Below are 55,207 nucleotides of genomic sequence, written 5' to 3' on the forward strand. Positions count from 1 at the left end.
GCCCCTCCCCTTCAGGGGAGGGGTTGGGGTGGGGCCTGTTGGGGTGGGGCCTGAATGACATTCACCGTCCCACCAAAATCTGCTTCAGCACCACCCGCAGCACTGGCGTCGCCTGCGCCAGCCCCATGGCCAGCACGGCATCCCCCACCGCCTCCCGCGTCACCCATTCCGGCCGGTCCGCCACCACATGCCAGAACAGCACCGCCATCTCGGCAAGCCGCATCTCCCCCGCCGCTGCCCGTTCTACCAGCGCAAACAGCGGCCCCAATTCCTCTTCCGCTGCCACAAGCGCCGCAAAGCTCGGCCGCAACAGCAGCGCCTCCCCACCCACGCGCAACATCGCCTCGCCCCGCGCCGAATTCGCGTGCGTCATTTGCACCTCCTCTGAAATTCGCCTGCGCCCCGCGAACGCAGCATTGGCGATTTATCCGTCGCCCCTGCCCTTCGACTGCCCCGCAGGGCGGGCGCTCAGGATAAACTGCGGCTTTCGGCCGCAGGCAGGGACCCGGCTTCTTCACTGCCATCCGCAAGGAAAAAGCCGAATTTTCGCGTCCTATTCGCTCACCACCGGTCCGGAACTTTCCAGGCTCATCGTATAGCTCCGCTCCCCATTATAATCCCCGGCATAGTCGAGCCGCGTGACCAGGAACCGGCCGCGCATCCGCTCCCCGCTTTCAAAGCTCAATTCATAATCATCAATGGCGCCCGCCAGGACGTTGCCGCGCACCCGCACCTCTGCGGCGGACCCGGTAAAGATCCCCGCGCCCGACACGCTCACCGACCGCACTCCAGCACCGGAAAGCAGCTCCCGCCAGCCGCCGCTATCCTTGTTCGTTACGTTGACGGCCTCGCCATTCACGCTGAGCTGTGTCGTCCTCAGACCCGCGACCGTGGCATAGATCACCGGCGTACCGCCATTGCCCACTTTCAGAAGGAAAGCACTTCCCTTTTCCGCACCCATGGCGCATTCTCCCTTAGTCAAAAACAATAGGCTCAAAGGTTCTTGAAATGCTGCTTTCCGCACTCAGCTTTATCGCCTTCGCGGCGGCCCAGCCGGCCGACATGATGGTGAAGACACGCGACGAATATGCGACCTGCCTGCGCAAGTTCATGGTCGAGCATCTGGACAAGAAGACTAGCCCCGCCGAATTCGACAAGGCACTGAAGCCGGCCTGCGACAAGCAGGAAGCGGCCTTCCGGACTGCTGTCATCACTGCCGACAAGGCCGACAAGATGTCCGACGCCGACGCCCAGGAGGACGCGAACTTCCAGGTCGAGGATTATCTCGAAAAATTCCAGAGCAGCTATCGCGACTTTCTGGAAACCAACACGCGTCCGGGATGATCAACGTCTGGATGGCGCTTCATTCCCCTCCCGCCTGCGGGAGGGGTTAGAGGAGGGCATGTTGGCCCTTACCTATACAGGTCCTCCCCCCGGCCCCTCCCGCAAGCGGGAGGGGAGGCCCCCCTACCCCTCCAACCCCCTCACCCGATACTCCACCAGCCCAGCCCACGGCCCATCCGCATCCCGCACGACCCGTGACCGCAGGAAATTGAGGCTCACCACCCGCCAGCCGTCAAGCGCCACCGCCATCCCTTCGATCGCCGCTTCCGCCTCGCGCATCAGCGCATGCAGCCGCGCCGCCCTCTTGCCATCATCCCATATGCTGACCGCCAGCCTTATTTCCCGCCCCCGCCCGCTTTTATGGCTCCAATCCACACAGGGACTATCCGCCATCGCCACATAGGGAAAGCACGCGCCTGCGGGCGGCCCATCGAACACGCCACTCACCGCCCCAGCCAAAGGGGCATGGGCCTTCATCGCCGCCACTACGGCCTTCTGCACCGCCATCACCGCAGCACTCATCCACCCTCTCCCCTCGCCAACAAGCCAATGGCCCTCAACCGGGCATCGCTCAGCCACCGCGGCCAAAGCCTTCGCCCGGAAAGCACTACGCTGTCCTCCCCAGCCTCCACCCGGACGCCGGGCGGCAGATCCTCGCCCAGCCGCTCCGCCAGCACCGCAATCCTCAGCCCCTTGCGCACCTCTGCACGCCGCAATCCCAACGCCATCAGCCGCTCGAACATGGCTCCTCCTCACACCGGAGCATCATCACATCCCCCACCCGCGGATCATCCTCCACCAGCCGCACGCCCAAGACCCTGCCCTTCCAGAGCAGGCGGCAGTCCAGCCCAAGCCCGCTCCGCCGCCGCAGCGTGACCGCCCAGCGCCGCTCTCCCCGCAAAGCCCCGCCTGCCGTTTCAGCAGCGCGCCTGTCGGGCGCCACCCCTGCCCAGACCTCGGCCTCCTGCGTCCATGCCGCCGCGCTGCCGCCCAGCGCATCGCGCTCCTCCGTCCGTCGCTCGATCGTCACGCGCTCGATCAGCAATCCCGCAATTTCGCCCGCCATCAGCCGATCCTCATCCGCCGCCAGGGCCGCCACAGCGCACTCACGGCAGCGGGCGGCGCCCCGCCCTCGCCATCGCGATGTGCGAACATATGGGCGGCAAGCCGCACCGCGCCCTGCCGGATCGCCTCGGGCAATCCGGTCCAGTCCACTGCGACCCCCGTGCTGCACGTCACATCGATCCGCCCCGCCGCACCTGGTTCGATCACCCGCACCCAGCCATCGCCATTGCCGTCAATGTCAACAGCATAGCTCCCCGCCGGCATCGCAAAGACCACTCCTTCCGCAGGCACGCCGGCAACGCCCGAGATCGCCCGCACCGGCGTCCATTTCAGCCGTTGCCACTCCCGCGATGCGGGCAGGCGCTGCACCTCTTCCCGAACGATCAGCGCCTGGCCGATAAAGCCCTCGCCAAAGCCAATGGCGCTCCTGACGAGGCGGTCGACCAATGCGTCCTCCTGCATGGTTTCCAGCCTCAGCCAAGCCTTCACCTCCCCACGCGCGCCTTCCAGCGCCGCATCCCCAATCGGCATGCCGCTTTTCCCTTTCCCGATGTTCGAACGAACAAACCCTCTCGCGTTGGGAGAGGGTTGCGCAGACTTGGCAGCGTGCTGCCTAGTCGAAGCTGGGTGAGGGGTTGCGCCCTAGCAGTGACGCGCATCCCCTCACCCCATAGCGGCACTTACGCAGCAGCAAACTTCATCAGCTTGATCGCCTCGCTATTGGCAACGGCCCCGCCCACCCGCTTCACCGCATAGAAATGCACGAACGGCTTGTTGGTGTAGGGATCGCGCAGGATCGTCGTCGCCGCCCGTTCGGCAATCACATAACCCGCCTTGAAATTGCCGAAGGCGATGGAAAAGCTCCCCGCCGCGATATCGGGCATGTCCTCGGCCTCGACCACTGGATAGCCAAGCAGCACATCAGGCTGACCCGCCGCCAGCCCCGGCTGCCACATAAAGGCGCCATCGTCCGTCTTGAACTTGCGGATGCGCGCCAGCGTCGACGAGTTCATCAGGAACGCCGCCCCCTGCCGATATGGCGCCCGCAAGGAATGCACCAGATCGACCAGCTTCTCCTCTGGCCTGACGGCCGCAAAGCCGTCCGCCGCACCTGAGGCTACATATTGCAACGTGCCGAACGCCCGGACGCTGTCGGCCTCATTCGTCGCCGTCGCTTTCAGGAAGCCTTTGGGCTGGTTGATGCCGTTGCCATTGACGAACGCCGCACCTTCGGCCTTGGCGAATTCCATCGCGATCTCGCTCGCCAGCCAGCTCTCGACATCGAATTGCGCATCGTCCAGCATCGCCTGGCTTGCCGCCGGATTGGCGAACAGCTCCCCCGACGGCGGCACGATTTCATGGAAGACCGGGGTTCCCGTCTCGGCACGCGCACCCGTTTCGCTCGCCCAGCCCGAAGGGACGCCGCCGCTTGTCACCAGCTTGCGATAGCCTGCCGATCCGGTCTGCACCACATTGGCAATGGTGCGAATGGGCGAAATGCTCTTCAATGTCGCATCGATAAGGGCGTCTATCTCGCGCGGCACCGCATAGCCGCCCTCCGCACCCGAAGCGCCCGAAAAGCTCTTCAACTCCACTCCGGCCTCAAGCCCCTTGCGCAGATAGCGCTCGACAAAGGCCGTCCGCTTCGGGTCGTCCAAAACGCTCTTGACCCCATCCAGCGCGGGTCTCTGCGCAGCAACCGCCTGCCCTTTCAACGTGGCGACATCCGCCTCCAGCGCCGCAATCTTCTCCGCCTGAAGCACCGCATCAAAGCTCGCCTCAAGCGCATCCGCCTTCACTTCATACATAGTCATCTCCCACACACAAAAAAAAGCCCTCGCCCCAAGGGGGAGAGGGATAGGAAGGCTTGGCAGCTCGCTGCCTAGCCGAAGTTGGGCGAGGGGGGGTTCACCCTCAGAAACGCACCACTATTCCTCCACCGCATGCACCCGCGCCAAAGGCTGCATCGGAAAGCGCACCAAGCTCACCTCCACCAGGTCGAGCGCCCGCAGCTCCCTCGGCTTGTCCTCCGAAGCCTCCCGCACCCGATAGCCAAAGGACAGCCCGATCACCGCCCCTTCCTTCAGCAGCGCCGCTGCCTCGCGTCCGGCCGCCGTACGCGGCGAAATCCGTCCGATCACCCGCAGGCCCCGCTTGTCCTCGCGCAGATATTCCACCGTCCCGATCACCGCCCCGGGCTTATGCTGCCACAGCAAAGGCACGGCTCCCGCCCCCGCAAACGCCCCCCGCCGAACCACATCCCCACCCCGGTCGACATGATCGAATACAGCCGCATAGCCCGCAAACCGCACTCCCCCCTCGCTTTCAGGGGACGGGGTCAGGGGGTGGGGCCCGACATCGCTCAAGGCTCTTTCGCCAATATCCCCCATCCTCACCCCCTCAACACCCCAAACACCCCAACCTTCACCGCCACCGCCATCAGCACCAGCGCCAGGCACCCGCGCACGATCCACCCGACCACTGCATTGCGCGCCGCCCGCTTCGCATCCCTCCAGGCCCCCAGCAGCTCGCGCAGTTCGCGCACATCCTTCTCCGCCCCCGCATCGGACAGCCCCAGCCGCGCCAGCGCTCTTCCGGCTCCCAATTCGCTCGCCTCCTCCACCAGCGCGCGCACCGTCACCAGCCCCGCGCCATCCTCCTCCGCCTGGCGCACCAGCCGCGCCAGCATGTCACCATCATTCATGATCCCTCCTTTCCCTGCACCCGACGCCGGGTTAAGCTGCAGGGATGATCCGATACCTGCTCCTGGCGCTGCTCATCATCCTGACGGCGGCGCTCATCTGGCTCTGGTGGTCGGATTACTGGCTGATCGACCAGTGCCTCGACCAGGGCGGCCGCTGGGACCCGGAAAAGCGGGTCTGCCGCATCGATGTCATCCCAGGCCCAGCATCGCCCGCTTCTCTTCTCGTGTAAGGAAATCGGCTGCGCTCACCCGGTCCCAAAGCGCCCCGCGCTCTTCCACCAGCGCCGGCACCTTGTTGAGGTCCACCGCCAGCCTTACCCCCGGCATCCAGGGCTTCAGCCCGTGCGCAATCCCGCCCAATATCTTCTCCGAAAGCGGCAGGATCGTCTGCCGCCACAAGGCCCGGTTGGCCTCGCGATAATTGGCATAGGCATTATCCCCCGGCAGCCCCATCAGCATCGGCGGCACGCCAAAGGCGAGCGCGATCTCCCGCGCCGCCGCGGCTTTCAACCCCACAAAATCCATGTCCGCAGGCGTCAGGCTCATAGCCTGCCACTTAAGCCCGCCCTCCAGCAGCATCGGCCGCCCAGCGTTTGCGGCGCCCTGAAAGGCCGTTTCCATCTCCGCCTTGATCCGGTCGAACTGCTCTGGCGACATCACCGCCCCCGCCTCCCCCGGCTCATAAACCAGAGCGCCCGAGGGCCGCGCCGCATTGTCGAGCAGCGCCTTGTTCCACACCGTCGCCGCATTATGGATCGCCACCGCGCCAGCCGCCGCTCCTATGCACCCCAGGCCATAATGATCGTCCAGCGGATGCAGGCTCTTCACATGGATGACCGCCGTCCGCCCGGCGGCATCCTCACTTGAAAGCCGCGCCACATTTTCACCAACGCGGTACAGATATGCCATAGGCCAGCCCCGCGCGTCCGCCTCAACGCTCACCCGCTCGGGCCGCAGCGCAAACAGCTCCGCCACCTCCCCATCCGCGCCGGTCGCAACCTGCACATAGCCGTTGCCGTGCAACAGCAGATGCGCCGCCAATGTCTCCACCAGCCCCTGCCCCGCCGACGGCGCCTGCACCAGCGCCAGCGCCCTCTCCCGGTCCTTGGCGCTCCCGCCCTCAGCCAGCAGGGCCGCCCCGCCCACAGCCTCGCTCACCAGCCGAAGGGCACGCTGCGCCACCGGATTCCCCAGCACCGCCGCCTTCACCTGCCCCTCATAATTGGTCGGCCACTCGCCCAGTGGAGCCCCGAGCCACCCAAACCACCCACGCGCCAAAACCGGCCGCCGAGACGCCTCGGCGGACTTCTTCCCAAACCATTTCATGATCAGCTCCTCAGCTTCCCTCCCCTCGGGCGGGGGAGGATATGGAGACTTGGCCCCCTCTCCCGATCGGAGAGGAGAATATCAGAGCACCCGCACCCGCGCTCCGCCCTTTACACTCCCCAGCATCACCTCCGTCATTGCCCACACCAGCGCATCCGCCCGATCCGGCGACCGGCCCGGCCCCTCATAACCCCCACCGGTCATCAACCCGCACATCTCGTCCTCCAGTTCCGGGAAGGCCCCACAATGCAGCGCCTTTCCCGCCTCATACAGCGCCGCCACCGGCTCCGCCCGCGCTACCTTCCCCCGCGCCGCATGCACCAGCCGTACAGGCAGGGCGAAGTCCGCCGCCCGGAGCACGCTTTCCACCATCGCCCCGCCATTATTGGCCTCGGCGATCACCCGGTCCGCGCCGTGCAGCTGTGCCGCCTCCGCCACCGCCCGCGCCCAGCCTTCGGGCGATCGTCCGGCCACGCTGGCGTCCGCCACCACATAGGCCCGCCCGTCGGCACACAGCGCCACCGCCACGATCCCGCAAACATCGCCATGCGCGCTTGCTGGAGGATCGACGCCGATCACCATCCGCCGCACCGCAGGCGCCGCCCGCACGCGCCGCCGCTCGATCAGTTCGCGGCTCCACAGCGCCCCCTCGATCTCCTCGATCAACTCCCCGTCCAGCTCCTGCCGCCCCAGCCTGGTCCCGCGAAAGCCAGCCTCCATCGCCGCCAGAAAGGAACCTGGGAGGTTCATCCTATTCTCCCCCGTCCGCCCCCGCGTCATCACCACATCGCTCTCGCGCACCAGCCTCCGCACAAGCGGCACTGGGCGGGGCGTCGTCGTCGCTACGATCCGCGGCCGTGCGCCCATCCGCATCCCCATCATCAAATTGTCCCACCCACCCTCGCCATCGGGCCATTTGGCAATCTCGTCGGCCCAGCCATGGCTATGCTCCGGCCCGCGCAGGCTCTCCGGCTCGGCGGCGCCATATAGCATCGCCTGCGCGCCCGACCGCCACACCAGCCGCCGCAGCGAAGGCGCATAGACCGGCCGCTTTCCCTCCGGCGCAATGGCAAGCAGCCCGCTCGGCCCCTCCACCATCACCGACCGCGCCTCATGCAAGGTCGCCCCCACCAGCGCGATCCGCGCCGCACCATCCGCCTCCGCCACCGACCGCACCCACTCGGCCCCCGCCCGCGTCTTGCCAAAGCCCCGCCCCGCCATCAGCAGCCACACCCGCCAATCGCCCTCCGGCTCCCGCTGCCCCGCCCGGCTCCAGAACTCCCAGTTCCGAACCAGCCCCTCCAGCTCCTCCTCTGGAAAGCGCCGCAACAGCCGCAAAAACGCCTTCTCCGGCAGCCCCGCCAGCCTTTGGGCAAAGGAAGCCTCCATTGTTTGTCTCCCCAAAGATGCAGTAGGAAAAAGGAGTTCGCAGGAAAGCATCGTCGTCCCTGCACAGGCAGGGACCCCGCTTCCTTAACTAACGGGGACAGCAGAAAAAGCGGGGTTCCTGCCTCCGCAGGAACGACGGAGATTTCTTTGGCCGGAACATCTCACTCCGCTCAAATTCACTCCTCACCCCGCTCCTTCATCGCCATCAACTTCCGCCTGATCTCTTCCAGCGCCCGCGATCCATCACTGCCACCGCCCTGCCCCGCACGATAAGCCCCGACGGTCCTGGCATGCTGCGCCAGCAACCGCATGCCGAGATTATTGCAATAGCTATGCACCCGCTTGACCGGCGCCTCCTGGCCGTCATCCCCGGTGCGATATTCGGTCACGTCCTGCCCAAAACGCGCCCGCCGCAGCAGCTCCATCTCCAGCGCCGCATAACCTTCGTCCAGCGCCTTGTCCCAGGCCGCCCGGAAAGCCGCGTCCTTCAGCCGCCAACGATAGATGATCGCGGTCGTCTTCCCCACTGCCCGGGCCGCTTCCATGACATTGCAGGTATCCCTCAGCACCTGCATGAAGGTCTCCGCCAATTCCCGCGTACAGGACCCCTTCCGGGCCCGTTTCTTCTGCGGCTGCCCATCCCGGCTCCCGGTATAGCAACGCCCCACCACCAGAGCCCCAACCTTTCCCTCACTCTCTGCCACAAGCGCACCATCCTTCCCGCCCGCAAACAAAAAGGCCCGGACAACCGCCCGAGCCCCAGCCGCACTATCAGCGCGACTCACAATTTTTCAGCATGTCTGATATGTGCCAGATCAGCGTGACGGTGTCAAGTTATTTTTGCCTATTTGGTTATATAATCCCTCTCCTCTGGGAGAGGGCAGCGAGACTTGGCGGCACGTGGTTCCAAACCCCGTCGTCCCCGCAAGGCAGGGACCCCGCTTCTGCTGATACTATCTCGACACATCCAACGCCTCGCCTCCCCGCGCAAGCCCCCGGAACCCCCTCTCTGGCTCAGCGTTTCCTTTCGCTGGAGAGCGAGGGGAACTCGCAGCCCCCCTGAAGGGCCTTTGCCTCGATAGGAGAGGTATCATGAACATCCCCGACTTTCGGCCTGTACGCTCATTATGCATCGGTGCCGCCATCGCTGTCACGGCTACGCCCGCCCTGGCGCAGAACGCCCCGGAGGAAATCATCGTTTCCGGGCGCTATGGGAAGGTTCCGGACAGCGTGCAGTCCCTGTCTCAAGCGGTAAGCTATGCGGATCTTGATCTCAGCAAGGAAAGCGACAGGAAAGTTTTGCGTCAGCGGGTCAATCTGACCGCACGCTTCCTGTGTGAAAAGCTCGGAGAATCGGACACAGCCTCACCGCCAGTGCCGTCGTGCCGCGATGCCGCCACTGCCGATGCCATGAAGCGCGTCGGCACCTTGGAGGAAGGCTTTGCTCCGCGCGGCACCACGTGGGTGCGCGGCCCAAGCTGGAAAGCGCCCTATCCCGAGGACTGGCCGAAAAAATATCCTTGATCCCTGACCTGTTCACTTGTTGAGACGCGGAGTTCGGAAACGGGCCTAAAAACCCGCCGCCGCCCCGTGGCCTCTGCGCTTCCGCGTGAACTTGCCGCCGCGCACAGCAGCCGCGCGTACGCGCCCATCATCGACGCGTTCGATGATTGGAAATGCTTATTTTCGTTAGAGAAACGAATGTCTCCAGCTTAGCGCCGCTGCGCGGATACGCCGCCTGCGTACATATGGAGACACAGCAAGTGAAAAGCCTCTTCAAAACCACGATAATGACAAGTCTCGCCTTCGCTTTCGCAACCGGCGCACTGGCCGCCGGACACCCGGCCTGGGACTATGGCAGCGGGACAAATGGCCCCGGCGGCTGGGGGCACCTCAGCCCCGATTATGCGCAGTGCGATGCCGGAAAGCAGCAATCCCCGATCGACATCGCGCAGGTTCGTCTCGCCGATCTTGCTCCCCTGCAGTTCGCATATAAAGCGGGTCCATTGCACATCACGAATAATGGCCATGCCGCCCAGATAGAGGCACCGGCCGGGTCTCACCTGACCATCGGCTCCGACAGCTACGACCTGGTCCAGATCCATTTCCACACGCCCAGCGAAGAGGCCGTGAACGGCGGGCGCTTTGCCGCCGACGCGCATTTCGTGCACCGCAACGCCGCCGGAGATCTGGCCGTCGTCGCCATATTATTCGAACAGGGAGAGGACAATCAGGCGCTGGCGCCCCTGCTCTCCGCCATTCCGCAAAAAGCAGGCAAGACAAAGCTTCAGCAGGACCAGATTTTCGATCCCTCCAGCCTGCTGCCGGCGGAACACAGCTATGTCACCTATTCAGGCTCGCTGACGACGCCGCCTTGCAGCCAGAATGTCCGCTGGATCGTCCTGCGCAAACGGATGCCGATTTCCGCAGCTCAGGTGCATCAATATGAGGCCTTGTTCGGACAGAATGCGCGTCCGCTCCAGCCCCTCAATGACCGGCCGGTGGAAGCGTCGAACTGACGAAGGGAAGGGTTGGGGGTTAAGCCCTCAACCCTTTGGCGTGCCAGCGCAGATGATCTTCCATGAAGGTCGAAATGAAGAAATAGCTATGGTCATAGCCCGGCTGCACCCGAAGCTGGAGCGCTATGCCCGCCTTCTCGCATGCGGCCTTCAGCAGTTCGGGCTTGAGCTGCCCTTCAAGGAAATTGTCCCCCTCGCCCTGATCCACCAGGATCGCGTCCACCCGCGCCCCGTCCTCGATCAGCGCGCAGGTGTCATATTGCCGCCAGAGCGCCTTGTCGGGTCCAATATAGCCCCCCAATGCCTTCTCGCCCCAGGGGCAATTCATCGGCGAGCTGATCGGCGCAAAGGCCGACACGCTCTTGAACCTGCCAGGATTCTTAAGTGCGATGGTCAGCGCCCCATGCCCACCCATGGAATGGCCGAAGATCGACTGCCGCGCCATGTCCGCGGGGAAGTTCGCCGCGACGATCTCCGGCAGCTCCTCCGTCACATAGGCGAGCATGCGGTAGTTTTTCGCAAAGGGTTCCTGCGTCGCGTTCACATAAAAGCCCGCGCCCAGCCCGAAATCATAGGCGCCTTCGGCATCGTCCGGCACGCCCTCGCCGCGCGGCGAGGTATCCGGGCACACGACAATCAAGCCCAGCTCCGCCGCTAGCCGGCGATACTCGCCCTTTTCCATCACATTGGCATGAGTGCAGGTAAGGCCGGAGAGATACCAGAGCACCGGCAGCTTCGCGCCCTCGGGATGCGGCGGCACGAACACGGCAAAGGTCATGTCCGTGCCGGTCTCGCGGGAGGCATGCCTGTACACGCCCTGCACGCCGCCAAAGCTCTTGTTGGTGGAAAGGGTCTCGATCGTCACGCTCGTCTCCAAAATCTCCCCCTCCCCTTTAGGGGAGAGGGGGCGGGGAGTGGGGCCGGGCCCGACTGAACCAGTCCGCCGCCCCTCTTCCCCGCTTTCACCTTACTCGCCGTCGGCGTAGCAATAGGCGCAGATCTTGTTCCCGACCGGATCGCGCAGATAGGCGCCATAGGCCAGGGGGTGAAAGGCGCGGGGGCCGGGCTCACCCTCGTCGGTGCCGCCATTGGCAAGGCCTGCCTCATAAAAAGCGCGCACCTGCGCCCGCGTTTCGGCGGCAAAGCCCAGGGTGAAGCCGTTGCCGACACAGGCCGGCTCGCCATTGGCGGGCTTCAGCACGAGAAATTCCGGGGCATCCTTGCCATAGAGTGCGCTGTTCTCGCTCATCGCACCCAGATATTTAATCCCGAGTCCAGCAAGCGCCGCGTCGTAAAACGCCTTCGAAGCCTCAAGATCGTTGGCCCCAACACAGCAATGCGTAAAGATCGCCATAATATTTCTCCCTTGCACAAAAAAGCCGCCCCAGGACTGGGACGGCCCTGACTAAGATTAGTACAGCACCACGCTGCGAATACTCTCACCCGCGTGCATCAGGTCAAATGCCTTGTTGATGTCGTCGAGCGGCATGGTGTGGGTGATGAGGTCGTCGATATTGATCTTTTTGTCCATATACATGTCGACAATCTTGGGCACGTCCGTCCGTCCGCGGGCACCGCCGAAGGCCGATCCCTTCCACACGCGGCCCGTCACCAGCTGGAACGGACGGGTGGAAATTTCCTTCCCCGCCTCCGCAACGCCAATGATGACGCTTTCGCCCCAGCCGCGGTGGCAGCATTCCAGTGCCTGCCGCATCACATCGGTATTGCCGGTGCAGTCGAAGCTGTAATCCGCGCCGCCGTCGGTCGCGTCGATCACCGCCGCGACCACCTTGTCGAAGCCCACTTCCTTGGGATTGATGAAATGCGTCATGCCGAACTTCTCGGCCATGGCGCGCTTGGCGGGGTTCACGTCCACGCCGATGATCTTGTTCGCACCGACCAGCCGGGCGCCTTGAATCACGTTAAGGCCGATCCCACCTAGGCCGAACACGACGACATTCGAACCCGGCTCAACCCCCGCCGTCCAGATCACCGCACCAACCCCGGTGGTCACGCCACAGCCAATGTAACACACCTTGTCAAAGGGGGCGTCCTCGCGGATCTTCGCCACCGCGATCTCCGGCATCACCGTAAAGTTGGAGAAGGTCGAGCAGCCCATATAGTGATAGAGCGTCTCCCCGCCCAGCGAGAAACGGCTGGTCCCATCGGGCATCAACCCCTGACCCTGGGTCGAGCGAATCGAGGTGCAGAGGTTCGATTTCTGGGACAGGCAGGTTTTGCACTCCCGGCATTCAGGCGTGTAGAGCGGGATCACATGGTCCCCGGCCTTGACCGAAGTCACACCCGGCCCGACCTCACGCACAATGCCCGCGCCTTCATGCCCCAGGATCGACGGAAAGATGCCCTCGCTGTCCTTGCCCTCCAACGTATAGGCGTCGGTATGGCACACACCCGTCGCCATGATCTCCACCAGCACCTCACCAGCTTTGGGCCCGGAGAGCTCCACTTCGTGGATTTCAAGCGGCTTGTTGGGCGCAACAGCGACGGCTGCTCTGGTCTTCATCGGGCGTCTCCTATCATGCGGCCTGGGAAGGCTATGAGTGCCCTTACTAGCGATCGTGATCGAAGCTTCAAATAGAATGTTAATAAATTTCGATAGATCTATTCTATCGATGATCTGTCATTTGCATGATGCGCACGGCCGATAAGAGCCGGCAATTTCTCCGCCGCAACGGCACCCAACATTTGCTGCACAAAGCCCGCCAGCCGCTTTCCAGCGGCGGTATCCTGCCCTTCGATCGAAAATCGTGCCAGCAAGCCGTCGGGAACATAACCCGCCATCGCCATCCGCAGCCGCACCAGCCGCTGCTCGCCGCCATCGGTGGGCAATGCATCACCGATCCGCGTCCAGTAGAGTATGGATTCGGACCGTCCTGGCCCCACCGCCAGCATCTCGCGGGCCGGCAGTCCCTTTTCGCCAATCTTCAGCCGCACCTGCTCATTTCGTGCGATGCGATAGCCAAAGGCGGGATAGCATGTCTCGGGCCGATGGAGTTGCAACAGGTCGCTTTGCGTGCTGCCATAAGCGATCAGCATCATGACCTGTTCTTCGTGACCAGCTCTCCTGTAGATGCGGGAAAGCGTATCCGAATAGAGCAAGTCGGCCAGCTTTCCCCTGGTCTTCGGCTGAACCAGTTTGTCGGAAAGTTCCGATGTCCAGGCTCCAAAGCGGTCGGGCACGATCTCCGCCAGCTTGGCCCGGCCCATAAGGTCGAGCGTCTCCCGTGGGGCCAGCATCCAGGACGCACCTGCGGCCGCCAGGGCCGCTCCGCCTACCAGAACATCTCTGCGCCTCATCGGCCGCCGCCGATCGCCCGGCTCAAGAGCCAGTCCAGACCGAAGATCAGCAGCAGGGCCAACGCAAAGAGCAGAAATCCAGCGGTAAAATGAAGAAAACCCTGCGCCACTGCATCTCCATAGCCCCAGGTCAGCAGAACCAGCAGGCTGATCCTCACCATATTGGCCATCACCGCCACCGGGACGATCAGCGCCGCAAGCAGCAGCGCATAGCGCCACTCCGCGCCACGGAGCACATAAATATAGAACAGACTGATGGAGATAAGGCCCATCAAGCTGTTCATCCCGGCGCAGGCATCCTCCACCAGAAGCTGATAAGGCCCGATATAAAGCGTCACTCCCTCCCGGAAGACCGGCACGCCCAGGCCGCGCATCATCGCTGTGGAGGCTTGGGAGACCAACTGCTTCAGCGGCTGGGTAGCCTCGTCCAGCGCCCATCCGGGCGCAGGGATCAGAAAGGCCATATAGAAAAGCAGGAACCAGTGTTTCTGGACGGCTTGCCAGCCAAACCGGCCAAGGAACAGGGCTGCGAAAGCTCCGAACAGTCCGCCAGCCTCCAGAAACAGGAAATCATAGGCGCGGCCAAAAACATAGAGGGGCAACGCAATGAGGAAAAGGACCGCGGCAATGGCGGGGCCAGCGGGCTGCGCTTCCTCCCGAAGCGTGTTCCAGCGAACCCAGAACAGCCAAAGCCCGGTGGCAAGGACTATGGGACCATGCGCTCCGGCCTCTGTCGACCAGGACTCTTTGCCAAGGGAAAAGAGTGTCGGGATCGCGAGCGCCGCGAGGCCTGCGATGGCGAACCACCTGTCCGCCAAGCCGTTTGAAGAGAACCCCTTTTGCAGAGGCAAGGACAGGCAAGGACCTGCAACTCCCCCGGCCTGCGGATCAGGGCCCTTCATTGAGCACGATACCTGCAACACCCGCGCGGCTTGCCGCAAGCTGGCCGATCAGCATATCGGCATCCGCCATGAAGCTGACATGCTTGCGAAGCACCAGCAGCGCATGGCCAGCCGCCGCTGCGATCCTGAGGACGTCGGCATGGCGGTTTGCAGGCGGTGTGTCGGCAATGACCAGATCGAAATCCCGCATGCATCGGGCCATAAGGGCTGGGAACGATGGCCCGGAAAGCCTGTCCAGCGCCGCCGCGTCAGGACCGCCTGAATAAAGGATCGAAAGATTGGGAACTGCATTGCCCTGAATGAAATCGGCGCAGTTCCCATTTCCCGCCAGACATTGTGCCAGGCCCGCCACCGGCTGAGCCGGAACGATGAAATCCTGAACGGCAGGATCGCGCATATTGGCGTCGATGAGGAGGGTGTTCGCGCCCGCCCGTGCAAAGGCGACCGCCAGATTGGCCGCCATGAAGCTGGTGCCCGCGCCAGCGCCCGGACTGCACAGCGCGATGGCCCGCCGCCCCAGCCGCAAATGCCTTTCCATAAGCTGCGTGCGCAGCGACCGCAGCGCTTCCGCTCTCGCTCCGTGCGGATCGGCGGCCAGGATCACGCCTTCCGAAAAAGTGCATTGGCCGGGACCGCGGGATACTGTCTCGCTCAGTTCCTGAATATCGGCAATGGATTCAGTGTTCATGAGCATATCCCCTATGCATGACGGGGCCAGAATAGCGCCTGCACCTGCGCAAGAACGCCGTGCGGCCGCCGATCCTCAGGCCTCTCCATCACCGCAAGCAGCGGCACGTCAAAGCCATTCACCACGTCCCCCACGCTTCTGACGCGCCGCCCCAGCAATTCCAGCAACAACCCCGTGAGCCCGCCGATCGCCACCCCCAGCACCGCCGCTCCGATCAGGATCAGCGGCCTGTTGGGGAAAAAGGGCGAGGCCGGTGCAACGGCATTGCCAAGCACCGTAAGCCCCGTCTGATCGGCTTCCGATTCCTGCCGCAAAGCGCCGATGCGCTCATTGATCTTGGCCAGTTGGGCACGGCGAAGGTCGACCTCATCCTTCAATTTTCTCAGCGCTCCCAACTTGTCGCGCTGGGCGATCACCTTGGACCGCTGCGCCGCCACTTCCCGGCTGATCGTCAGCGCGCCAGTGCCCGCTGCCTGCAAGGCGGCCGCGCTCGCACTATTGGCCGCCGCCATTTCCCGCGCGGCCGACGCTGCGATTATCCGCCGCTGTTCCCTAAGCGCCTGCATCTGGGGATGACTTGGACCAAGCCGCTCTGCAGACTGCGCAATGGCGGCATCGATCTGGGCCAGTTGCGACGCCGAGCCTGACGCGACCGGGACAGCCGCCGGCAGTGCGGGCATCACCGGCGCGCTGCTTGCCGCGAGAGCCGCCAGGCGGACGCTGTCTATATCGCTATTATCCTCCTGCAGGACGATGTCATGCGCCTTTTCAAAGGCTGCCTTTGCCTCTTCGGCTTCAGTCAGTTTCGCACGGATCTCCGTCGCCTGCCGATCGAACCAATTGGCGTTCCGCAGCGCTTCTTCGCGCCGGGTCGCCCGGCTGATATCGACATAGGCGTCGCGCAGCGCGTCGGCCACGATGCGGGCAATCTCCGCATTGGTCGACCGGTAGCTGATCTCCAATATGTTCGTCCCCATCACCAGATCCGCCCGCGTCCGCGCAATGATCGAATCCGCCAGCCAGCGCCGGAAATCCGTCTGCTGCTCGGGCGGGAGACTGGAAAACTGAGCCTGCAGCACCGGATCGCCCGCCATGCCCAGCCGGTCAACCACTTGCCCAGCCACGCGATAGTCGCGGATGAGTTCGCTTTGTGTCTGGGTGTAGGTGCGGGCGAAGCTGGACGAAATCACCTCTCCGGTGACGGGATCGGGCTTGATGAAGTTCAACATCACGCGGGAAGTTGCCTCATAGCGAGGGGGCAGCAGAAATGCGACGAGGCTGGCCCCGATAAGCGACCCGGCCAGCGTCACGAAAATATAGGCCCGCCGCGCCCACAGGATGGCGAAGAACTGCTGAATGCTCATCAGAAATACCGCTCCCCGACAACGACGACATCCTCTGCCGCAACCGCGCTTTCCAGCCCGGCTCCCTTCACCTGCTTCCCGCCGCGAAAGATCTTGACGCGCTTCTGGGAACCGAGCTGCGTCAGCCCTCCTCCGCGCGCGAGCGCCTGCCGCACCGTCATCCCGTCACGCAGCGCATAGGCGCCAGGAGCATTCACCTGGCCATAAATGAAGAACTGCCCGGCATCAGGGACATAGATCTTGTCCCCCGGCTGAACCTGCGGATCGCTTGCCTCGCCTCCGGTCGCCAGTCCGTCCAGGCTGAGCTTGAGTTCCTCACCCGAAGCGCGGCGGAGCATCACATGGTCAGCGCCCCCCTCACGCTTGCCGCCCACGCGCGCCAATATCTCGGAAAGGCGATAGGTCCGGTCCACCGGCACTAGCCCAGGGCTCGCCACGGCACCCAGAACCGTCACATAGCGGCTGGCGTAGGAGACGATGTCGACGATCACCTGCGGCTTCACAAAATAGCCGCCTCGAGCCAAGGTGCCGCCAATCTCCCGTCCCAACTGCAATGCTGTCCGGTCGGCTGCCTTGACGCTCTCGGCATAGGGCAGAAGCACGGTTCCATCGGCCTGCACTTTCACGCGCGAGCGGTAGTCAGCAACGCCCACCAGTGAAACCTCGATCACATCTCCCACGCCAATGACATAGCCCGCATCCGTGACGGCCTCCTGGGCCAAGGCGGGATTGGCGCAACAGAGACCAAGAACGGCCAGCAGCCGAGACCAGATATTCAACCAGCTCATCTCATCCTCACAAACGGTAAGAGGCGGTCAGGCCGGCGCGCAGCCCGTCATAATCGAACAGGTCCACCGCCGCATCCCGCCGCTGATAATCGACATCCAGATTGAGCCCGACCCGCCGGTTGAGGGCATATTGAAGGCCCGCGCCCATGACATAGCTTCGATCCGAGCCCGGAGGCGTCACACCCGGCACCGCAGGGGAAGGCGCAAACCGGCGCCTGCGCCAGCTTCCCCGCAGATCGGCGTTAAGGCGCGGACCCAGGACATAGTGCACGGAAAGGCCCAGCCGATCCTGCCTGTAATAGCTTACATCCATGCGGTTCGAAGCCTCGACCGAGCGTTCGGCGGTCAGCTCAAGGGCCGCCCGCCCGCCCGGCGTCACGCGGAGTGCCGCGCCATAGGTGGGCCCTTCAAACCCCCGCACCCCCGGCAGGTCCGGATCGACATGAATATAGCCTGCCGACACGCTTCCCTTCAGCAGCGCCCCCCCCTCCCGTTCCAGGCGGAGCAGCCCCGATATGGTGCGGATGCCGTCCCGCCTCCCGGCGATGGAAAGGCGGTGGGGATAGGATTGATCGCTGGCACTTGCGAGCAGCGACAGCCGCCCCAGCGAGGGCTGGTCATAGGCAATTCCCCCGGTCAGGGTCAGGCTGTTCAGATCCGACCGCCGCCGCACTTCCTGCGCATTGCGGGAGCGGCGATAGGAAATCGAAGCGGCGGGCGATAAGCCAACGCCCTTCCTGCACTGCAATTCTCCATCCGCGCCGCTTACCTGCTCGACATTGCCCGAAGTGGCGGAAAAATCGTCCGCCAGTTCGCTAAGCCGCCGGGAGTACGTCGCACGCGCCTCGATCTGGCAACCTGCGCGCCGGAGCCGGACGCCGCCCGTTGCAGCGATCCTTTCGCTCTCCAACCGCTTGTTCCGCGAATGGAACTCATAGCCCACCTGGCTGTCCGCAAAGAATGCATGCTGATCGAATGGCAGCACGAGGGCGGCATTGGCAGAGGGCCGAAACTCCATCTCCTCCCGCGCCAGACCCCGCGCGGCGGCCTGCACCCTGCTCGAACGCGCAGCGTTGCTGTCATAGAAGGCGGAGGCGCCCACCCGAAGCTCCAGGGATCGCTCCTCCGGCTCCTGGCCCATCGCCGGGCTCGCCCATGTCATCAGGCACACCCCAAGGCGCGCCGCGCGCAGGCGCCCCTGGCCCGAAATCGCCATTCCAAATCATTCCCCATGTTCATTAGGCCCTTGGCCCTGGTGCGATCCGCGGGGCCGGGCCCCTCATGATGTCAAGGACGAGCCGCCATCACTCGCCGGAATGTCCCCGCAAAATTCCTCAACTTCTCCACAAGGCCCGCTCTCCGCGACGCCTCGTCCACCAACAATCCCTCCACCCTCGGCGGCTTCCGTCCAGCAAGCCGCATAGCGGCAAAACGCGCCTTCACCAGCCGCTTGCGCCGCGCCTGTGCAGGCTGCATCAGGACGATCTCGCCTTCCGCCAGCGGCGCGGCTTCCAATCGCCCGGAGGCAACCGCTTTGTCCAGCAAAGTTCGCCCCACAGTGGAGCGAACCATGATGAGGCTCCGGCCATCCTGCTCATCGAACTGCGGATAGCCGCTCTCGCCTCCATACCAGGCGTCGGCGCACGCAATATCGGCAGCGCCACCCACCGCATCGGGGCAGACCTTGCACCGGAACTGCACTTCCTTCGACAAATGATGGCCCCAGCTTCTAGCATAGCTCATCTGCGCCGTTTGCCCGTCAGCCGTCCGCGCCGTCGCCAGCCCTGGCCAGCCATTGCCCCGGTAGCGGAATTCGGCGAGAGGGGCATCGCCGAGACCCATTTCAGCCAATATATTCTCTGCACCGCGATGGCTCGGTATTCCCCCGCAGAAAAAGGACAGTTTCACGGGAATATGCCTGTCGACCCGAGCATCATGCTTTGCGAGTTGCCGCAGGGCTGAAATGTCGCAAGGCTTCCCCACAAAGGCGAAGCATCCGCCCCGCTCCAATTCCTCGATAATGGAGGCAAGAGGCGATGAAGCGGCATAGCGAGAGCCCGCCGCCGCCAGCACCTCCTCGGCGGTCCGTGACACGAGGATCCGGTTCCGGGTGGGAAAGGCCGGATCCGCATTCACCTGCACCACCCGATCGACCAGACCGCTTTCCAGCGCAAACAGCAGCAGCGCGGTTATCGCTCCGCCCGACGAACCGGCAAAGCGCACGGTTTCATCATGGGCATGGCCCGTCAAAATGGTTTCGGCCGGTCCCCAATAGGGAGAGGGCGGCAAGTCGCTTCGCCATGGCGCAACCCTGCTGCCGGGGCAGCTATCGGCAATGACCGCCTCGGCACGAGGGTCGATGGCCCCCTTGACAACGGGACGATTAAATCCGGGGGGAGCAACCGCCATCTCGATGGCACCGCCGGAAACACCTGCACATAATCCGCAACCAGAGCACAGATCATCCTGCAACACGCGCTGAACTGTTGAAGCCGCCTTCATCTATGAAGCCCGTTATTTCCGCAGAGGCGCGGCAGCAAACTCATATCGCAGCCAATTCGCCAGCCACGGCGAACTGCACCCGCAGTTCGTTGCGATAGCTCTCCAGCAGCGTCTCGATCTTCTCCATTCCCTTCGTAATGGCGGCCTTCATCTCCTGCCGCCGTTCCAGGCCGCCAATCAAAGTCTGCAAGGCATCTTCCGTCGCCCTGCCCTTCACCGGCAGCAGGAAATCATATCCCAGGGTTCCAAACAGTCCGCTGAACTTGCGGCTATAGGCCACCGGCACCACCGGCGTTCCCGAGGAATAGGCCGCGATGCAGGCGTGCATCCGCCCCGCCACCAGATAGTCTAGGCTGGAGATATAGCTCTTTGCCTCGCAAGGCCCGGCAAAATCGGGAACCCTTATGGCACCGGGAAACTCGGCAGCGAAACGGTCCGCCGCTTGCCCGTCATCATCCCCGCTGTCCTGCAGCGACGTCGCGTGGGATATGAGATGCACCTCAACATCCTCCCGCGCAACCAGGGCGGCCACGAACCGGCGCATCAACGCGCTATAATCCACCTGCAACCCAAAGCGGTTCCGTCCGCCTTCCGCCTCATTCAGGAGCAATCCCGAAACATTCACGCCCACGCGGAGCCTGGCGCCGCCGCGCTCCCCGGAGCGATCCTCAAAGGGCAGGGCAAAGGCCACATCCACCGACTGAACCGCCCTCGCGCGGGGTGCGAGTCGCTTTAGGATGTCAAAGGACTCATGGTCCCGCGCAACCACGCCGTCCGCACGTTCCATTGCCCACCGCCCCATCGAACGATAAGGCTGCCGGGTGAACGGCCCGATCGTTTGCGGAGAGAGTATAAGCGGCACACCCCGCACGACCGCCATAGCCTTGCTCCACCAAAGGAAGAAGAACCGCTTGAAGCCATAAATATCGGCAAAGCTGTCGCCTGCCCCGATGTCGAGCAGGCAGTTCTGCGCCCCGATGACGGACATTAGCTCCCTGGGATCGAGAAGCCTGCGGCTGTTCACTTCATAAAGCGATGCCTCATCAAGGCTGACATAGGCCCTGCCCTTGTCCGCCACACCGATGATCGTGAAGCGGGGCTCCAGCCCCAATTCCTCCGCCACCTGCCGCGCGATGGCCATATTGGCGATGGTCAGCGCCCCGACACCTAGATTTCCCGATTTGCTGCTGTGCCAGAGCAAGCCGATCTTCAATATCCTGCCTGTCACCTGCCCCACTTGTCCTTGCACAACGCAGCCCATGCCCGCTTAGCTCAACCCGCTCATGCTGAGTAGGGGCAATCATCCTTGCCGCGATTCAACCGCCCGCCTGCTCTCCGGCAGCATCCGCCACCTCATAGCCGGGCTGATAGCGGATATTGTCCTTGTGCCTCTTCATGATTTCCGCGAGCTGATTCTTGAGCGTGTCCGAAATCCGCTTCTGCCGAAGGTAGTTGAGCGCAAATTTCTGCGCTTCCTCCCCATCCACTGCCTCCGTGCGGATCTCGACGATCCGGTTCACGGAGAGCCCTCCCTCAACCGGCAGAATGAAAATCTCTTCGGCCGGCAGAGCTAGTATCTGCCTCACAAGCGCTGGCGGCGACTGCATTGCGTCCAGCATCCCTTCTCCCCGCTGGAAGCGAACCGCCTCTCGTGTCAGCACCAACTCGACCTCTTCCAGTGTCTTGAGTGGCTTCAGCTTCTCCAGCAACGCACTTCTCTTTCCCGTGGAAATGCGAATCTGGTCAATTGCAATGATCTTGCGTTGGGCGAAGAGATCCGGATTATCGGCTACATAGCGCCGTGCGTCCTCCGCTGTGGCCCCGGGCAGGTTCCGGGTCATCGAACGCTGCAATAGCGCCTCCAGCACCGCTTCTTCCGCCCTTTGCTTCAGCAAGCCAAAGTCAGGGCTTTCGTCCAGTTTCCGGCTTCTTGCTTCGCGGGCCAGCAGCTTCCGGGCGATGATCTGCTGCAATGCCGCCTGTTGCGCCCGTTCGGGATTTTGTCCGGCAGCGCCGCCGATCAAATCCATTTCGGCGGCAAGTTCCCGCTGCGTGATCTCAATACCGTCCGCAACCGCCACCACCTGCCCCTTCGGGACCGCGCTTGCTTCATCCTTGCCGCAGGCGGAAAGGCCAGCGACTCCGGCGATCAGCAGGACAAGACCCAAACCCCTTGTAAACATTGCGATCTCTCCAAATACGTTCGGTCGATTCACCATATGGCGAAAAGCTGTGCTAAACAGCTTCGACCTCAGCCGATTTGGCGGCATCCGCCGGGGACCGGAATGTTGCAGAAAAAAGTACAAATCGCCGCAAACATGCTAATGGGCCGGGAATATGCAAAGAACCGGACCCGAGAGGGCGTGAAGGCCAGAAGCATGCAGGAAACGGCTCCCAAGATATGCCTTGCGGGCTCCGGCGGCGGGCATGTGCGCCAGCTTCTCGATCTGGAACCGGCCTGGCGCAGCCTCGATACCTTTTTCATTACCGAAGACACGGCGCTCGGCAAAAGCCTGGCGGAGCATCACCGCTGTGCTTTCGTGGCGCATGTCGCCATGGGACAGGCGCGGCTGGGCGCTCCTTTCCAGATGCTTTGGAACGGCTTCAGGAATTTCTGGCAGTCCGCCGCTATTGTCCTCAAGGAGCGGCCAAAGGTGATGATCACCACAGGCGCAGGCGCGATGTTCTTCGCGACGCTCTGGGCCCGCCTGCTGGGCGCGCAGATCGTGCTCATCGATTCCTTCGCCCGTTTCGAGCGCCCCTCGCTTTTCGCCCGGATAGCCGCCCCGCTAGCGCATCATCGGATCGTCCAGTCAAAGGCGCTGGCCGGCTATTGGCCCCGCACCCATATTTTCGATCCGCTGAAACTGCTCGACGGCGACCGCCCGAAGAAGCAGCCACTGCTTTTCGCCACTGTCGGGGCAACCCTGCCATTCGACCGGCTCGTCCAGACCGTGACCGCCCTGAAAGCTTCTGGGCACATACCAGAGCGAGTCGTCCTCCAGGTCGGAAAAGGCGCGAAAAAGCCGTTTCCCGTAGAAGGCGTCGAGATCGTTGAGACGCTGTCCTTCGGTCAGGTCCAGAAGCTTCTCCATGATGCCGACATCGTCGTCTGCCATGGTGGAACCGGCTCCCTGATCACGGCGCTCCGTGCAGGCTGCCGCGTCATATCCATGCCGCGCCTCTTCCAGCGGGGCGAACATTATGACGACCACCAGGCAGAAATCACTGAAGCCTTTGTGGCGCGTGGCCTCATCTGGTCGGCGAATTCACTCGAGGAGCTGAAGACCGCTCTTGCCGACGCCCGCAGCGCTACACCGCGCATGGCAACGACTGACCCAGCGGAACTGATTGCCTATCTCAACGGCCTGTTGGAACCGCTGGCCGCCTGACATAAGCCACCACCAGCAGCACTCCGCGTCCATCCTTCACTTGCGCGATCGGCCGGTAACGCCGGACCAGTTCCGCACGCACCAATCGCTGCGTCGCCATATTGGGCTGATGAAAGTCGAAAGCGCCATCCACGATCACAGCGGGTCTGGCAGCGATGATCCGTTTCACCTCAGCCGCGGGATCGATACCCAGGCCGGTGGCTTCCGTCCTGATTGACAGGTGATTGGGAAAGGCAAAGCGCGTCGGAATACAGGCTCCGGTCAGTTGATACAGGATCACCGGCCCATGATAGACATAAAGGCACCGCCCTCCCCTCAAATGTGGCTGGATGGCGGCCGCCATGGACCTGATCTGCGCAGCAACAGCGCCGCTTGCCTCCAGCCGCCACTCATAAAGTTTCACATTGTCCAGCGACAGGTTGAGCAGCCATAAGGCCAGTGCATAACCGGGCAAATTGCCTCGCATCGCATAGCCCGCAAGCAGACATCCCATCGGCGCCATCACCAGCGCGTAATGGGGATAGGCAGCGGACAACACCGCAAAGGCAGCCACTCCTGACAGCAGCCAGCCAAGCAGGAACAATGCCGGCACCCAAGATCGCTGCTCCCGCCTGAACGCGCATTGCGCCACCGCCAACACAGCAGCGACGGCGAAAGGCCTGCCGAACTCGCGCCTTATATCCGCTATCCGGCCCGCCACAGCCACAGCGCGGTCGGGAGCCTTCTCAAAAATCGAAAAGATGTTGGCGAACAGCCACTGATCAAGCAGCCCAATGGCCCAATAAGTCAGGATAACGAGCAGCGTCGGCAGCAATGCCAATCCAGCCCAGAACAGCGCAAGCAAGGAAATGCGCTTCCACCCAAGTCCCGCTCGCCACCCGGCCCAGATCAGCGCCAGCCCCAGAAATACGCCCGGCAGCACAGCGGTGGGCTTCACCTGTATCGCCAGCCCGCAAAGCAACATGGCTGCCCCACCTGCGACAAGGAAGCGCTTATTGCTGGGCTTTTCGTCCACCACCAGCCGATGCGTCAACCACCCGGCGGCCACGATCAGCAGATTGAGAAAAACCTCGGCCTGCCCCCCAAAGCCCAGATGGCTGACCAGCAAGCCATTGTATAGCATCACCCCCGCAACGGCGCCGATCCAGCCTGAATAGCGCCCTATCCACAGCGCCAATATGCCGCTCGTCGCCGCCACAGCCAGCAGCGCGACAAGCTGATATTGGACGATCCCCTCGCCCCCAAGCAGCCTGATCCCGGCATAGAGCAGGAACAACCCTACGGGCTTTCGATCCCATATGTCGGCATAGGGCACCGCGCCCCGGTTGAGCATGTGATCGCCGACCAACAAGTAGAATTGCTCATCGGCATGGGCGACGATGTCACCAATACCCTGCCAGCGGACAGCCAGCGTGATCACCGCCGCCATCAGGATCAGGGCCGGGGAGGCAAGCCGCCCCCGCGCCAGGATCATTTCCGTTTCCAGGTCAGCACTGATGAGGTGGCATAATTCCACACGACGCCGATGGCCGCGCCTGCAATCCCCGCTAGCACCCACATCCTGCTATTATCATAAACGATCTCGCCCACGCCCACATTGCCGATCGCACCGACGGCGCATACGGCGTAGAAGGTCAGCAGGCCTCGTACGAATTGCCAGCCGCGAAGCTGCATGTCGCGGTAGGTGAGCATGTTGTTGAGCATGAAGTTGAACGTCATCGCCACAAAAACGGCGAGCGACTGAGCGTGCCGGAAATCCTGCCCGCCAAGGTTGAGCGTAAGCCCCAGCACTGACAGATGGACCAGCAACCCTACGCCGCCCACCGCCGCAAACATCAGGAAGCGGACGGGCAGGAAATGCCCGAACATCTTTTCGAGCAGCAGGATAAGGAACTCCTGCCCCACCTTGGCATCGAGCTTGCTCTCCCCCGCCTCCCGTGCGCGGAAGGTATAGGGCACCTCGGCCGTTCGCAGCGGGTGCGGAGCCGAAGCCAGCAGGTCCAGCAATATCTTGAAGCCCACATTGGACAGATTGGGCAGCGCCGCTTCGAACGCCTTGCGGCTGACAGCGAAGAAGCCGCTCATCGGATCGCTGACCTCTGTGCGCATCACCTTCTGCGTCAGCCAGGTCGCGCCGCGGGAAATGCCGGCGCGCCGCTCATCCATGTCACCGGTCGATCCTTCTCCGGCATAACGCGTTCCGATGGCGATGTCCGCCTCGCCCGCGAGCACCTTGTCGATCATCCGGGGCAGCACAGTCTCGTCATGCTGCATGTCGCCATCCACCACGGCCAGCACGGGTGCGGCACTCGCCAGCATTCCCTCCACCACCGCGGAAGACAGCCCCCGCCGCCCCACGCGCTGTACACAGCGGACGCGCGGGTCGAGCAACGCAAATTCCCTTACCTTCTTCGCTGAGCCATCGGGCGAGCTGTCGTCGACGAAGATGACTTCCCAGACATAGCCGCTCAGCACCTTGGCCAGCCGTTCCAGCAAGGGCGCGACATTGTCGGCCTCGTTGAATACGGGCACTATGACCCCGACCTGCAATGCGCGCGTCCCAGCCTGCATGATGTTCCCTGAACTCCCTGAATTCGGCCCCTAGAACATCATTGGCCGCAAGGGAAGCTCAGCCAGCCAGGGCACGGCGCGGAAGAGACAGGTTCGCGATCCAGCCGCGTGCAGGATTTTCAAACCAGAAATAGGAACCATAGGCGACCGGCAGCACCAGGAGGCCGCAAATGGCAATGGCGGCATTGGCGCCAAAACCCGCACTTGAAAGGACAGGAAAGCCCACCGTCCGCACCAGCGGATGAAGCATGTAAATGCCATAGGTGAGCGTGGCCAACGGGGCGACGAGCGCCGGAAGCCGCCGCTCCCTCCCCACCTGGTCGGCGGCAAAGGCCACCGCCGCCAAGCCATAGGTCAGCGCCAGCATCACCCCTCGCCCGGCTTCCTCCACGATGCCGGCACCAAAGAGCAGCAGCATGCCCAACAGCAGAGCGTCAGCAAAGGGAAGCCTTTTCAGCACATCGCGATAGGCCCACAGGCTCATCCCGAACAGGAAGCCCGGCACGGCCCGGACCACGCCCAGGCCAAAGGTCAGCTTGTGCCAGGGCTCTGCACCGGGCAGCCAGGGCTCGGCAAATCCCAAGAGCGCGATCCAGGCGAAAGCGATCAGCACTGGTAGCGCCCGGTGGATGCCTGGCAGCTTCAGGAACAGCGGGAAAAACAGATAAACCGTCATTTCCGCACCAATTGACCAGCTCACATGATTGAAGCCGTGCCCGGCGCAAAGCCCATGCGCCTGCAGGAACAGCAAATGGGAAGCGACGCATTCCGGCCGGTATTTCTCCGCCTCCCAGAATGAATAACCAAAGGCGAGCGCCAGAAATCCGGCAAGGAAATAGAACAGCAGTGTGGCATAATGCAGCGGCGCCAGCCGGGCGAACCGCCGCTTGAGGAATTTCCCAAAATCAAGCCGTCCCTCATAGGCGCAGCTTATCACGATGCCCGAGATCACGAAGAACAGATCGACCGCGAACGTCATGTTGCCGAACTGCGTCATCGCCCAGCCAGGACCGGAGGCAAAGATCCACTGATTGCGGAAATGATAGACCACCACCATCACCGCCGCCAGAAACCGCAGCGAGTCCAGCCGCAACAGGAGACCGCTTTCGCTCCTCAAGCCCAGATAGCTTGGCCGCACGCGTTCAGTCCGAAAAGGCCGCCGCAGCCCGGTTCTGGAGCTTTTCCAGCAGCCGGGCGACCACCCGTCCCGGCCTCATCCGATGAACGGCCAATCCCGCACTTATGGCGACCAGAACGGTGAGCGGCGCATCATCGATCCTCAGCTCATATTTCATCAGATGCACCGGCAGAACATGGACCAGATAGATGGTGAAGCTCGCCGCCGAAAGCTGAGTGACCAGTTTCGCTATCAAGGGCGGTAAAGGAACGCGCGGCACATAAAGCAAGGCCGCGATCACCGCCAGCAGCCATGGCAAGCGATATTGCCCAACCGTCGCATAATCCCAGCCGCCGAGCGCGGGTGCCGCGACGTGGAGGGCGGCAAAACCGCATGTGGCGCCAAGCGCCGCCAGCTTCTGCCCCGGTGCCTTTGCGAAAAACAACAGCCAGCCGCAGCCTATCAACGGCAGCACCGCATCAGGCGTCATATTCTGCAGATGAGCATGATGGAAAGCGGTGAAGGCAGCCACCTTCAGTGCCACTGCCCCGCCGAGGAACCATAGCCCAAATTCGAATGGATCCTCCGCAGCGGCCGTCCTGACCCGTTTCAGACTGAACAGCAGGGCAATCAGCACCATGCTCTGCAGCAGCGCTTCCATGAACCAATAGGGCGTCAGGAAAGACCGGAATCGTCCCTCGAAATTGCTGAGCAGCAGGAAAGAGCTTACCGGAATATCGTGATGGAAAAGGCCATAAGCGCAAAGGATCAGGCAATAGGGCAGGATGATCCGGCGCAGCACGGAAAGCAGCACCTGGAACGACTGTCCACCGACAAGCCGGCCAAAGTTGAAGCGGGCAAGGCTGAACCCCACCAGCAGCATGAGCACGTCAGCGCCACCACCAAAATGCCAGTCCGTGCCGGCACTTGCATGATTGGCGACAACGCCGCTAATCGCCGCCGCCCGCAGCAGCATTTCCGAGTCATAGGGCTTCGCGCCATTGGGGGGCTCGGCGGGCGCCAACGCGTCGATTTCCGCGACCGTCAGATGTTCCCAACCGTCAGGCAGATATCCGAGCCGCCGGTCGAGTTCGCTTGCCACCGCCACATAGGACAGGCTGTCGCCTTCCAGCGAGATGAAACTGTCCTGCGGTCTAACATCCTGCCTGCCAAGCAACGCCTTGAACGCCTCAGCGACACTGGCGGCGGAGGCTGCAGGGGCTGGCAGCGTGCGGCGGTCTTCGGCCGCACGCAATATCGAAGGATAATCTGTCTTCCCAGAGGCAAGGCGCGGCCATTCCTCCACCATCGCCACATCGAAGAGCGCCGCGGGCAAGCCATAATGCTGCCCCAGCTCCCGCGCTAGGGCGTCGGCATCGCCTTCGCCCCTGCACGCGACAGCTATGATTCCGTCATTTCCAGCAGCAGCAGCCGTCCATCCCTTGGCGGCCAGCCTGCTTTCCAGCTCGTCCAGGCTGATGCGAAGGCCGAACGGCTTTACAAAGCGGCTACGCCGTCCAACAATCCGGTACAGGTCGCCGCGCCTTTCAGCCATATCGCCGGTATAAAGCGCTTCAACCTCCGGTCTCTTCACCAGATCGTCGCGACTGGTGGCATAGCCCATCATCACATTAGGACCGCGATAAACGAGCTCGCCTGCTACGCCGTCCTCCTCGATGGCCTGCCCCTGTTCGTCCACCAGGGCAAAGGAGCCGCCCGGCACTGGCAAACCGATGCAGTCGGGATGCTCGAGCAATCGCGCAGGCGGCATCCACCCCATCCGGGGGGCAGCTTCGGTCTGGCCATACATCACATAAAAGCGCCGCGCCGTATCTTCAGCCCAGCGCCCATATTCGAGCACCAGTTCAGGCGCGAGCCGCCCTCCGGCCTGGGTCAGATAACGCAAGGAAGGCAAGTCCATGGACCGGAAGTCCACTGCATCGAGCAGTTCGAAGCTATGCGGCACTCCGGCAAGGCTGGTGACCTGCTCCCGGCGGAAGAGGTTCCAGAATTCTGGATCAGTCAGGCTGCGGCCTGTAAGGACAATGGCCGCCCCGCAGGCAAGATGCGAGTGCAGCAGCGACAGGCCATAGCTATAATGCAGGGGCAAGGAACTGATCGCCCGCTCGTCGGCCCCAAGCTGCAGATATTCCGCAATGGACAGGGCATTGGCATGCACCGCCTGTCCCGACAGCCGCACCATGCGGGTCGCCCCTGTTGAACCTGAAGTCGAAAGGCAAAGCGCCAGATCAGGATGCACTATCGTAGCGGCTGCCTTGCCAGCGGGATAAGTCACTTCGCCTGCCTTCGAAATGCAGACGTCCGGCGCATAGGTTTCAACGATGCGACCGGCCTTGCCGTTGAAATCATCGCCGGTCAGAATAACCGCGTGGCCCGCCCGAAGCGCGGCGATATAGCGGATAATGCCTTCCACCACATCATTGGCGGCCTGTACGAGCACCAGCCGTTTGCCGGTGCCCAGCCATTCAGCCGCAAATGCATCCGCCCGGCGCGCGAGTCCGGCATATGAAAGCCGTTCCCCCTGTTCGCCGATCAGCGCGATATTGTCGCCGAAATCCTGAAGCCTGGCGGCGAAGGTCATCCCATTGCCTGTGCATTCCGGGGCATGTTTTTCCGCCTCGGGGTCCTGTTCAGCGCGCGGATGTTGCACAGCGGCCTTCCAATTACAAGCCGGGAGCGGTCAAGCGACTCTCCTGCGCCGCGGCGGGCGGAGTGTAGAGGGACGTATAGGCATCGAGCTCGCCTACCGCAGCCGCGACATCGTCGCTCGAAACCTCGCCTGCCTGGCGGTCGATCGCCGCCAGCCCAGCATGATGCGCAAGGAGCGTCGCTATATAGGGATAGCCATGGGAAAGGGCGCAAATGCGCGCCCGCGCCTCGCCGTTGAAGCCGAGTCCGCTTTCCTCCGCGCCAATGCTGATGATCTCATCGATCTCCGAAACGGTCATGCGGGGCAGCTCCAGGCTCAGCACGTTGCGCCTGATGGAAGGCACATGCTCAACGAGCTCGGAAAAATTCGCCGCCACGCCCGCCACGACCAGTTGCACCCGGGCACAGCGATCAGAGAGATTCTTGATAAGTTCCGCCACAGCGCGCCGGAACTCCCGCGATGTCGCGCGGTCGAACTCGTCCAACATCACAATCACCCGCAGGCCCGAAACGGCAGCCAACAGCTCCGTTGCCATTCGCGGCGAAAGCTGCGGACCGGCTGGAACCATGTCCAGCAGCGTCGCCCCTGCCTCCACGTCCACAGGGGCAGTTCCGCCATGATATATCCGGGAAATTCCGGAAAGTACGGAGCGGAACAATTCGTCGAAGGAGGTCGCTGCATCGCAGCTCTCATACAAAACCAGATAGGCTGCTTCCCGGGCAGTCTCAGCCAGCACATGGAGCAGCGAAGTCTTGCCGATGCCCCTGTCTCCATAGACGATCGCGTGAAGGCGCTGGTCCTCGATGCCGGTTACCAGACGCCGAAGCATCTCGGTCCTGCCCGCAAAACATTGCCTCCGAACAATCGGCTGAGCGGGGGTGAAAGCATCACGGAATCTGCTCCGGATCTGATCGAATTGACCGCCTGCTTTTGGCCCAAGCTGATCCCGGGCGCCGCGCCGGAAATGCGGCAGATGGCGAACGGCTTCCATTGCGCGCCCACTTTCGGGCTGGGATACGGCTTGTTCGGCCGGAAACATGTCGGCTTCCACGCTGCACGCCTTCCGACTTCGAAGTTTGAACCAGTACAAACCTTATCTCCTCGGACAGGCGGCCTCTAAGCTTGTCATTTGGGGGATGAAAGAGGACGTCGCCCCTGCGCAGGCAGGGGCCCCGCTTCTGCCCCTACTATGCTTGAAGAAAAGCGGTGTCCCTGCCTTCGTAGGGACGACGATCAGAGCTTGAAACGACTGTGAAACACCACCGTCCAGCCTCATCTCTCGCGCCCTGCCACGAAGGGCCTCAACACCATCCAGACATAACCCAGCGTCACCGCCAACACCGCCAGCGCCGCCGCATCATGTCCTTCATTGCCGAGATAGTTCACCACCGCGCAGCCTGTGCTTGGCGGCAGATAGTGCCAGATGCTGTCGACCTCCGGCCCCTCATCAGTGGACCGCTGCAGGAAAAGGACGATCAGCCCCGCGAAGAGGGCGATGGTCATCCAGTCATAGATTGTGCTCATTTGGGGCCTTCATCGCATTGCCAGCGCCATGCGGTGAAATGGCGTCAATCAGCCCTGCATTGCAAGGCAATCAATATGCATTTCGGTGTATGACGACCCTGACCGTCAGCAGGATGATGTAAATATCCCGCCAGAGCGTCCATCCGCTCAGATATTCTAGGTCCGATTCCAACCGGTTGGTTAGGTCGCTGTGATGCACGGTCGATCCGCGATAACCGCGTACCTGCGCAAGGCCGGTCAGCCCCGGCTTGGTGGCGTGGCGATACCAGTAGCGCAGGTCCACGTCCCAGAAAAGCGCCCCGCCCGCACGTGAACCAAGCGCATGCGGGCGCGGGCCAACCAGGCTCATCTCGCCGCGCAATACATTCCAAAGCTGCGGCAGTTCATCAATGCTGGTGCGGCGGATGAACTGACCCACGCGGGTGATGCGATCATCGTCCCGCTCTGTCGAACGGTCGCCATTCTCATCGCATTTCTCTGCCCGCATGCTGCGAAACTTGTATACCAGGAACAGCCGGTTGCCTCGGCCCAGCCGCTCCTGCTTGAAAAAGACGCCGCCCCTGCTTTCGAGCTTGATGGCGATCGCCACGACCAGCATCAGCGGTGACAGCAGCACCAGAATCGGCACGGTGATCGAAAGATCGAGCAGCCGCTTCATGATGCGGTTCCGCAGGCTGAGCGCACCGGCCGACACCTTGAAGGTAGGCCCACCTTCGAAACGGCCGACCTCTGTAACGCCGATCTCTGCCATTTCCGGAGCATTGACCTCCCCTGGCACGCCCGCGCTCTGCAGGATCATAGTCCATTGCTCGCGCCGCTCCTTGGAACAGACGACCACGACGCGATCGGCGCTGTGCATCAGCCGGCCGAGCTTGTCGAGCATCAGCGGGTTGCGGACATCCGGCGAAAGGCCGAGATAATCCGCCTCATAGACCAGGCTGTAGGGGTCGCGTGACGCAAATGGGACATCGTCGACGATGATCACTTCGTTGATCAGGCTTTGGCTGAAATTCCTCCGTACCACGCGCACAAAGGCCGTTCGTGCAAGAATGATGGCGCCAATGCTGCTCACCACGCCCATGGCGAACACGGCGCGCGACACATCTGTCGAGGCCTTCAGGTAAAAGGCGAGGAAAATCACCGTCGCCCCGGCGAAAATGAGCGACAGGACAGAACGGGAGATGCCCAAGGTGGCGTCCCGCAATGTTTCTATCCCATAGGCGTTGCTGTTGATTGCAATACCCGCAAAAACGGGCAGCATCGCGGCGGCGACGGCCAGGTTGTTGATATTCAGAATGCCCGCGTGGCGGATGAGGTTCGACCCGACAAAGCCGATCAGCACCGCCCCGATATCGGTCAGGAACAGCGCCAGGTAAAGGAACAGCCGGGCCCGCTCGTCAGCCCGCAGGATCGCTTCGCGCCGGACGCCCGGTGCAAACGGAGTGTTAAGGCCTTCCGCCACCCTTAGCTTCGCACTATGCAGATTCACGCAAAACTCCCTGGACCAGACATAGCTTTGGGCATGGCGACTCCAGGCGGGTTACGGCATCGGCCTTTCCCGATCCTTGTCTCAATCGCTAATATAAGCCCTTGCATGTTGCAAGCGCGTAACCAGCCCAAACACTGGCCCTCCACAAGCCCCCGAAAGACCATCTGGTCGCATCAAAGCCGCAGATTTGCGATGAAAAGAAAGGTCCCCGCGCCGGGATGTGATCCGGCGCGGGGACACCAAAACTATTGCGGGGGAGGCTGAAAGTTTCAGCCGGATTGGAGGATTTTCCCCACAGGAGTTATAGGCTGAAATCGTCAGAGACGAGCGAATTGACCCCAGCCACGCAAAGGGTGAAATCGGCCTGCCCGTCGCCATTCACATCACCGCAGACATAGGCATCGCCCGAGGTCACCGCATAGCGGAGCTGCCCCGCGACTCCCGAAAAGGCGCTGGTGCCGATGAAGCTGAACTTGTCGTTGATCGTGGTGGCGCTGTTTGCGTCCAGCATGGCGAGAAGGATCTTGTCGCCTTGCGCCGAGGCGAAATCGGCAATGCGGTCCGCGCCCGTCCCGCCGCCCAGCAAATGGTCCGGCCGGTAGGAGAACTGATCAGCGCCGGTGCCGCCATAAAGCGTGTCTGCGCCCCGGCCGCCTTCGATAAGATCATCATCGGCGCCGCCATAGATGATGTCATCGCCATCGCCGCCATAGAGCAGATCATTGCCCTCGCCGCCCTGGACATTGTCATTGCCGGCATCGCCATAAAGGCGGTCCTTGCCCGACCCGCCCTGCACATTGTCATTGCCAGCGCCGCCATAGACCAGGTCATCGCCGCCCAGCCCCTTCAGGACATTGGCGGCGTCATTGCCGCGAAGCGTGTTGCCAAGCTCGTTGCCGGTGCCCGATACCGCGCCGTTCATCAGCCGCAGATTTTCGACATTGGCGCCCAGGCTGTAATCGACGCGCGCCTGCACCTCATCCGTTCCGCTGCCTGCGGCTTCCAGGATCTGGTCGAGCTTGTTGCTGATGACATAAACATCGTCTCCCGCGCCGCCTTCCAGCAGGTTGGCGTTGACGCTGGAGGCCGTGCCGCCCGTAAGGATATCGTTCCCCGTGCCGCCCATGACATGGGTGGAACTTCCCGCCACCACCGCTAGCTTGTCAGCGGCGGATGTGCCCATGACATCCAGGGTGCAGGAAATGGCCGCACCCGCCGGATAAAAGGCGGAGATCAGGTCGGACGGAAGATCGTCCCAAAGCGCCTGATGCCCATCGAGCCAGTTCTTCAGAAGGTCCTGTCCAGTGCCGGAAACGGGTCCGGTGGTGCTGTTATTTTGATTTTCGACATAGCCGACATTGTTCAGCACATAGGAAGAGGCGGCATTGCCGGAGAGCGACACGCCGGTGCTGTTGTCGATCCGCAGCCAGCTTTTCTGGTCGCTAAAGGCTCCGACCACATTGTCGGAAATGGTGAGGCCTTGGGCATTGCCCACGGATATGCCGTTATACATGCCGCCGAGCACAATATTGTCGCTGATCGTGACATTCTGATAGGGGCGGTCGCCGCCGCTCTGGTCGCGCAGGAAAATGCCCTGAATGATACCGCCCTGCCCGCGTTCCACCACATTGCCCGTGATGGTGATGTTGCTGGCCGATTTGGCCGTATTGGTGGTCCAGATCTGGATCGCGTCCGGATGATCTGCACCAACTGGATAGAAATCGGTGAAATAATTGTCGGAAATCACCAGATCATCTGTGCCCCCGCCCCGGATCCCGTCGCTGCGGATTGTCCGGAAGCTGTTGCCGGACAGGGTGATCTTGGCACTGTCAAGGAAGTTCACTGCGTGATGCAGGTCTTCAAAGGCGGAATCCGTCACGCTCACGTCGCGGCTCTCGCGGATCATCATGGCCATGGCGTCATTGGAAGAGTCGCCATCCTTCAGCCCGTGAACATCCAGATTGGAAAAATGAATGTCCGAGGATGTCCCGACGGTGATCGGAAAATATTTGTCGGCGGGGCTCAGGGAAAATTCGATGCCGTCGAAATTGAGCCCGGAACTGCCGGTGACCTTCAGCCCCGTAAGCACCGCCGCCTGATCAGGATCGGCCGAACTGATGGTGATTCCGCTCGCGAAATTCACACCAGTCAGTGAGATCCTGCCATAATTGCCGGCGGCGAGTTGGATGACGTCGCCGTCCGCCGCGTTCTTGACTGCGCTCAACAGCGCGGATGATGATGAAACCGTGATGGTAGCCATGGATGCGTCCCCGGGCTTCGCGATCCCAGCAGATGAGTCTTCATCCGCTTTCAGACCAATCGCGAAGCTGTCACCGGGATACCGGCCGCAGCTTAGGGACGGCTTAACCCTATCTGTTAACAAGTCGCAAAATTCCCTCGCATTTTGCCCGCCCGCAAGGGCCCAGCCCCCTGCAGCGGTGATGCATGAAAGGATGAGGAAGAAAAGAAGACTTCGCCCGGAACGCATCTGCCGCACGCTATGGCAGCATCCCTTGTGCAAGGCTCGCCCTGCTTCAGCCAAAACGGAACAGTTTTGATGAGCGACCCGCTATATAGATATACCCGTTGCCCGCCGGATCATCTATCGCTCGCCACCGGAACAGATGCCGCAGGGAGTAACGGCCAGAATGCGCCTTACCGACACCGCCGATCCCAACAGCCTTTCCTCGCGGCTGCGTGCCCGGCGGGATGTGCGGCTACGCGCACTGATTTCAGCGGTTCATGCGCAAAAGGGCGCCGTGCAGATCATCGATATGGGCGGCACGCCGGAATATTGGCAACGGGTCGGCCTCGATTTCCTGCGCTCCTGCAAGGCCCGCATAACCATCACAAATCTTCATGAGACAGAGCTCGGCCGGGGCAGCCGCGATGTCGATATCTTCGCCTTCGCGACGGGCAATGCCTGCGATCTTCGGGAGGTGCCCGACAACGGCTTTGACCTCGCCCATTCCAACAGCGTGATCGAGCATGTCCTAACCTGGGAGAATATGCGCAGTTTTGCCGCCGAAACCCGCCGGGTTGCGCTCTGGCACTATGTCCAGACGCCCTATTTCTGGTTTCCGGTGGACCCGCATTTTTACAAGCTGCCCTTCTTCCACTGGATGCCGCATCCCCTCCGCGCCAGATTGCTGACATGGCTGCCGCTGGCACATGCGGGACGCGTCTCCACGCTCGACAAGGCCCATGGGATCGTGGAGGGAGCCAAGCTTCTGGACGCCGCGCAGATGCGGATATTATTTCCAGAGAGCAAGCTTCATTTCGAACGCTTCCTTGGGCTTCCCAAATCGATGATTGCCGTTCGGGCGCCGGACTGATTGCGGGCTTTGATATCGGATCAGCCCTGACCCAATTCCTTGGCCTCGCGATATTTGAGTTCAAGAAAGCGGTTATGCGTCGCGAGCTTGTCCAGATTTCCGGCGGCCAGATTCTCGCTCATTGACCCGATCTCCCGGTCAATCACCTCAAGCCCTTCCATGAGTTGCCGCTCAGGTATGCGACCATTGCGCTCCTGTCGCCGCAGCGGCTCGGGAATATTCCGGTAGCCAGTCACCAGCTCAGGCAAGTGATCGGCAAGCAACCTCCGAATCTCCTGCGCGGCGGGGTCATTCTGATCGACCGCCTGTAGCTGTGGCGCCAGCGTCTCGAGTTTCATCCCGATGGAATCCACCAGGCGCACTGCCGGAGGCGGCAGGGCCCTGCGCTGGCTTTCCAGCCAAATTTCCGTCTGAAGCGGCAAGGTCTTGATGTCGGCCTGAGCCAGCTTCTCGGCCCTGATTTCCGGCATCGCCGGCAGCAGGGAGAAGAACAGCGTCGAAAGAATGAGCAGACCGATGACGATCAAGAGGCCACTGCCTCCGAGCGGCGCGACAAAGCCCCATATCGCTGCTGCCACGACAATGGCCATGGCGGCAAGGCCGATCCGCCGCGCTTTTCGCAAGCCGCTACCCAACTGCCGCCGCCGTCGCCGCAGGCTTCGTCCGCGCGCGCTGTAGCGGTGCAGAAAAGCCTCCGCATCGGCTATAATCCGGTCGGAACGGTTCATCTTCCTCCCGCCCCCCTCAGCCCTCCAGGGCGCTTAGCGGGCTATTTGCACCGCCAGTCAATTGCGCCTGCGCGGCGCCTTCGGCCCGCGCGATATAGCCCTTGGACTTTTCAACTTCGGTGGACAGCGTGTCCACCGTCGTCTTCATCGATTCCAGTGCCTTCAGCTTGAAGGCGTCAATGCTGTCCATCGTGTCGTAAATATTCTGAAAGGCGCGCTTCAGCGTCTCTATCGGTATCGTGCTTGCCGCCGCCTGCTCATGGATACGGCCCGTCTGGTTCTTCAGCATGTCGCCGGTGGAATCGATAATGTTCGCCGTCGTGGTATTGAGCGCCGTTATCTGCTCCAGCACCAGCTTCTGATTGGTGAGCGCCTGCGCCACCGTCACCGCCGTGCGTAGCGCCGATACCGTGGTGGTCGAAGCACGATCCACTCCCTTCACCAGTTCCACATTGTTCTTCTTGACGAGGTCGAGCGCCAGATAGCCCTGCACCGTCACCGCCATCTGCGTCAGCAGGTCCTGGCTGCGCTGTCGCACATAAAAAAGCGCAGTCTCCCGGATCGCCTTGGCCTTCGCCGGATCCGTCGCGTCCAGTTCCAGCGCCTTTGCTTCCAGCCGCGCGTCCATTGTCCTTGAGATGTGGATCATCTGCTCGAGCCGCCCCATGGCCGCCCAGAGATTCTGCCGCTCCACATCGATTGCGGCATTATCCTTGATGAGTTCGTCCTTCCCGCTGGCCAAATTGGTCAGGATCGAGCGGATGTGACTCTGCGCGCTTTTGTAGCTGTCGAAATAGTCGCGCATCCGGCTTCCAAAAGGAATGATGCCGAACAGCTTCTTCTTCGTGAACAGGTCACCCTTGCTGGACGGGTCCAGATCCTCGATTGTCCGGCGCAACTCCGCAAGATCGGCGCCCACGCTATTGTCTGCGTCCATCGCGCGCACCGGCCGGTCGAGAAAGCGGTTCGACTGCCCCGCCGCATCCGCGATTTCCTTGCGACCCATATTGACGATCTGATCGACCTTGGCGCCAAATTCCGGGCTGTTTGCATCCTGCGCGACTAGGTCATCGATAAAGCCGTCGACCTTTTCATCAAGTTTGGATTTTTTCTGGTCGTCAATAGGAACAAGGCCCGCAGCCTTTTCCTTGGCTACCGGAGTCACCGGTTCCGGCGGGGTGAGCACGAGCCCCTCTGTCTTCACGTCCGTCACGCTGGTCGCCATATCGCTCTCCATCGTAGGATGTTTCGCAATGTGGCGGGGAAGCCTTCGGGTTTCAAGCGAAAAGCGTGTTAATGAGACAATACAGCTCGCGTGACGCAGGGCTCAGCCAAGCCTCCATATCCTCTCCCCATGGAGAGGAAAAAGAAACAGGCCGTACGGCATCACCGCCGCAGCAAGAACACCGCATGTTCGGCCATCAGGTTTGCCTTGGCCGATCCCGTTTGCCGGTTGCCGGTCAGGAACCACTGCCCCTCGATCCTGTATCCCTTGGCCTTCACAAGATCCCGGAAATCGCGGATTGTGAGGTGATGAATGTTGGGTGTGTCGAACCATTGCACCGGCAAATGGGGAGTGACCGGCATTTTCCCGTCCCACAATAGCGACAGCCGCGCGCGCCAGTGGGCGAAATTGGGAAAGCTGACAAAGGCCTGCCGTCCGATCCGAAGCAGATGGCCGATGACCAGGTCCGGGCGTCTGGTGGTCTGAAGCGTCTGGCTGAGGATCGCATAATCAAAACTGTCGTCCTGATAATATCCAAGGTCAGCATCCGCATCGCCCTGCACCACTGACAGGCCCCGCGCCATGGCGGCGGCAACATTGCTGGCGTCAATCTCAAGCCCGCGCGCGTCTGCTTCCCGCTCATCCCGGAGCGCCGCCATGAGGGCGCCATCACCGCATCCAATATCCAGCACGCGGGAGCCCGGCGCCACATTGCCCGCGATCAGGGCGAGGTCCGGACGAAGCGTCATGCCTCTACCGCCCTCAGGAATCCGTCCACGACGCGATTGAGCTCTGGCACGTCGAGAAGGAACGCGTCATGGCCAAAGGGGCTCGACAGTTCGACAAAGCTCACCTGCGCTCCAGCCGCATTCAGAGCATGGACGATGTTGCGCGACTCCGCCGTGGGGTAGAGCCAATCCGTATCAAAGCTGACGACGCAGAAGCGCGTCTTGCTCTTGGCGAAGGCGGCCGCGAGACTTCCACCATGGTCCTCGGCAAGGTCGAAATAATCCATCGCCCGGGTGATATAGAGATAACTATTGGCGTCGAAGCGCTCGACAAAACTGATGCCCTGATGCCGCAAATAGCTTTCGACCTGAAAGTCCGCATCAAAGCCGAAGCTCTTGGCGTCCCTCGCCTGCAAGCGCCGGCCGAACTTCTCGGTCAACCCAGCCTCTGACAGATAGGTGATGTGCGCGGCCATCCTGGCGACGGCAAGGCCAGCCGATGGCGGATCGCCCAGCACATAATAATCGCCGCCCCGCCAGCGCGGATCAGCCATGATCGCTTGCCGCCCGACCTCGTGAAAGGCAATATTCTGCGCACTGTGCCGCGCCGTGGACGCAACGATGATGGCGGATTCCACCCGGTCCGGAAACAGGCTCGGCCAGCTTAGCGCCTGCATGCCCCCCATCGAGCCACCCACAACCGCGCGCAACCGCGTGATGCCCAGATGATCGAGCAGCATCGCCTGCGCCCGCACCATGTCCGCAATAGTGATCACGGGAAATGCCATCCCATAGGGAGAGCCGCTTACCGGATCAGTGCTCGCCGGGCCTGATGAGCCCATGCAACTGCCGAGCACATTGATGCAGATGATGAAATGGCGGTCGGGATCGATCGGCTTTCCTTGCCCGACCATGCGCGTCCACCATCCCTGCTTGCCTGTGACCGGATGAGTTGACGCAACATATTGGTCGCCGGTCAGTGCATGGCAGATGAGGATCGCGTTGGAAGCCTCGGCATCGAGCGCACCATAGGTTTCATAAGCGAATTCGACCGGCGCCAAGACCGCCCCGCAATCAAGCCGCAACGGCCCGGGCAAGGTGATCTGCCGGGCCAGGCCGAAACGGCTGTGATCGGTTGGGCTGAGCGTCGCCATAGGGCACAGGCGCTAGGGCGGATTGCCTCGGCTTGTCAATGCAGCGGAGTTTTTGGTCTGTAGAGGAGACGGCTTTGGTGAGGAACGGACATGAGACTCCTCCCGTGCCGCGGAGGAGCTCAATGGTCGCAAAGACCCCGACTACGTCAGCTTGGCCTTCCTTACCGTTCTTCACTTTTTTCAGCAGGCTCCCGAGCCCTTTCGATTGAGATGTCGGGCACCTTCACGGTCTCGTTCCGCGTGCCCACATCAACATCGGGGGCGTCCACGTCGAAAGCGGGCAATTGCCCGCCCTCCGTCCGCACTTCCGGCAAATGGGCCTCCTGCGTCTGCCTGACGTCGATCACGCCAAAGGCATAAAGTACCACGCCGATGACGAGCACCAGCAGGATGATGCTCAACAAAATACGGATCATGAGCGCCTCCTTGCATCCTTGGAGCGATTCCGCCTGTTCCGCGTGCGAAATTCGTTCCAGCAATGCCAACGAAGCAACCGGCTCATGGTTTCAGAAGCGGCTGAAGCCCTGGTGCGGACGGCGGGACTTGAACCCGCACTTCCTGTCGGAAAGCAGATTTTAAGTCTGCTGCGTCTACCGATTTCGCCACGTCCGCACGGGTCTGGCGGTCCCAAGGGAAGCCATGATGTGCGGAGCAGTGCCCGAAGTCGCTGCCCGGCGTCAAGTGACGGTTTAGCGCGTGTTCAGCCGCTCGCGCATTTCCTTGCCGGGCTTGAAATAGGGCACGCGCTTGGCATTGACGCTCACCGCTTCCCCGGTACGCGGATTGCGGCCGGTGCGGGCGTCGCGGGCCCTAGTTGTAAAGGCTCCGAAGCCGCGAAGCTCCACCCTGCCTCCACTTGCCAGCCGATCCACGATCTCCTTGAAGAACAGGTCGACTATCCGTTCCACTTCCTGAAGCGTGAGACCTTTATTTTCATCGGCCAGCTTCTGCACCAGTTCTGATCTGATCATCCGAGTTCCCCAACCCCAATCGCCCTGCGCACCTTACTAAATATTTGATTGCAAGGAAATATTGAATGGCCCGAACCTGCGCCACAGCCATGCTTTTGCGCGGGATTTTACACGATTTTACAGAATTTGGCGTTTCCGGGGACATGAAAAGAGCCCGCCAGACCGAAAGTCTGACGGGCTCTACGCCTATGGATATATAGCGTTGTTTTTATTCGGCTTTCTGCTTGAGCGCTTCACCCAGGATGTCGCCCAGCGACGCGCCCGAGTCTGAAGAGCCATATTGCGCGACCGCCTGCTTCTCTTCGGCGATCTGAAGCGCCTTGATCGAGAAGTTGGGCTTCTTGCTGCGGTCAAAGCCAATGACCATCGCATCGACCTTCTGACCCACCTGGAAGCGGTCCGGACGCTGCTCGTCACGGTCGCGGCCAAGATCGCTGCGCTTGATGAAGCCGGTCGCGCCATCTTCGCCCGCCTGCACCTCAAGGCCGCCATCGCGGACTTCAAGCACGGTGACAGTGACGGTGGCGCCCTTGTTGAGGCCGCTGGAAGCTGCGGCTGCGCCCGGCGCACCCTTTTCAAGCTGCTTCATGCCAAGGGAGATGCGCTCCTTTTCGACGTCGATGTCGAGAACGACAGCCTGAACCATCTCGCCCTTGCGGTGCAGGTTGAGCGCGTCCTCGCCCGAAATGCCCCAGGCAATGTCGGACATGTGGACCATGCCGTCCACATCGCCGTCGAGGCCGATGAACAGGCCGAACTCGGTGGCGTTCTTGACTTCGCCCTCGACAACCGAACCGATCGGATGACGCTCGGCAAAGCTGTCCCACGGATTGGACTGAGCCTGCTTCAGGCCCAGCGAAATGCGGCGCTTGTCCTGATCCACTTCGAGGACAATGACATCGACTTCCTGGCTGGTGGAAACGATCTTGCCCGGATGGACATTCTTCTTGGTCCAGCTCATTTCGGAAACGTGGACAAGGCCCTCGATGCCCGGCTCCAATTCCACGAAAGCACCATATTCGGTGATATTGGTGACGCGGCCCGACAGCTTGGCGCCGATCGGATATTTGGCGCTCGCGCCTTCCCATGGATCGCTTTCGAGCTGCTTCATGCCGAGCGAGATGCGCTGCGTGTCGCGGTTGATGCGGATAATCTGGACGCGGACGGTGTCGCCGATGTTGATCATCTCATTGGGATGATTGACGCGCTTGTAGCTGAGATCGGTGACGTGCAGCAGGCCGTCAATGCCGCCAAGGTCAACGAACGCACCATAGTCGGTGATGTTCTTGACCACGCCCTCGATAACCTGGCCTTCATGCAGCGTCTGGATAAGGCCGCTGCGCTGTTCGGCGCGGGTTTCTTCCAGAATGGCGCGGCGCGACACGACGATATTGCCGCGGCGGCGGTCCATCTTCAGGATCTGGAAGGGCTGCGGAATGTCCATCAGCGGGGTGACATCGCGCACCGGACGGATGTCCACCTGGCTACCGGGCAGGAAGGCCACGGCGCCGTCGAGGTCGACGGTGAAGCCGCCCTTGACGCGGCCGAAGATGACGCCTTCGACGCGGGCATTTTCGGAGAATTCGGATTCCAGCTTGTCCCAAGCGGCTTCGCGGCGAGCGCGGTCGCGGGACAGCATGGCTTCGCCATTGGCGTTCTCGACACGGTCGACATAGACCTCGACCTCATCGCCGATCTTAAGAGTGGCCTTCTGGCCCGGCGCAGCGAATTCGCGGAGCGCCACGCGCCCTTCGCTTTTCAGACCCACATCGATGACCGCCATGTCATTTTCGATGCCGGTAACGGTGCCTTTGACCACGCGGCCTTCAAAGCCGCCATCTTCACCACCAAGTGATTCGTTCAACATTGCCGCGAAATCATCGCGCGAAGGGAATGCCGTAGAGGCCATAGAGTCTTTCGTCCTTACTTCATGTTGCTGGCCAGCCGGTTGTCTCCGGCGGTCTTTGGCCAAACCGCAGCGCCCGCCCCATGCGCACGCCGCATCCCGCAGAAAAGCGTAATGAAGGACGCCCCAGGCCGGATAAGCGAAAAGGGCGCATAGACAAAGGCCAGGTCCCCCGGCCTGTCTAGCGCCTCCTGCCGGTCAGCCTTGCCGCTGACCTTCGAGCTGTGCGTCCACAAGCGCGATCGCCTGCCGGACGGCCGCCTCTATACTAAGATCGCTCGTATCTAGCAAGGCCGCGCCTTCGGCCTGCCTGAGCGGAGCGATGGGCCGATTCATGTCGCGATCGTCGCGGGCGCGGATGTCCGCCACCAGCGCGTCGAAGTCCGGATTCAACCCCCGCTGCTGCAGTTCGAGCATCCGCCGCTCGGCCCGCTTTTCCGCGCTGGCGGTGACGTAGAGCTTGACCGGAGCATGGGGTGCAATGACGGTGCCGATGTCGCGCCCGTCCAGCACAGCGCCCGCTGGCTGATCGGCGAAATCCCGCTGCCGCTTCACCAGCGCCTCCCGCACCGCGGGGTGGATGGAGACGCGAGAGGCAAGCGCTCCCGTCGCCTCGCTGCGCAATTCGGGATCGGAAAAGATCGACTCGTCGAAATGGCAGCCGGTCAGAGCCTCCGCCTGACTATCTGGATCGCCCCCTGCCCGCGCCACGGAAAGGCCGACCGCGCGATAAAGAAGGCCGGTGTCCAGATGCGGCAGCCGGTAATGTTCGGCAAGTGCGCGAGCGATGGTGCCTTTCCCCGATGCGGCGGGTCCGTCGACAGCGATGATCATGCGCCGCTCCGCATGCGGACAGCCTTGGCAATGCCAAAGACCGCAACGCCCATCCACACGAACTCGAGCAACAAGGACGCCAGGTTGAAATGAACGCTGAGCGAAATGCAGAGCAGGACGGCGCCCACCAGATTGACCATATTGTACAGCAGCGCATCCACGCGGGCCGCCACATTATTATAGAGATAGGCCCCGACGATGCTCGCGCTGCCGGCAAGGCCGATGACATCGGCAAGGACGGGATTCACTGCAGGGGCCCCAGCGTCTCCAGCAGCGTGACAAAGCCGGGGAAGCTTGTCGCCACCGGCCGCATATCATCCACCATGACACCCCCGCTGGACACAAGACCCGCGACGGCAAAGCTCATGGCAATCCGGTGGTCGAGCTTTGTGGAGATCGGCCCACCGCGCCCCGGAAATGGATCGCCGTCGCGGCCCTCGATCACGAGGCCGTCCTCGAGTTCCTCGACTTCCACACCGATCAGGCGCAGCCCTTCGGCCATGGCGGTAATACGGTCGGATTCCTTGACGCGCAGCTCCTCCAGGCCCCGGAAAATGCTCCGTCCCTTCGCCATGGCGGCGGCGATGAAGGCGATCGGGAATTCGTCAACCATGCTGGGCACTCGCGCCGGATCAGGCTCTACCGCTTTCAGGGCGGACGCCGTCACGACGAGATCGCCGACCGGCTCCCCGCCAGCCTCCCGCGCATTGACGATCTCTATGCCGCCGCCCATCTCGCGCAGCAACTCAATGAGGCCAGCGCGCGTATCGTTGAGCCCGACATTCTCGATGACGATCCTTGATCCGGGGACGAGCAGCGCCGCGACCATCGGAAAGGCCGCCGACGAGGGATCGCCGGGAACCACGATATGCTGCGGCTTCAGTTCCGCCTCGCCCTCAAGCGAGATGGTGCGGACGCCGTCGGAGGCAATATCGATGTCGAGCCGGGCACCGAAGCCCGAAAGCATCCGTTCGCTATGATCCCGCGTCGGCACCGGCTCGATAACCCGCGTGATGCCCGGCGTGTTGAGCCCGGCAAGAAGAATGGCCGACTTCACCTGCGCCGAAGCGACGGGAAGGCGATATTCGATCGGCACCGCCGGGCAGAGGCCGCGCATGGTGAGCGGCAGGCGCCCGCCCGGACTCGCCGTGAATTCCGCGCCCATGGCGGAGAGAGGCTCGATGACCCGCCCCATCGGCCGCTTGCTCAAAGACGCATCGCCAATGAAGGTCGCTGTCAGCGCATGACTCGCGAGCAGGCCCATCAGCAGGCGAGTCGAGGTGCCGCTATTCCCCATGTCGAGCGCCTGGCCAGGCTGCAGCAGGCCGCCGACGCCCACGCCGTGGATCCGCCACGCGCCATCGCCGCCACGTAGGATGTCCGCACCCATGGCCCGCATGGCGGCGGCGGTCGCCAGCACATCCTCCCCCTCCAGCAGACCTTCGACCCGGCTTTCGCCGACGGCAAGGGCGGAAAGCATCAGCGAACGGTGCGAAATGCTCTTGTCCCCCGGCACGGAAATGGTGCCGGAAAGCGGCGGAGCCTTGGTGAAGCTTCTGGGCTGGGCGGAGGGTTCCATGGACAAGGGCAACAGACTTCTGTTCAGGCGCTCGCGGCGCGCGGGGATGAAAAATGCGATCCGGCTTTTGACAGCGCCGCCCTGCTATGGCAAGGCGCGCGTCACTTCGCGGCATGACATGGGTTGTGACGCGCTTTCTTGGCTTTGGTGAAAAAGGACAGAGGCGGCACATGGTGAAGCCTGAATGGGGCACGAAACGGACCTGCCCGAAATGCGCGACGCGTTTCTATGACCTGGGCGCTGACGACCCAGTGACCTGCATCGAGTGCGGAAATGCGTGGATGCCAGAGCCCGTGCTCAAATCCAAGCAGCCCCTGCCCTATGAGGAAGCGCCCAAGAAGGCGCTGGAGATCGAGGGCGTCGACGCCGATCTGGTCGGTGACGATGATCTCGACATCGACGTCGATGACGACGCCGATTCGCCTGACAATGACGTTGACCTCGGCGGCGACGACGACCTGGGCGTGGCGGCCGAGGACGATGGCGACGAGGATAATTAATTTTCTTCGCTTTTGATGTAATAGCCACTTGCAAAGGGGGCGCATGCTGACCTAAAGGCATGCCCCTCACCGCCGGGCACCAGACCGGCGAGACGATTTCGGGGCCGTAGCTCAGCTGGGAGAGCGCTACAATGGCATTGTAGAGGTCAGGGGTTCGATCCCCCTCGGCTCCACCAACCCTCCTAAAAGGGTTGCCCGAAGGTAAAACCATTGGAAAACAACGGGTTTTTACAGTTGCCTGTTACGTTTGTAACAGGGGCGGCGTAGCAATGTGTACGTATCTCGAACAGGTCGGCAGCACCTATTATTTCAGGCGCATGGTGCCCGCAGAATTGCGGGCGGTGATCCGCACGAAAACCGGCAAGCCCCGGTCGGAATGGAAGTTCTCCCTCAATACGAAGGACAGGGCGGAAGCGAAGCGCCTCCTGCTTGACCATATCCGGGCCACAGACGACGAAATGGACGCGGCGAAGGCGACCCTAGCCAAAGCGGCAGGCCGTGCCCCAGCGACTCCCCAGCGGCCTCCTGCGCGATTTGCCGCAATGGAGCGGGCGAGGGAGGATCATGAGGATGAGGCGGACAAGTTCTTTCAACGGGAGGCGGAGGAGCAGGACGCCCGACAGGAGGCGCGGGCGCATCTGCGTAAACTGTTCAGCGAACGGATGCGGCTGACCACTGCCGAATTGGAGCCGTGGGAAGCCGCGATCAAAGACCTGCTGAATGAGCGGGATTTTGACCTTGCCGTCGCAAATGACCGCATGGAGGCGTACAAGCGGAAGATTGACGCGGCCAAGGTTAACGGCCCCCGAATGTTGCAGGAGCCGCCAAAAGCGGTGACGGTCGCCAGCCCGGCGCAGCCCGGCAGCGGCGTCATGCTGGATACGACCATTGCGGACCTGTGGGCGGCAGAGCGCGGCGTGACGGAGAAAACCAAAGACGCCCATGTCGCCGTCGCCCGTTGGTTCTATGAGCGAGCGGGCAAGCGTTCGGTGGAGCAGATTTCCCGCAAAGACGTGCTCGCCTTCAAAGACGCGCTGGTGGGGGAGGGGCAGTCGCCGGAGAACATCAACGTCAAGCTGTCCCGCCTTCGCACGTTGCTAAGCTGGGCCGTCCAGAACGATTATGCCGCTACGAACGCTGCGGACAATGTGAAGGTGAAAACGTCCGGCAAGAAGGCCCGCGTTCATTTCGATCTGCCTGCGCTGCGGCGAATTTTCGGCAGCCCTGTGTTCAAGGAGGGCGAGCGCCCGGTTAGAGGCCGGAAAGAAGCGTCGTATTGGATACCGCTCATCGCGCTGTTTAGCGGCGCGCGCATGGAAGAAATCGGCCAGATGCGCGTTGGCGATGTGGTGCAGGAGGAATACCCCGACGCAGACGGCGCGATGGTGCAGGGCTGGTTCCTGAATGTCACCGATTTGGGCGAAGATCAGAAACTTAAAAACGATGCGAGCAAGCGCACTGTTCCGCTTCATCCAGAGCTAGAGCGGCTTGGTCTGCTCAAATACGTTGAAGGACTGCCCACGGGGGGCCGCTTATTCCCTGATTTAAAAGCGGGCGCATACGGTCGGCTGACGGCGAAGTGGGGCGAGTGGTTCAGCATCTACCTGCGGAACGTCTGCGGCGTCACCGACAAGCGAATGGTTTTCCATTCCTTCCGCCATACCTTCAAACATCACGCTTCCCATGTAGGGATGATTGAGGGTGTGCAGCGGCAGATTATGGGCCATAGCCCCGGCGACGTGGCTGACGATTACCGGGGCGGCTACAGTCTTCATCAGTTGGTCGAGGGGATACGGCTATATCGTATCGCAGGGCTGGACCTGTAGCTCAGAAATCAAGCTGTTGCTGCTGGCAGGAACGTAGGGCTATGACACGATATGGACCTCACCGTAGTCGGCTTTGTGATCGCCGTTGTCGGCATTGTACTTCAACTTGCGGACGCGTTCCCCGCGCATCGAGAGATAAGGCAGGCAATAGTCCTGCTTTCTCTGGGCGTCTTTGTAGGCATCGCGGCAAGCGCGGCCTTGGGAGCCAAATACGAGATAACCGGGAACATCGATCGGCGTTTTGCCTTGCTATACGGTTTGGCGGCTGGTGCCGCCCTGTTTGGTATCATTGCCGTGCTCGTGGCAGACGAGAAGCGGCGTGAAGTAGCTTTAGTTATCGCCGGGTGCGCCGGGGGCCTCTTTTTGCTTTCGGGCTTTGCTATCGGACTGGGGGCCAGCACCCCCAACTCACGCTATTCGACTGACGAGCTTCTGTTGCTGGCGAACGAGGCCGAGCGGAAAGGGCAGTACGACACGGCTCTGGACCGCTTGAAAGAGTTGCAGCTAATGGTTGAAGCATCTTCCTCTCAGGAAGCAATCCAGCGCCGCATAGATCGCATACAGGCAGCACAAGGCCGCTCTGCTTTTGACGCTGCCCCTACAGCGATGAAACCATAGGGGGCAGCAGGAAGCTACCGCGTGCGCCGCCGCTTTCGGGCGGCACGCTTAGCCGCGCTCGCTTCCACCCTGCTCGTGATGCTTTCCGCCACGGAGGTAACGCCATGAGCGACCGCCTTGCCAGCGGTGACAACCGGGTCCAGCAGGTCAATCTCTCTACCCGGCCTTGCATCACGCGCCGCGACGTTCGCCCGATTCTGAGCAATCACCTTCTGCATGGTCGCGTTGGGGGCACGGGGCTTGCTATATCGGGCGATCCCTGCGGCAACGGCATCGGTCGCAGCTTTCTGGAAATCAGCCAGGCCGATAATGACCGTTCGGGCCTCGTCTCCTGCACCCGCCCGGACATAAAGCGCCGGGTGGTCGTGCTCATCATTCAACCGCATGATGTTATACCGCTCTGCTCCGGCACCATCAGCGAAGCCAGCGGCCTTGAGGCGGCGGTCAATCATATCGGCCACGACACTATCGGCCATTTCCGGGTTGCCTTGCAGACCGATCAGGCTTCCGATTGTCGACATTCCCTCCGGATTTCGCCAGCCCAACCTACCGTAACCCTCAAAGCGCCCGTCCTGTAGGACTGCCTTTCCGGTATCAATAGCGATGTCGTCCGGTAGCCTGTCCGAATTTTGGGCGATGACCGCACTTTCCCGCCAGATTGTCTCGGTCAGCGCCTCCCTTGCGGACTCGTTTAGGCCGCGCCCGAACCACCCGCGCTCGCCCCGGCTATCCACAATCTTCTTGATTGCGGCCTTGGCTTCCCGCTGCTTGGCGACCGGCCAAGACGCGGTGCTGTACTGAAACGGATTATTGAACGCCTGCTGAAAGGCCATGTTAGGGCCAATGGTGCCGACCTGCCGATGAAAGTTCTCCATCTGAGCCATCAAAGTGGGACCGTAGTAAGCCTGCGTCATTGCAGGGTTGATCTTTCGCATGGCCTGCCACTGTTCGTAGGCCCGCTTCGTGCCGTCCGTGTACTGCTTGCCGATGGAATTTCGGGCGGCAGCCTGCGTCTTGCTGCGGACAACGCCGGACAGCCAGCCCTTGCCGAACGCACGAGCAAGCCCGTCATATTGGCCTTGCGCCAAGGCGTTATTGGCGATGATCTCGAAATCCGACTCTTTGACCTTGCCTGTCAGCAGGGCCTCTTTCACGTCGCCGGTCGCCCAGGCCGCGTGCGCGGCGGTGGCGGCTTCGGCCTCCTCCTGTTCGTCTTTTTCAGTATCCCAGCGGTGCCGCGTCTCCATGTCGTCAAGGGCTTCGAGGCGCGCCCGTCGCTTCTCCTCAAAGGAGGCGATGCCCTCCACCACGCTCATGCCGCCTTGGACGATCTCCTTGGCGTCGAACAGGTCATGGTCGAAGCCGGTGACGCGCTTAATTCGGTCATTCAACGCCTGTAGCCGCTGCATGTGCCCTGCTGCTCCTCCGGGCACCGGCCTGCCAATGCGGACAAGCGCCTCCTCCGCTTTCAATTTCCCAAGGTCTTCCATGATAGCGGGTTGGCCCAGCGCCTTGGCCGTCGCCCGGCCAGCATACCGAAGCAGGCCATCTTCCAGCTTTAGCTGATCCTCTGGCGGCAGTGTGTCCAACAGCCCAGCCTTCATAAACGCCTGAACACCATAGCCGTAACCCATCTGCGCCATGCGCCGCGTCACCGTTACAATGTTATCGTGCCATGACTCGTCGGTCATGCCGTAGGGCTTGCGGGTGGCGTCCAGAAAATCCGCAGTCATTTGGTCGATGGTTGCCTGATCGGGGATGTTTCGTTCGTCCGACAAATACGCTTGCTGCCGCTCAGCCCGCGCCATGATAAAGGAAGCCTGCTGAGTCTTGCCTTCCTGCTGCTTCCATTGCTGCTGCGCTTTATAAACGGCGTCCAGCACCGGCTGCGCCGCCTTGAACATGCCCGCTTGAATGGTCTGGTTGACCAGCGGGTCATCGGTCAGGAGGCCCTGATAGTCAGCGTAGATCGTCTTGGACAGGTCTTCGGGTGACAGCCTTTTGAGGTCGTCAACCTCGGCCAGCTTCTTGTTCGCCCAATTCTCCACGTTGGTATTGGCCCGGTAGAACACCGCGCCTTCCTCGTAGCCGGTCGGGCCGAAAATCTCGGAGATGATCCCGCCACGGGACTTTATCTCCTCGCCAGCTTTGCGCTGAGATTGGGCCGTGAAGCCATCCCAAAATACCTCATCCTGCCGTCGCTGAACGTGCGGAGCCATAAGCTGTTCGAAGAACTGCCCCAAGCCGGAAGCCATCGGCTGCGCCGGGGTGAATTGGTCCGCTCCCCCGGTGCCGCCCGTGCTGCGCCCACCTACAAGCTGAGCGCCCCGGAAAGAGCCGCCCACGCGCTCTCGGCTTTGGACCGGGGCGGCTGGGTTAAAGGCAAAGCTATTGCGGGTCGGCTGTCGGTTCTCGTATCCGGTTGCCATATATTCCTTATTTGATTGCTATTGATGGAAGGTCGGGCAGCGTCACCGGCTTGAAGGTGAACGTGCTGCCGCCCTGCTGGCGTTTGGCATCGGTGCTGTCCCAGTATTCGCCATTGGTGCGGACAAAGGTTTTACCCGCAGCAACGCCGTTCTGGACCGCGCCGGAGAACGCCTGCGAGGCCGACGCGAAGTCGCCCCGGTCAGCAGCAAGCTGGCCCTCTCGGATGCCCAAGATCGCCATACCGGCCTGCGGCCCCGCCACGGCGGTTGCGCCTGCGGCCAAGCCCAGCGAGACGACGCTTGCCAGCGTGCTCGGCTTCTTGGGATCGACATACTGCGTGAAGTCCAAGTCGGCGCTATAGACGTTCCGGTCCATAGAGCTAACTGCCTCCTCCAGCGTGTCGCCTCGGGAGTTGGACGCGGAGATAAGATCGGAGCGCACAGCGCGATCCCCGGCCTCATCCTGCATCTCGTAGTTCAGGCGGACAGTTTCATTGTACACGTCGATGGACGAGCCGCCGACGCCTGCCGCAGCAGCCGTTGCCGCCAAGGAGCCAAGCTCCTCCGCAGACTTAATCTGCGTCGAGAAGTCGCCCATAGTGGCGGCGTCGAGGTTGCGCCCGACGTTCTCGGTGATGTTGTTGATGTTCTTGCCAGCGGCGTCCAGTATCTTCCGATTGCCAAGCGCGGCGGAAAAGCGTTGCAGGGAGGTTTGTGCTCCCCGCAACTCATTGCCGGATGCCTGCGTGATGCGGGCAGCCTTAACCTTCGCCTTGTCGGTGATGTACTGGGCCTTGGCGGTGAAGATTGATCCCACTTAGTGCGTGGCCTCTTTCTGAGCCTTGCACGCGGCTGCCATAGCCCGGATGATCGAAGCGCATGCCACGCCGGACAGCCGGGAAATTTCGGAAGTCTGCTGATCGGTCGGCTTGCCGGAAATCGCCCTATGGGCATTGAGCAAGATGGACAGATTGGCGCTCAAATCCTGAATGTGCAGGTCTTCCATTAGGCCGCAGCCTCCGTGCCTTCGCCTGCCCGGATGGCGGACAGGGACATGCCGGTCGCGTTCCCGGCCCATCGTGCGGCACGTTCCCCGGTCATCGGCGCACGATACCCGCCGCCTGCGGTGCGGACGCCTGCGGAGCCTGTGGGCGTCCCTGCCCACGCCTTTTCCTTTTCAGCCGTCATAGGGGCGCGGACGCCGGTTACCCGTTCCGTCACGCCCGCCTGTGCGCCGTTGACCAGTCCGCCAGACGAGAACGCGAAAGACGAGGAACGAGCCGGGGCAGGGAGAGTCTCTGGCGCGGCTGGCGCGACCTGTGAGGCCGGAGCCGGGTTTGCCGTATGGGCGGCGGCAAATTCCTCGCTGGGGGCGTAACCCATAGCGATTTCCAACGCCTCGGGACGGCCCGCATCTTCCGGCGACAGGTGGCCGTCTTTGACAGCCATGGCGATACTGTCCTGCGCGATCATCGGGGAGAGTGCATTGACCCTGCTCAGGTCGCCAGTCTGGTTGTAGTGGTCAACGGCACTGGCATACATGCCCACGGTCGCATCGTCGCTGGCCTCGATCAGCCGCGTTGCCTGCGCTAGCAGCGGGCCAACTTCCGGGCTGGACTTGGCAAATTCGTTCAGGGCCATTTCGTAGCTGCGCCGGGCATCATAGCCCCGCGACATATAGGAGCGCGCCGCATGGCTTACGGCATTGGCGTTATGGCCTTCGCTCTGGATAATAGCGAGCGCGGCGTTGACCTTCGTGCGCTGCTTGGAGGTAAGCGTCAATTCTTGTCCTTCGATTGTTTGAAAATGTGGGCGGTGCTGCGGCTAGCAGCGCCGGAGCGGATGCAATCCAGAATGTAGGACTGCATCACGTTGAGATTATCAGCGGTAAGGTGCGGCTGCCCGGCTTGCAGCCAAGCGGTGTATGTTTCGGATGCTACGCGCAGGGCTTCGCATCGACATTCCGGCGACAGGCCATTGAGTGCGGGCGTTGCAAAGGGCAGGCCGGACCTGTTGGGGAAGCCATTGCGAACGCGGTCGGCATCCCGAACCAGCCCAACGGATACCCGGCAGACTTCCAAGGGACTGGACAGCGAGGGCGAGGCCGCGTCATCGCGCAGCCAAAGCTGGATTGCGCCCAAACGGGCGTCAATCACGGCGGGCCAGCCATATCGACCGCAATTCCGTTTCAGGCCGGAAGTCCCGCGACACGGCGCAGGCGTCCGCTGAAAAGAAGAAGGGGGCCGTTTGGCAGCCCCCTTGTCCTTCGTCGGGTGAAACATCGGGTGCCCTCTGTCCCGTGCCGGGGCATTGGCCCGGATCGTTCGGAGGGATCGCCCGCCGTACAGGTCGGTCTTGAAGCTCACGCCGCAGCCTCCTGAAAGCCGGGGAACGTGAGCAGGCATTGGAAGACGCCCTTGATGGAGTGGGCCGACAGGCGGGGGCTGCCAGCCCGTTCCCAATCTGCCAGCGTTTCCGCAGCTACGCGCTCGGCCTCTTGTCGAGAAACCGGATCAAGGCCGTCGAGTGCAGGAGCGGGCCATTGCTTCCCGCCACTGCGGGGCCAGCGCAAATGGTAACGCTGATGCTGCCGCATCATTTCAGCAGCTTCCCACGCCTGCTCCTGTGGGTTGCTGAGTTCGTCCGGCTTGGGAACGCCGATGAACCATGTGGATACAGCGCCCCAACGGGCCTCTGCAACGGCAGCCTCTCCGTAACTTCTGCTCATCTGCCGCAACTCGTCTAGCGTTCGCGGCCAACGGGGGAAGGTCATGCGTTCGACCGGCTCGGCATAATAATCCGGTTCGCCCGCTTGGAGGCGCAGTAGGTCGCCATAGCCTCTGCCGGGTTATCGGGCGAAAGCTCCATGATGATGTTGGGGATTTTCTCCGGGTGCGCTTCGACAAGATAGCGGTAGGCGTCAGGGTAGGAGTGATCCAGCGTCGTGAAGTCGCTGGCCTTGTATTCGGTCATGACATTCTTGCGCCAGTCCATCGAGTATGCCAGCCGTTTCCAGCAGATTTCCCAACGGGCATTGAGCAATCCGCCCCCGCTGCGTTCCGGGAAATGATAAGAAATCGTCATGCTGTCGAACTGCGCGAACAAGGCGTCCCGCTCGGCCTTGGCCTCGGCAGCGGAAACCTCCGACAGCTTGGCAGTAAGTTCCTTGCCATCGGCCTCCAGCTTGTCGGCAAGGTGGGCAGCAGCTTTCAGCCGCTCAAAGAGGGTGGCGTCTTCCCGTGCCTTGGTGATCGCCAGCGAGTTGGCAGCCAGCGCATTGCGGATGCCCGCAGATGTAGTCAGGTTGTTCATTGTAAGTCCTTCGATTGTCGTTGTCTGTTACGCCCGTGGGCGTGAAGGCTGGTGCCGCTGGTATGTGAGCGGAGCCGGAGCCTGATTGGGATTGTCGCCAGCCAAAGCCTGCAAGATGGCGCGGGATGGCGGGCGACCGGGAGGCTTCCGCTTGACCCAATCGGGGAGCGGGATGCCAAGAATTTCCAGCGTATTTCTAACGCCGGTCATGACGCGGGGGTCATAGCCAAGGTGAGCAGCAGCTTGCGGGCTGCTGATCTTTTCGTCTGTCACCGTGTATTCGGCCACGGAGAACTCCTAATGAAATGCCGGGCTAATCTTTCCACGAATTTCAGAGAGATAGCGCAGGCGTGTGATTGGTTATCGTTAAGGGCCGGAGCCAAGTGCTGATGCGGCCAAGGCTAGAAGCCGCGCCGGACTGACCGGCCCACCGTGCGGGTATCGGGCCTGTCGGGTTCGGGCGGGTCGTCGGTGGTCGATGCCTCCGGCTCGGCCTGCCGCTGTTCATACCGGGCAACGGCCTCCGGCTGGATGCGCCAGAGCTTCTTGCCCAGCTTGAAGCCTTCTAACTCGCCGGATTGCAGCAGGTTATAGACATGCGTGGTACTCACGCCCCAGCGATCAGCCAGGACGGATACGGTCATGGGTTTGTCAGCCATTGTTCCTCCAAGTGTCGTCAGGTTCCCGGCCATCGTGCTCTTGGTCGGGGTCATCATCCTCTAGGTCCGGGTCGCCGTCCTGTGCGTCGATCAGGGCAATCATGACCTCTATGGCGCTCGCCAGCGTCCGCCTGTCGAATTGGGAAAGGACGCCGATCAGGGCTTGTCCGCCGCTCTTGCCGTGGAAGTCGTGAAGTGCAGCGGTCACGCTCTGGCCTCCCCAGCCATATGAGCGAGGATGCGGCTTGCCGTGGTCGGTCGCAGAGTGCGGCCCTGTCGAAGATCGGAGACTAGCCGGGGATCATTGGTTGCGTCCCTGCCAAAGCGGGTCGCTGCTGTGCCAGTCGTGGTCAGATGCCGCTCAATGTCCCTGAGCAGTCTAGTTCTGTTTATTTCAGTCACATTGCCCTCCGTTGTTATAGACGGTGCAGGCAATGCCAATTTGGACAGCTTGGATAAATAGCAAATCTATAGATCAGGACTGTTTCTATTCAACTGTGTTAAATTAGCAAATATAATAAAGCTGTCTTATACTTAGAAGATCATTGATACTGTGCTTATCATCAACAATCAGCAGCATAGAACCTCATCTGTATCGGGCCGGTGGATGCAATTGTGGCTTAGATTTGATAAGGCCCTACGCTGCTGAGTGCAGATAATCGAAGGACAGTAACAAGGGGCATGACAACCCTTGGAATGAGCCAGCGTCACCCACCAATAGCTCTGGCAG

The 55,207-nt window shown here is 62.0% G+C and carries 62 protein-coding genes and 2 tRNA genes; 10 read left to right on the forward strand and 54 right to left on the reverse strand.

Translation table 11 applies throughout. The annotated features are described in order from the left end of the window. Positions 1–61: 61 nt before the first annotated feature. Both VJS46_RS06435 and VJS46_RS06440 read right to left on the reverse strand, forming a co-directional pair. Positions 62–373: a gene transfer agent family protein gene (locus VJS46_RS06435; RefSeq protein WP_324058742.1), complete on the reverse strand. Its 312-nt coding sequence runs from the start codon at positions 371–373 to the stop codon at positions 62–64. A gap of 180 nt (positions 374–553) precedes the next feature. Beyond that, positions 554–961, reverse strand: a complete 408-nt coding sequence (locus tag VJS46_RS06440) for a phage tail protein (protein ID WP_324058744.1) — start codon at positions 959–961, stop codon at positions 554–556. A 47-nt stretch (positions 962–1,008) separates the two neighbouring features. Here VJS46_RS06440 and VJS46_RS06445 point away from each other — a divergent pair, with 47 nt between their 5' ends. Next, on the forward strand, positions 1,009–1,344 hold the full coding sequence (locus tag VJS46_RS06445) for a hypothetical protein (protein ID WP_324058746.1): 336 nt from the start codon (positions 1,009–1,011) through the stop codon (positions 1,342–1,344). 123 nt (positions 1,345–1,467) lie between these two features. On the opposite strand, the gene VJS46_RS06450 is transcribed toward VJS46_RS06445, so the two are convergent. The 7 genes from VJS46_RS06450 to VJS46_RS06480 all read right to left on the reverse strand — a co-directional run bounded on the left by VJS46_RS06450 (position 1,468) and on the right by VJS46_RS06480 (position 5,113). Continuing rightward, positions 1,468–1,866 (reverse strand): DUF3168 domain-containing protein, encoded by a 399-nt coding sequence (locus VJS46_RS06450; protein WP_324058748.1) that lies wholly within the window; start codon positions 1,864–1,866, stop codon positions 1,468–1,470. Continuing rightward, positions 1,863–2,087, reverse strand: coding sequence for a hypothetical protein (locus VJS46_RS06455; protein ID WP_324058750.1), 225 nt, complete (start codon positions 2,085–2,087; stop codon positions 1,863–1,865). Before VJS46_RS06455 ends, VJS46_RS06450 begins: the two co-directional genes overlap by 4 nt. Continuing rightward, positions 2,072–2,410, reverse strand: coding sequence for a head-tail adaptor protein (locus VJS46_RS06460; RefSeq protein WP_324058751.1), 339 nt, complete (start codon positions 2,408–2,410; stop codon positions 2,072–2,074). Before VJS46_RS06460 ends, VJS46_RS06455 begins: the two co-directional genes overlap by 16 nt. Beyond that, a complete protein-coding gene (locus tag VJS46_RS06465; RefSeq protein WP_324058753.1) occupies positions 2,410–2,940 on the reverse strand; it encodes a head-tail connector protein in 531 nt (176 codons plus the stop codon). Before VJS46_RS06465 ends, VJS46_RS06460 begins: the two co-directional genes overlap by 1 nt. 149 nt (positions 2,941–3,089) lie before the next feature. Then, positions 3,090–4,217 carry a phage major capsid protein gene (locus VJS46_RS06470; protein ID WP_324058755.1) on the reverse strand — a complete coding sequence of 376 codons (1,128 nt, stop codon included), beginning with the start codon at positions 4,215–4,217 and terminating at the stop codon, positions 3,090–3,092. A 120-nt stretch (positions 4,218–4,337) separates the two neighbouring features. Beyond that, complete coding sequence (locus tag VJS46_RS06475; protein ID WP_324058757.1) at positions 4,338–4,799, reverse strand: HK97 family phage prohead protease; 462 nt, start codon at positions 4,797–4,799, stop codon at positions 4,338–4,340. Between the two features lie 2 nt (positions 4,800–4,801). After that, on the reverse strand, positions 4,802–5,113 hold the full coding sequence (locus VJS46_RS06480; protein WP_324058758.1) for a DUF6127 family protein: 312 nt from the start codon (positions 5,111–5,113) through the stop codon (positions 4,802–4,804). A 44-nt stretch (positions 5,114–5,157) separates the two neighbouring features. Here VJS46_RS06480 and VJS46_RS06485 point away from each other — a divergent pair, with 44 nt between their 5' ends. Further along, complete coding sequence (locus tag VJS46_RS06485) at positions 5,158–5,343, forward strand: hypothetical protein (protein WP_324058759.1); 186 nt, start codon at positions 5,158–5,160, stop codon at positions 5,341–5,343. Here VJS46_RS06485 and VJS46_RS06490 read toward each other — a convergent pair. The 3 genes from VJS46_RS06490 to VJS46_RS06500 form a co-directional block, all read right to left on the reverse strand. Beyond that, positions 5,303–6,439, reverse strand: coding sequence for a phage portal protein (locus VJS46_RS06490; RefSeq protein WP_324058761.1), 1,137 nt, complete (start codon positions 6,437–6,439; stop codon positions 5,303–5,305). The genes VJS46_RS06485 and VJS46_RS06490 overlap by 41 nt on opposite strands. Before the next feature lie 81 nt (positions 6,440–6,520). Then, positions 6,521–7,828, reverse strand: a complete 1,308-nt coding sequence (locus VJS46_RS06495; protein WP_324058763.1) for a DNA-packaging protein — start codon at positions 7,826–7,828, stop codon at positions 6,521–6,523. A gap of 176 nt (positions 7,829–8,004) precedes the next feature. Continuing rightward, positions 8,005–8,532, reverse strand: a complete 528-nt coding sequence (locus tag VJS46_RS06500) for a hypothetical protein (protein ID WP_324058765.1) — start codon at positions 8,530–8,532, stop codon at positions 8,005–8,007. A gap of 388 nt (positions 8,533–8,920) precedes the next feature. On the opposite strand from VJS46_RS06500, the gene VJS46_RS06505 reads away from it, so the two are divergent. Together VJS46_RS06505 and VJS46_RS06510 are read left to right on the forward strand one after the other, a co-directional pair. Continuing rightward, a complete protein-coding gene (locus VJS46_RS06505; protein ID WP_324058767.1) occupies positions 8,921–9,352 on the forward strand; it encodes a UrcA family protein in 432 nt (143 codons plus the stop codon). Between the two features lie 224 nt (positions 9,353–9,576). Then, positions 9,577–10,347, forward strand: a complete 771-nt coding sequence (locus VJS46_RS06510; protein ID WP_324058769.1) for a carbonic anhydrase family protein — start codon at positions 9,577–9,579, stop codon at positions 10,345–10,347. A gap of 19 nt (positions 10,348–10,366) precedes the next feature. Here VJS46_RS06510 and fghA read toward each other — a convergent pair whose 3' ends face one another. From fghA to VJS46_RS06570, 12 genes are all read right to left on the reverse strand, one after another. Continuing rightward, positions 10,367–11,206 (reverse strand): S-formylglutathione hydrolase, encoded by an 840-nt coding sequence (gene fghA, locus VJS46_RS06515; RefSeq protein WP_324058862.1) that lies wholly within the window; start codon positions 11,204–11,206, stop codon positions 10,367–10,369. Between the two features lie 108 nt (positions 11,207–11,314). Beyond that, positions 11,315–11,701, reverse strand: a complete 387-nt coding sequence (locus VJS46_RS06520; protein WP_324058770.1) for a VOC family protein — start codon at positions 11,699–11,701, stop codon at positions 11,315–11,317. 57 nt (positions 11,702–11,758) lie between these two features. Continuing rightward, a complete protein-coding gene (locus tag VJS46_RS06525) occupies positions 11,759–12,871 on the reverse strand; it encodes an S-(hydroxymethyl)glutathione dehydrogenase/class III alcohol dehydrogenase (RefSeq protein WP_324058772.1) in 1,113 nt (370 codons plus the stop codon). Between the two features lie 98 nt (positions 12,872–12,969). Beyond that, entirely contained in the window at positions 12,970–13,665 is a 696-nt protein-coding gene (gene epsI, locus VJS46_RS06530) for an exosortase-associated protein EpsI, V-type (protein WP_324058774.1), read from the reverse strand. Continuing rightward, positions 13,662–14,483, reverse strand: coding sequence for an exosortase V (xrtV, locus tag VJS46_RS06535; RefSeq protein WP_324058776.1), 822 nt, complete (start codon positions 14,481–14,483; stop codon positions 13,662–13,664). Before xrtV ends, epsI begins: the two co-directional genes overlap by 4 nt. Positions 14,484–14,553: 70 nt before the next feature. After that, entirely contained in the window at positions 14,554–15,255 is a 702-nt protein-coding gene (locus VJS46_RS06540) for a CpsD/CapB family tyrosine-protein kinase (RefSeq protein ID WP_324058778.1), read from the reverse strand. Positions 15,256–15,266: 11 nt separating this feature from the next. Continuing rightward, positions 15,267–16,619 carry a GumC family protein gene (locus VJS46_RS06545; protein ID WP_324058780.1) on the reverse strand — a complete coding sequence of 451 codons (1,353 nt, stop codon included), beginning with the start codon at positions 16,617–16,619 and terminating at the stop codon, positions 15,267–15,269. After that, positions 16,619–17,407, reverse strand: a complete 789-nt coding sequence (locus VJS46_RS06550) for an SLBB domain-containing protein (RefSeq protein WP_324058782.1) — start codon at positions 17,405–17,407, stop codon at positions 16,619–16,621. Before VJS46_RS06550 ends, VJS46_RS06545 begins: the two co-directional genes overlap by 1 nt. A 7-nt stretch (positions 17,408–17,414) precedes the next feature. Continuing rightward, positions 17,415–18,623 (reverse strand): outer membrane beta-barrel protein, encoded by a 1,209-nt coding sequence (locus VJS46_RS06555; RefSeq protein ID WP_324058784.1) that lies wholly within the window; start codon positions 18,621–18,623, stop codon positions 17,415–17,417. A gap of 71 nt (positions 18,624–18,694) precedes the next feature. Beyond that, entirely contained in the window at positions 18,695–19,909 is a 1,215-nt protein-coding gene (locus VJS46_RS06560) for a Coenzyme F420 hydrogenase/dehydrogenase, beta subunit C-terminal domain (protein ID WP_324058785.1), read from the reverse strand. A 40-nt stretch (positions 19,910–19,949) separates the two neighbouring features. Beyond that, positions 19,950–21,137, reverse strand: a complete 1,188-nt coding sequence (locus VJS46_RS06565) for a polysaccharide pyruvyl transferase family protein (protein WP_324058787.1) — start codon at positions 21,135–21,137, stop codon at positions 19,950–19,952. Between the two features lie 88 nt (positions 21,138–21,225). Continuing rightward, entirely contained in the window at positions 21,226–22,092 is an 867-nt protein-coding gene (locus VJS46_RS06570; protein WP_324058789.1) for a hypothetical protein, read from the reverse strand. Between the two features lie 195 nt (positions 22,093–22,287). On the opposite strand from VJS46_RS06570, the gene welK reads away from it, so the two are divergent. Further along, a complete protein-coding gene (gene welK / locus VJS46_RS06575; RefSeq protein WP_324058791.1) occupies positions 22,288–23,301 on the forward strand; it encodes a beta-1,4-glucuronosyltransferase WelK in 1,014 nt (337 codons plus the stop codon). Here welK and VJS46_RS06580 read toward each other — a convergent pair. The 8 genes from VJS46_RS06580 to VJS46_RS06615 form a co-directional block, all read right to left on the reverse strand. Then, positions 23,270–24,775: a glycosyltransferase family 39 protein gene (locus tag VJS46_RS06580; RefSeq protein WP_324058793.1), complete on the reverse strand. Its 1,506-nt coding sequence runs from the start codon at positions 24,773–24,775 to the stop codon at positions 23,270–23,272. The genes welK and VJS46_RS06580 overlap by 32 nt on opposite strands. Next, complete coding sequence (locus tag VJS46_RS06585) at positions 24,772–25,872, reverse strand: glycosyltransferase family 2 protein (protein WP_324058795.1); 1,101 nt, start codon at positions 25,870–25,872, stop codon at positions 24,772–24,774. The genes VJS46_RS06580 and VJS46_RS06585 overlap by 4 nt, the downstream gene beginning before the upstream one ends. A 58-nt stretch (positions 25,873–25,930) precedes the next feature. Continuing rightward, positions 25,931–26,989, reverse strand: a complete 1,059-nt coding sequence (locus VJS46_RS06590) for an acyltransferase (protein WP_324058797.1) — start codon at positions 26,987–26,989, stop codon at positions 25,931–25,933. A 25-nt stretch (positions 26,990–27,014) separates the two neighbouring features. Further along, positions 27,015–29,660: an AMP-binding protein gene (locus VJS46_RS06595; protein WP_324058799.1), complete on the reverse strand. Its 2,646-nt coding sequence runs from the start codon at positions 29,658–29,660 to the stop codon at positions 27,015–27,017. Positions 29,661–29,673: 13 nt separating this feature from the next. Beyond that, a complete protein-coding gene (locus VJS46_RS06600; RefSeq protein WP_324058864.1) occupies positions 29,674–30,699 on the reverse strand; it encodes an ATP-binding protein in 1,026 nt (341 codons plus the stop codon). Positions 30,700–30,932: 233 nt separating this feature from the next. Continuing rightward, positions 30,933–31,184: an XrtV sorting system accessory protein gene (locus VJS46_RS06605; RefSeq protein ID WP_324058801.1), complete on the reverse strand. Its 252-nt coding sequence runs from the start codon at positions 31,182–31,184 to the stop codon at positions 30,933–30,935. A 70-nt stretch (positions 31,185–31,254) separates the two neighbouring features. Continuing rightward, complete coding sequence (locus VJS46_RS06610) at positions 31,255–32,673, reverse strand: sugar transferase (protein ID WP_324058803.1); 1,419 nt, start codon at positions 32,671–32,673, stop codon at positions 31,255–31,257. 301 nt (positions 32,674–32,974) lie between these two features. Continuing rightward, positions 32,975–34,897 carry a right-handed parallel beta-helix repeat-containing protein gene (locus VJS46_RS06615; RefSeq protein ID WP_324058805.1) on the reverse strand — a complete coding sequence of 641 codons (1,923 nt, stop codon included), beginning with the start codon at positions 34,895–34,897 and terminating at the stop codon, positions 32,975–32,977. Positions 34,898–35,321: 424 nt separating this feature from the next. Between VJS46_RS06615 and VJS46_RS06620 the strand changes: the two genes are divergently transcribed. Continuing rightward, positions 35,322–36,008: a class I SAM-dependent methyltransferase gene (locus VJS46_RS06620; RefSeq protein WP_324058807.1), complete on the forward strand. Its 687-nt coding sequence runs from the start codon at positions 35,322–35,324 to the stop codon at positions 36,006–36,008. Between the two features lie 20 nt (positions 36,009–36,028). On the opposite strand, the gene VJS46_RS06625 is transcribed toward VJS46_RS06620, so the two are convergent. The 12 genes from VJS46_RS06625 to aroA all read right to left on the reverse strand — a co-directional run bounded on the left by VJS46_RS06625 (position 36,029) and on the right by aroA (position 45,133). After that, positions 36,029–36,736, reverse strand: a complete 708-nt coding sequence (locus tag VJS46_RS06625) for a hypothetical protein (protein WP_324058808.1) — start codon at positions 36,734–36,736, stop codon at positions 36,029–36,031. A 16-nt stretch (positions 36,737–36,752) separates the two neighbouring features. Next, positions 36,753–37,961 (reverse strand): toxic anion resistance protein, encoded by a 1,209-nt coding sequence (locus VJS46_RS06630; RefSeq protein WP_324058810.1) that lies wholly within the window; start codon positions 37,959–37,961, stop codon positions 36,753–36,755. A gap of 161 nt (positions 37,962–38,122) precedes the next feature. Continuing rightward, the gene (gene metW / locus VJS46_RS06635; RefSeq protein WP_324058812.1) at positions 38,123–38,710 is read right to left on the reverse strand and encodes a methionine biosynthesis protein MetW; all 588 of its coding nucleotides are present in this window, start codon (positions 38,708–38,710) and stop codon (positions 38,123–38,125) included. Next, positions 38,707–39,843: a homoserine O-acetyltransferase MetX gene (metX, locus tag VJS46_RS06640; protein WP_324058814.1), complete on the reverse strand. Its 1,137-nt coding sequence runs from the start codon at positions 39,841–39,843 to the stop codon at positions 38,707–38,709. The genes metW and metX overlap by 4 nt, the downstream gene beginning before the upstream one ends. A gap of 161 nt (positions 39,844–40,004) precedes the next feature. After that, complete coding sequence (locus VJS46_RS06645; RefSeq protein WP_324058816.1) at positions 40,005–40,259, reverse strand: hypothetical protein; 255 nt, start codon at positions 40,257–40,259, stop codon at positions 40,005–40,007. Positions 40,260–40,368: 109 nt separating this feature from the next. Continuing rightward, positions 40,369–40,455: transfer RNA gene (locus VJS46_RS06650), tRNA-Leu, on the reverse strand. Positions 40,456–40,532: 77 nt separating this feature from the next. After that, positions 40,533–40,814, reverse strand: coding sequence for an integration host factor subunit beta (locus VJS46_RS06655; RefSeq protein ID WP_324058818.1), 282 nt, complete (start codon positions 40,812–40,814; stop codon positions 40,533–40,535). 208 nt (positions 40,815–41,022) lie between these two features. Then, a complete protein-coding gene (rpsA, locus tag VJS46_RS06660) occupies positions 41,023–42,723 on the reverse strand; it encodes a 30S ribosomal protein S1 (protein ID WP_324058820.1) in 1,701 nt (566 codons plus the stop codon). A 14-nt stretch (positions 42,724–42,737) separates the two neighbouring features. Then, positions 42,738–42,956: a hypothetical protein gene (locus VJS46_RS06665; protein ID WP_324058822.1), complete on the reverse strand. Its 219-nt coding sequence runs from the start codon at positions 42,954–42,956 to the stop codon at positions 42,738–42,740. After that, on the reverse strand, positions 42,919–43,554 hold the full coding sequence (gene cmk, locus VJS46_RS06670; protein WP_324058824.1) for a (d)CMP kinase: 636 nt from the start codon (positions 43,552–43,554) through the stop codon (positions 42,919–42,921). Before cmk ends, VJS46_RS06665 begins: the two co-directional genes overlap by 38 nt. After that, entirely contained in the window at positions 43,551–43,802 is a 252-nt protein-coding gene (locus VJS46_RS06675) for a CBU_0592 family membrane protein (protein ID WP_324058826.1), read from the reverse strand. The genes cmk and VJS46_RS06675 overlap by 4 nt, the downstream gene beginning before the upstream one ends. Further along, on the reverse strand, positions 43,799–45,133 hold the full coding sequence (aroA, locus tag VJS46_RS06680) for a 3-phosphoshikimate 1-carboxyvinyltransferase (RefSeq protein WP_324058828.1): 1,335 nt from the start codon (positions 45,131–45,133) through the stop codon (positions 43,799–43,801). The genes VJS46_RS06675 and aroA overlap by 4 nt, the downstream gene beginning before the upstream one ends. A 170-nt stretch (positions 45,134–45,303) precedes the next feature. On the opposite strand from aroA, the gene VJS46_RS06685 reads away from it, so the two are divergent. The 4 genes from VJS46_RS06685 (at position 45,304) to VJS46_RS06700 (ending at position 48,077) form a co-directional block, all read left to right on the forward strand. Beyond that, complete coding sequence (locus VJS46_RS06685) at positions 45,304–45,633, forward strand: TIGR02300 family protein (protein WP_324058866.1); 330 nt, start codon at positions 45,304–45,306, stop codon at positions 45,631–45,633. Between the two features lie 100 nt (positions 45,634–45,733). After that, positions 45,734–45,809: transfer RNA gene (locus tag VJS46_RS06690), tRNA-Ala, on the forward strand. Between the two features lie 93 nt (positions 45,810–45,902). After that, entirely contained in the window at positions 45,903–47,459 is a 1,557-nt protein-coding gene (locus tag VJS46_RS06695) for a site-specific integrase (protein ID WP_324058830.1), read from the forward strand. Between the two features lie 51 nt (positions 47,460–47,510). Continuing rightward, on the forward strand, positions 47,511–48,077 hold the full coding sequence (locus VJS46_RS06700; RefSeq protein WP_324058832.1) for a hypothetical protein: 567 nt from the start codon (positions 47,511–47,513) through the stop codon (positions 48,075–48,077). 14 nt (positions 48,078–48,091) lie between these two features. Here the strand turns inward: VJS46_RS06700 and VJS46_RS06705 are convergent, their stop codons facing one another. The 10 genes from VJS46_RS06705 to VJS46_RS06750 all read right to left on the reverse strand — a co-directional run bounded on the left by VJS46_RS06705 (position 48,092) and on the right by VJS46_RS06750 (position 54,685). Then, the gene (locus tag VJS46_RS06705) at positions 48,092–50,422 is read right to left on the reverse strand and encodes a hypothetical protein (RefSeq protein ID WP_324058834.1); all 2,331 of its coding nucleotides are present in this window, start codon (positions 50,420–50,422) and stop codon (positions 48,092–48,094) included. A gap of 91 nt (positions 50,423–50,513) precedes the next feature. Then, a complete protein-coding gene (locus tag VJS46_RS06710; protein ID WP_324058836.1) occupies positions 50,514–51,323 on the reverse strand; it encodes a virion core protein, T7 gp14 family in 810 nt (269 codons plus the stop codon). Next, positions 51,324–51,512 carry a hypothetical protein gene (locus tag VJS46_RS06715; RefSeq protein ID WP_324058838.1) on the reverse strand — a complete coding sequence of 63 codons (189 nt, stop codon included), beginning with the start codon at positions 51,510–51,512 and terminating at the stop codon, positions 51,324–51,326. Further along, on the reverse strand, positions 51,512–52,288 hold the full coding sequence (locus tag VJS46_RS06720) for a hypothetical protein (RefSeq protein ID WP_324058841.1): 777 nt from the start codon (positions 52,286–52,288) through the stop codon (positions 51,512–51,514). Before VJS46_RS06720 ends, VJS46_RS06715 begins: the two co-directional genes overlap by 1 nt. Next, a complete protein-coding gene (locus VJS46_RS06725) occupies positions 52,285–52,662 on the reverse strand; it encodes a hypothetical protein (RefSeq protein ID WP_324058843.1) in 378 nt (125 codons plus the stop codon). Before VJS46_RS06725 ends, VJS46_RS06720 begins: the two co-directional genes overlap by 4 nt. Before the next feature lie 206 nt (positions 52,663–52,868). Next, complete coding sequence (locus VJS46_RS06730; RefSeq protein WP_324058845.1) at positions 52,869–53,234, reverse strand: hypothetical protein; 366 nt, start codon at positions 53,232–53,234, stop codon at positions 52,869–52,871. Positions 53,235–53,275: 41 nt separating this feature from the next. Continuing rightward, positions 53,276–53,818, reverse strand: a complete 543-nt coding sequence (locus tag VJS46_RS06735) for a hypothetical protein (protein ID WP_324058847.1) — start codon at positions 53,816–53,818, stop codon at positions 53,276–53,278. Positions 53,819–53,845: 27 nt separating this feature from the next. Then, positions 53,846–54,106, reverse strand: coding sequence for a hypothetical protein (locus VJS46_RS06740; RefSeq protein ID WP_324058849.1), 261 nt, complete (start codon positions 54,104–54,106; stop codon positions 53,846–53,848). A gap of 113 nt (positions 54,107–54,219) precedes the next feature. Continuing rightward, positions 54,220–54,477, reverse strand: a complete 258-nt coding sequence (locus tag VJS46_RS06745) for a helix-turn-helix domain-containing protein (protein ID WP_324058851.1) — start codon at positions 54,475–54,477, stop codon at positions 54,220–54,222. Beyond that, a complete protein-coding gene (locus VJS46_RS06750; protein WP_324058853.1) occupies positions 54,470–54,685 on the reverse strand; it encodes a hypothetical protein in 216 nt (71 codons plus the stop codon). Before VJS46_RS06750 ends, VJS46_RS06745 begins: the two co-directional genes overlap by 8 nt. Between the last annotated feature and the right edge of the window lie 522 nt (positions 54,686–55,207).

The organism is Rhizorhapis sp. (assembly GCF_035276005.1).
Classification (GTDB): Bacteria; Pseudomonadota; Alphaproteobacteria; order Sphingomonadales; family Sphingomonadaceae; genus Rhizorhapis.

Excerpts from the sequence above, each read along its gene's own strand:
- VJS46_RS06435 (WP_324058742.1), bottom strand. The coding sequence starts at position 373 with ATGACGCACGCGAATTCGGCGCGGGGCGAGGCGATGTTGCGCGTGGGT.
- VJS46_RS06440 (WP_324058744.1), bottom strand. The coding sequence starts at position 961 with ATGGGTGCGGAAAAGGGAAGTGCTTTCCTTCTGAAAGTGGGCAATGGC.
- VJS46_RS06445 (WP_324058746.1), top strand. The coding sequence starts at position 1,009 with ATGCTGCTTTCCGCACTCAGCTTTATCGCCTTCGCGGCGGCCCAGCCG.
- VJS46_RS06450 (WP_324058748.1), bottom strand. The coding sequence starts at position 1,866 with ATGAGTGCTGCGGTGATGGCGGTGCAGAAGGCCGTAGTGGCGGCGATG.
- VJS46_RS06455 (WP_324058750.1), bottom strand. The coding sequence starts at position 2,087 with ATGTTCGAGCGGCTGATGGCGTTGGGATTGCGGCGTGCAGAGGTGCGC.
- VJS46_RS06460 (WP_324058751.1), bottom strand. The coding sequence starts at position 2,410 with ATGGCGGGCGAAATTGCGGGATTGCTGATCGAGCGCGTGACGATCGAG.
- VJS46_RS06465 (WP_324058753.1), bottom strand. The coding sequence starts at position 2,940 with ATGCCGATTGGGGATGCGGCGCTGGAAGGCGCGCGTGGGGAGGTGAAG.
- VJS46_RS06470 (WP_324058755.1), bottom strand. The coding sequence starts at position 4,217 with ATGTATGAAGTGAAGGCGGATGCGCTTGAGGCGAGCTTTGATGCGGTG.
- VJS46_RS06475 (WP_324058757.1), bottom strand. The coding sequence starts at position 4,799 with ATGGGGGATATTGGCGAAAGAGCCTTGAGCGATGTCGGGCCCCACCCC.
- VJS46_RS06480 (WP_324058758.1), bottom strand. The coding sequence starts at position 5,113 with ATGAATGATGGTGACATGCTGGCGCGGCTGGTGCGCCAGGCGGAGGAG.
- VJS46_RS06485 (WP_324058759.1), top strand. The coding sequence starts at position 5,158 with ATGATCCGATACCTGCTCCTGGCGCTGCTCATCATCCTGACGGCGGCG.
- VJS46_RS06490 (WP_324058761.1), bottom strand. The coding sequence starts at position 6,439 with ATGAAATGGTTTGGGAAGAAGTCCGCCGAGGCGTCTCGGCGGCCGGTT.
- VJS46_RS06495 (WP_324058763.1), bottom strand. The coding sequence starts at position 7,828 with ATGGAGGCTTCCTTTGCCCAAAGGCTGGCGGGGCTGCCGGAGAAGGCG.
- VJS46_RS06505 (WP_324058767.1), top strand. The coding sequence starts at position 8,921 with ATGAACATCCCCGACTTTCGGCCTGTACGCTCATTATGCATCGGTGCC.
- VJS46_RS06510 (WP_324058769.1), top strand. The coding sequence starts at position 9,577 with ATGGAGACACAGCAAGTGAAAAGCCTCTTCAAAACCACGATAATGACA.
- VJS46_RS06520 (WP_324058770.1), bottom strand. The coding sequence starts at position 11,701 with ATGGCGATCTTTACGCATTGCTGTGTTGGGGCCAACGATCTTGAGGCT.
- VJS46_RS06525 (WP_324058772.1), bottom strand. The coding sequence starts at position 12,871 with ATGAAGACCAGAGCAGCCGTCGCTGTTGCGCCCAACAAGCCGCTTGAA.
- epsI (WP_324058774.1), bottom strand. The coding sequence starts at position 13,665 with ATGAGGCGCAGAGATGTTCTGGTAGGCGGAGCGGCCCTGGCGGCCGCA.
- VJS46_RS06540 (WP_324058778.1), bottom strand. The coding sequence starts at position 15,255 with ATGAACACTGAATCCATTGCCGATATTCAGGAACTGAGCGAGACAGTA.
- VJS46_RS06545 (WP_324058780.1), bottom strand. The coding sequence starts at position 16,619 with ATGAGCATTCAGCAGTTCTTCGCCATCCTGTGGGCGCGGCGGGCCTAT.
- VJS46_RS06550 (WP_324058782.1), bottom strand. The coding sequence starts at position 17,407 with ATGAGCTGGTTGAATATCTGGTCTCGGCTGCTGGCCGTTCTTGGTCTC.
- VJS46_RS06555 (WP_324058784.1), bottom strand. The coding sequence starts at position 18,623 with ATGGCGATTTCGGGCCAGGGGCGCCTGCGCGCGGCGCGCCTTGGGGTG.
- VJS46_RS06560 (WP_324058785.1), bottom strand. The coding sequence starts at position 19,909 with ATGAAGGCGGCTTCAACAGTTCAGCGCGTGTTGCAGGATGATCTGTGC.
- VJS46_RS06570 (WP_324058789.1), bottom strand. The coding sequence starts at position 22,092 with ATGTTTACAAGGGGTTTGGGTCTTGTCCTGCTGATCGCCGGAGTCGCT.
- welK (WP_324058791.1), top strand. The coding sequence starts at position 22,288 with ATGCAGGAAACGGCTCCCAAGATATGCCTTGCGGGCTCCGGCGGCGGG.
- VJS46_RS06580 (WP_324058793.1), bottom strand. The coding sequence starts at position 24,775 with ATGATCCTGGCGCGGGGGCGGCTTGCCTCCCCGGCCCTGATCCTGATG.
- VJS46_RS06585 (WP_324058795.1), bottom strand. The coding sequence starts at position 25,872 with ATGCAGGCTGGGACGCGCGCATTGCAGGTCGGGGTCATAGTGCCCGTA.
- VJS46_RS06600 (WP_324058864.1), bottom strand. The coding sequence starts at position 30,699 with ATGTTTCCGGCCGAACAAGCCGTATCCCAGCCCGAAAGTGGGCGCGCA.
- VJS46_RS06605 (WP_324058801.1), bottom strand. The coding sequence starts at position 31,184 with ATGAGCACAATCTATGACTGGATGACCATCGCCCTCTTCGCGGGGCTG.
- VJS46_RS06620 (WP_324058807.1), top strand. The coding sequence starts at position 35,322 with ATGCGCCTTACCGACACCGCCGATCCCAACAGCCTTTCCTCGCGGCTG.
- VJS46_RS06625 (WP_324058808.1), bottom strand. The coding sequence starts at position 36,736 with ATGAACCGTTCCGACCGGATTATAGCCGATGCGGAGGCTTTTCTGCAC.
- VJS46_RS06630 (WP_324058810.1), bottom strand. The coding sequence starts at position 37,961 with ATGGCGACCAGCGTGACGGACGTGAAGACAGAGGGGCTCGTGCTCACC.
- metW (WP_324058812.1), bottom strand. The coding sequence starts at position 38,710 with ATGACGCTTCGTCCGGACCTCGCCCTGATCGCGGGCAATGTGGCGCCG.
- metX (WP_324058814.1), bottom strand. The coding sequence starts at position 39,843 with ATGGCGACGCTCAGCCCAACCGATCACAGCCGTTTCGGCCTGGCCCGG.
- VJS46_RS06645 (WP_324058816.1), bottom strand. The coding sequence starts at position 40,259 with ATGATCCGTATTTTGTTGAGCATCATCCTGCTGGTGCTCGTCATCGGC.
- VJS46_RS06655 (WP_324058818.1), bottom strand. The coding sequence starts at position 40,814 with ATGATCAGATCAGAACTGGTGCAGAAGCTGGCCGATGAAAATAAAGGT.
- rpsA (WP_324058820.1), bottom strand. The coding sequence starts at position 42,723 with ATGGCCTCTACGGCATTCCCTTCGCGCGATGATTTCGCGGCAATGTTG.
- cmk (WP_324058824.1), bottom strand. The coding sequence starts at position 43,554 with ATGATCATCGCTGTCGACGGACCCGCCGCATCGGGGAAAGGCACCATC.
- aroA (WP_324058828.1), bottom strand. The coding sequence starts at position 45,133 with ATGGAACCCTCCGCCCAGCCCAGAAGCTTCACCAAGGCTCCGCCGCTT.
- VJS46_RS06685 (WP_324058866.1), top strand. The coding sequence starts at position 45,304 with ATGGTGAAGCCTGAATGGGGCACGAAACGGACCTGCCCGAAATGCGCG.
- VJS46_RS06695 (WP_324058830.1), top strand. The coding sequence starts at position 45,903 with ATGTGTACGTATCTCGAACAGGTCGGCAGCACCTATTATTTCAGGCGC.
- VJS46_RS06700 (WP_324058832.1), top strand. The coding sequence starts at position 47,511 with ATGGACCTCACCGTAGTCGGCTTTGTGATCGCCGTTGTCGGCATTGTA.
- VJS46_RS06715 (WP_324058838.1), bottom strand. The coding sequence starts at position 51,512 with ATGGAAGACCTGCACATTCAGGATTTGAGCGCCAATCTGTCCATCTTG.
- VJS46_RS06730 (WP_324058845.1), bottom strand. The coding sequence starts at position 53,234 with ATGAGCAGAAGTTACGGAGAGGCTGCCGTTGCAGAGGCCCGTTGGGGC.
- VJS46_RS06735 (WP_324058847.1), bottom strand. The coding sequence starts at position 53,818 with ATGAACAACCTGACTACATCTGCGGGCATCCGCAATGCGCTGGCTGCC.
- VJS46_RS06745 (WP_324058851.1), bottom strand. The coding sequence starts at position 54,477 with ATGGCTGACAAACCCATGACCGTATCCGTCCTGGCTGATCGCTGGGGC.